The sequence below is a fragment of the Streptomyces flaveolus genome, from assembly GCF_044765825.1.
GTDB classification, from domain to species: Bacteria; Actinomycetota; Actinomycetes; order Streptomycetales; family Streptomycetaceae; genus Streptomyces; species Streptomyces flaveolus.
This window is the reverse complement of the sequence record NZ_JBIWKU010000018.1, coordinates 1-54,329: the sequence shown is the minus strand read 5'-3', so window position 1 is coordinate 54,329 and position 54,329 is coordinate 1. Positions and strand designations below refer to the sequence as shown.

Genomic DNA, 54,329 nt, shown 5'->3' with positions numbered 1-54,329 from the left:
AGCCGGCGTACGTCCGAGCCGTCCGCGGAGCGCCACAGGTCCAGGTCGAGGTCCTCGACGACCAGTTCCGTCCCCGTCAGCACGGCGGGGCGGGTGATGTCGCAGTACCAGCCCTTCACCGCGCCCGTGGCGGCACGGACCTCCTTCACGGCGTACCAGCGGTCGCGCCAGTAGTACTCGGTGAAGACGTCCCCGGCCTCGAAGCGCACGAAGCCGAAGTCACGGACGCCGTCACCGGCCCAGGGGGCGCGGACCACGATCCGCGTGCCGTCGTCGTGCAGCAGCTCGCTCGGGTAACGGATCTTCGTGCGGCCCGCCTTGACCAGGACGACCTCCACCCGGTCCGGTGATTCAGCCGAGTTCGCGGACATACCGCACCTCCGTCGCGCAGACCTCGTACCCGAGCCCCTTGTTGATGGCGAGCATCGGGCCGTTGCCGGTGTCGTTGCCCGTGAAGGCCTCCGTGCACCCCGCCGCGCGGGCGCGGTGCAGGGAGTCGGTCTTGGCGAGCTTGGCCAGGCCCCTGCCGCGGTGGGTGCCGGCGGTGCCGGTCATGGCGGTCGAGTAACGGGTGCCGGAGGTGTGGGCGATGCTGAACGCGGCCGGGCGGCCGTCGACGAGCACGACCGTGGTCAGCTCCCGGTTCAGCAGCGGGTGCCGCCAGGTCTCCGCGAGCCAGGCCTGGTAGTCCGTGAACTCGTAGTCCACGTCGCTCGGTTCGTCCGCCGCCGTCTCCGCGTCCAGCTCGAACAGCGGGCGGGGGTCGTCCTCGAAGTCGGCCGCGGTGCGCAGCTCGGCGCCCGGGGGAGGGGACGACGGGGGCGGGAGCGTGCCGTTCACCAGGTCCAGCCGGAGGAAGTGTGCCGAGCGCCGCCGCTCGTAGCCGTACCGCTCGGCGAAGGCCCGGTCGGCGGGCTCGTCCAGCACCCAGGCGAACAGCTTGGTCGCGCCCTCGCCGGCCAGGTACTCCTCGGCCGTGCGCGCCAGCAGCCCGCCGGCACCGTGCCGGACCCTGTCCGGGTGGACATAGATGTTGAGGAACCCCTGCCCGGGTTCCGGGCTGTCGTGGACCAGCCCGACCTGCGCGGTGCCGATGATCTCGCCGTCCTCCTCCGCGACCAGGGAGCGGAAGCGCGCCTTCGGGTGGGACCGGGTGAGGGCGTGGACGATCGAGTCCGGGGTGAACAGGATGTACGGCAGGGCGGCGTGCCGGACCCGGGCGAAGCCCTCCAGGTCGGCCCGCACCCCAGGGCGCAGATCGCGCACGATGACGGTCATGGGGCCGCACGCTACGCGGGGCCGGGGGCGCGATGCCTCCGAATTTCCGGCGGGTGCGGGACAATCGCCGGGTGACCTTGAAGATCCACATCGACGACGGCGCCCCGCCCTACGAGCAGGTGCGCGCGCAGATCTCCGAACAGGCGCGGTCGGGCGCGCTGCCGGTCGGGTACCGGCTGCCGACGGTGCGCGGACTGGCCGAGTCCCTGGGGCTCGCCGCCAACACGGTCGCCAAGGCGTACCGGGCCCTGGAGGCGGACGGGGTGATCGAGACGCGGGGGCGCAACGGAACGTTCGTCGCCGCGGCGGGCTCGGCGGCGGAGCGGGAGCTGGCGGTCGGCGCGCAGGAGTTCGCCTCGCGGGCTCGGCGGCTCGGGGTGACGGAGTCCGATGCGCTGGGGGCCGTACGGGATGCGCTGCGGGCGGCTTACGGGGATTGAGCGTCGTTCGGGGCGGGGCTGTCGGTCGGCTGCGGGTGCGTCGTGGCTGGTCGCGCCCACGCGGCGGAGCCGCACAGTGTCTCAGCCCCGCGCCCCTTCGGGGCGCGTCCGGGTGACCGTCAGGTTCGCCCTTTCCGCGAGCCGGGCGAACGTCACCGCGTTCCGAACGGCCGCTCCGTTCGGGTCGTTGTTGAAGTAGGTGTAGACGTCGTGGTCGTCCGGCCAGGTCGTGGCGATGCGGTCGATCCATGTCGCCAGTGAGCGGCGGCCGTAGTGCGGCCAGGCGGCGGCCCTGCCCTGGTGGAAGCGGACGTAGCCCCAGTCGGCGGTGCGCCACAGGGGGGTGACCGGGCGGGCCAGGACGTCCGCCCAGCACAGCGCCGCACCCCGGGACTCCAGCACCCCGCGCACCTCGGGCGTCCACCAGGACTCGTGCCGGGGTTCCACCGCGACCCGGGTGCCGGGCGGGAAGCAGGCCAGGCACGCGTCCAGCAGGCCCGCGTCGCAGCGCAGGGTCGGCGGCAGTTGCAGCAGCACCGGACCGAGGCGGTCGCCCAGACCGGCCGCGTGGGTCATCAGACGGTCGACCGGCTCCTCGGGGTCCCGCAGGCGTTTGATGTGGGTGAGATAGCGGCTCGCCTTGACCGCGACCACGAAGTCCGGCGGCACCCGTTCGCGCCAGCCCTCGAAGGTCTCCCGCGTGGGCAGCCGGTAGAACGCGTTGTTGATCTCCACCGTCGCGAAGCCGGCCGCGTACCGCTCCAGCCACAGCCGTACGGGCAGGCCGGGCGGGTACAGGACGTCCCGCCAGTCCCGGTACTGCCAGCCCGACGTGCCGACGAACAGGGTCATACTCCCCATCAAACAGCTACAGGTACAGCCCCGCCTCCGCGCCGTCCCGCGGCTCCGGCAGCGTGGTCGGCGAGGTGCCCCGGCGCAGCGCGAACAGCTCCGCCAGCGTCGCGCCCTCCCGGCCGACGCCCTCCTCGGTGCCGAGCCAGTTCACCGCCTCCCGGCGGGTGAGCGGGCCCACCTCGATGCGGGCCAGGCAGCGGCCGGGGCGGACGACGGCGGGGTGCAGCCGCTCCAGGTCCTCGTTGGTCGTCACCCCGACCAGCACGTTGCGGCCCTGGCCCAGCAGCCCGTCCGTGAGGTTCAGCAGCCGTGAGAGGGCCTGCCCGGCGGTGTGCTTGGCCTCGCCGCGGATCAGCTCGTCGCAGTCCTCCAGCAGCAGCAGCCGCCAGCGGTCCTTGCCCGAGGCGTCCTCCTCGCCGATGGCGATGTCCATCAGATAGCCGACGTCGGAGAAGAGCCGCTCGGGGTCCAGTACGCAGTCCACCTGGCACCAGTCCCGCCAGGACCGGGCGAGCGTCCGCAGCGCCGACGTCTTGCCGGTGCCCGGCGGCCCGTGCAGGAGCAGCAGCCGGCCCGCGATGTCCTCGGGGGTCGTCTTCATCAGGCCGTCCATCGCCTCCGCGACCGGCGCCGTGTAGTTGGCCCGGACCTCGGCCCAGGTGCCGGCCGAGATCTGCCGGGTGGTGCGGTGCGGGCCGCGCCGCGGGGAGACGTACCAGAAGCCCATCGTGACGTTCTCGGGCTGCGGCTCGGGTTCGTCCGTCGCGCCGTCCGTCGCGTCGCCGAGCACCTTCTGGGCCAGGTCGGCGCTGGTCGCCGTCACCGTGACGTCGGCCCCCCGGCTCCAGCGCGAGACGAGCAGCGTCCAGCCGTCGCCCTCCGCCAGGGTGGCGCTGCGGTCGTCGTCACGGGCGACGCGCAGCACGCGCGCGCCGGGCGGCAGCAGCGTCGCCCCGGACCGCACGCGGTCGATGTTCGCGGCGTGCGCGAACGGCTGCTCGCCGGTGGCGAAACGGCCGAGGAACAGCGCGTCGACCACGTCGGAGGGGGAGTCGCTGTCGTCGACGTTGAGCCGGATCGGCAGGGCGTCGTGCGGGTTCACGGACATGCCGCCATGATCGGGCACGCGGACGCCGCGTGCACCCGTTTTCCCGGGCACACGCGGCATACGCGGCACCTGGCGGCCGGTGGTTCAGGCACCGGCCCCCGGCATCCGTGCCCGCGCCCGGCGTGTCCCGCGGAGCAGGGCGTACCCCTTGGTGAGGGCACGGTCGCGGGCGAACGTGCGGGCGATCGCGCGCCCCTCCAGCAGCCGGGCGAACTCCTCGGGCCCCGTGCCGCGGCGCACGGTGACCCGCCGCAGGGCGTACGGTCCCTGGCGCCGGCGCGCCAGGCCGTTGCCGACGGCGAGCGCCTGTGCGTACCCCGTCTCGCGCACCGCCCGCCGCACCCGGCGGTCCGAGTAGCCGTACGGGTAGGCGAACGAGGCCGGCGCGGTGCCCAGTTGGTCGGTGAGGATCTCCCGGCAGTGGATCAGCTCGTACCGCAGCGGGTCCTCGCCGAGCTGGTCGAGCTGCGGATGGGTGTGGCTGTGCCCGCCGATCTCCACGCCGGCGGCGGCCAGTTCGCGGACCTGGTCCCAGTCGAGCATGGTGTCCAGGGCGCCCCCGGTGTCGTACGGGCCGCGCAGCCAGCCGGTCGAGACGAACAGCGTGGCCGGGAACTCGTGCTTGGCGAGCACGGGCAGCGCGTGCCGGTGCACGCCCTCGTAGCCGTCGTCGAACGTGATGAGGACCGGCCGCTCGGGCAGCGGGCCGCCGCAGCGCCAGGCGGCGGCCAGCTCCGCGGTGCCGACCGGGGTGAGACCCCGGTCGGCGATCGCCGCCATCTGCTCGGCGAAGGCCCGCGGGGTCACGGACAGGGCCCGGGTCGCCTTGTTCGGGTCGGCCGCGACCGCGTGGTACATGAGGATCGGCACCCGCGCGTCGGCCACGGACACCTCAGCCATGCGCGCCCCCCTCCGCCGGTTCGAGGGGAGCCACCGAGAACGTGGCCCCGCTACGCCGCGCCCGTACGCTGCCCACCACATAGCCGCCGGCCGCCGTGAGCACTCCGGCGACGATCGCCCCCGCCCGGCGCGCGCCGCCCGGCCGGGCCAGCGCGGCATCGCGCAGGCCGCGCACCACCCCGGCCGGCAGCACCCGGGTGGTGTACCGGCGTTCGGACTCCAGCCCCTTGTCCGCCCCGACGCTCCGGGCCACCAGCGCCTTGGACAGGCCCTCGGCGTAGGTGCGGGTGCGGAAGTAGCCGAAGTGCTCGCGCGCCCCGGGCACCCGGTGGTGGATCACCGCGCGGTCGTCGATCAGCAGCACCGCGTCGGGCCGGGCGCGGGAGAGCCGGATGCACAGCTCCGTCTCCTCGCAGCCCAGCGGACGTTTGTCGCCGTCGCGTCCGATGCCGGTGGCGAAGCCGCCCGCCGCGTCGAACGCCTCGCGCCGGAAGGAGGCGTTGCCGCCGAGCACGTTGCGCACCCGGACCCGGCCGGGCGGCAGGCCGCGGTACGTGCAGCCCACCACCCAGTCGAACTCCTCCGGGAACCAGTCCGGCCGGCGCCCCGACGCCCAGACGGGCTCCGTGCGCCCGCCGACGGCCATGACCGCCGGATCGGTGTACCCGGCGGCGAAGTGCCGCAGCCAGTCGCGCTCGGCCACGGCGTCGTCGTCGAGGAAGGCGACGACCTCGCCGCGCGAGGCCGCGATGCCGGTGTTGCGGCCGGCCGACAGCCCGCGGGGGCCCGCGTTGGTGAGCACCCGCGTGTCCGGGACTTCCTCGTACTCCTTGGCCAGCCGGTCCCGGAGCGCCTCGTTGTGGTCGACGACCAGCAGTGTCTCCAGGGCCGGGTGGGACTGCGCCCGCACCGAGGAGACCGCCGCGAGGATGTCCTCCCAGCGGTCCTCGGTGTAGACGCAGATCACCACCGAGATGGTGAGCGGGGTGGCGGCAGTGCTCAAGACACCTTCCCCCGCGCCGAGTCGACCGACACGAGCGTCGGCGCGTGCGTACGGCTGCGCAGGGCCCGCCGGTTGGAGCGCTCGTCGAGGATCACTCTGAGCACCCGCAGCCCGTCCCGCACGGCGCGCAGGTTGCTCACGCCGTGGATGCGCAGGTACTCGTGGCTGGGTATCTCCTGCACCTTCAGACCGGCCTTGACGACCCGGATGTTCATCAGGGTCTCGACCTCGAAGCCGGTGCAGTCGAGGTCGATCTTGTCCAGGCAGTGCCGCCAGAACGCGTTGTAGCCGTAGCAGAGGTCGGTGTAGCGGGCGCCGAACTTCCGGTTGACGACCGCGCACAGGGCGCGGTTGCCGAGCTTGCGTATGAAGGTCATGTCGTCGGTGCCGCCGCCGTTGGCGAAGCGGGAGCCCTTGGCGAAGTCGGCGCCCGAGACGAGGGCGGAGACGTACGAGACGATCTCCTGGCCGTCGGCCGAGCCGTCGGCGTCGACCATCACGATGATGTCCCCGGTGCACGCCTTGAAGCCGGTGATCAGCGCGTCGCCCTTGCCCTTGCCGCGCTGCTCGACGACCTTGACGTCCGGCCACAGTTCCCGGGCGACCTCGACGGTGTCGTCGGTGGAGTTGCCGTCCACGAGGACGACCTCGTGGATCCAGTCGGGCAGCGTCTTGAAGACGTAGGGAAGGTTCTCCGCCTCGTTCATCGCGGGGATGACCACGCTCACCGGCGGAGCGATGGCCAGGTGCGAGGAGACGGGCCGGTACTTCCCGGCGGGTGACGGATCGTTGTCCGTCGCCGCCGGCTGCAGAACTGAGCTCATGAGTCTGGTCCCTCTCGTCCGGCGGACCGCCCGCCCCAGGGGCGGTCCGGCTCTGAATCCGGTTCGAAAGGGGGGTTCTCACGCATGGCGCGACGGCATGGACCCCCGTGCGTGCCAGGTGAGCTGGCAAAGCCTGTCGACGCCGACAAGAGAAACGGCAGCCGACCGCGCGGCACGGCCCGGCCACCGAAGTGGTCACCGAGCACGGCACCCCCCTACCGCGCCCCGCCCCGGTCCGCCGCGGCCTCGAGCCCTCCCCTGAGCCGCTTGCCGACGTACCGATGCGGGAGATGTATGACGGTATTGACGATTGAACCCCTATGGCAAGACCTGAAACGAGGTCTCACATTTTTGTTGTTTTGCCGTCATCCGTTCTTCTTGAGAGGCGATCTCGCGCGGGTGTGGGTCCCCAGACCGTTCCGCTTTGCCCCCCGAAGCCCAAGATGCCGGGCCTCAATGTGGCCCAGTCCGCCGGAGAGCGTCAAGACGGCACTGGTGTTCCCGCTGGCTTTCGTCCGATTTTGAATCATCGTCAGCCAGATCTTGGCATGGACACTTCCTGTCAACACGCGTAGCTGCTACCACGGTTGAGGCAGAGATCCTGCTAAAGGGAGGTTCCATGAGACGTCCCCGACTTGTCGGCTTCCTGACTTCAGTTCTCCTGGCCGCCGGCGCCGCCCTCACCGGGGCCGCGACGGCCCAGGCGTCCCCGACCGCGGTCACCGGCGGCTTCGTAGCCCTCGGCGACTCCTACTCCTCCGGCGTCGGAGCGGGCAGCTACATCAGCTCCAGCGGCGACTGCAAGCGCAGCACCAAGGCCTACCCCTACCTGTGGGCGGCCTCCCACTCACCCTCGTCGTTCGACTTCACCGCCTGCTCCGGCGCCCGTACGGGTGATGTTCTCGCCGGACAGCTCGGCCCGCTCAGCTCCTCCACGGGCCTCGTCTCGATCAGCATCGGTGGCAACGACGCCGGTTTCGCCGACGTCATGACGACCTGTGTGCTCGAGTCCGACAGCTCCTGCCTGTCACGCGTCGCCACGGCGCGGGCGTACGTCGACCAGACCCTGCCCGGCAACCTCGACAGCGTCTACTCGGCGATCCGCACCAAGGCCCCGAACGCCCACGTCGTCGTCATCGGCTACCCGCGCTTCTACAAGCTCGGCACCTCCTGCATCGGCCTCTCCGAGACCAAGCGGAAGGCGATCAACGACGCCTCCGACCTGCTCAACACCACCATCGCCAAGCGCGCCGCCGACCACGGCTTCACCTTCGGCGACGTGCGTCCCCCCTTCACCGGGCACGAGATCTGCTCCGGCAGTGCCTGGCTGCACAGCGTGAACTGGCTCAACATCGGTGAGTCGTACCACCCGACCGCGGGCGGCCAGTCGGGCGGCTACCTGCCGGTCCTCAACAGCGCCGCCTGACCCGAAGCGGAAGGAGAAGCGGAAGAGCTGGAGGAGGGGGAGGCCCCGCCCGTCGGGGTCTCCGTCTCCGTCTCGCAGGTCACCGAGAACGCCACCGCGTCCGACGTGACCTCCACCGGCTCCCGCACCTCCACGCGGACGGCGCTCTCGAACGCGCCACTGTCCCCGTTCGTCGTCACGACGACGGTGTCCTGCCGCGAGCGGCCACCGCCCGCCGGGAAGGACAGGGTCTTCCAGCCCGGGTCGGAGACCTTCCCGTCCTCCGTCACCCACCGGTAGCCGACCTGTGCCGGCAGCCGCCCCACCGTGAACGTCGCCGTGAAGGCGGGCGCCTGGTCGTGCGGCGGGGGACAGCTCCCCGAGTAGTGGGTGTGCGAGCCCCTCAGGGACACCTTCACCGACTGCGGCGGGGGACTGCTCTCAGGACTGCCGCTCCCGGAACCGGCCGACGGACTCGGCTCCGCACTGTCGTCGGTCCGGCTCGGCGCCGCCGAACTCGCCCCCGGCGAACGGCTCTCTCCCGAACCCTCCGTGCCGCCACCGCCGTCCCCACGGTTCAACAGCGTGTACGTCAGTCCGGCCAGCGCGAGCGCGAGCACGGCCAGCCCCACGACCAGCACGGCCCGTGCGCGGCCCTCCCGGTGCTCGGGCGCGGTGGGCCCCGGTCCCGCCGACGTCGCCGGCACGGGCATCGGGGGCGTCGGCGACACCGGCCCCGGGCCGGCCGCGACCGTCGGGTCGTACGCGCCGGCCGGTGCCGTGGCCGCGAGCGGCGGGCCGCCCCCGGCAGGCGTGCCGCCGGCCGCGACGAGCCGCAGGTCCTGCTCCGCCCGCCCGGCCGGCAGCCGCTCCGCCGGGTCCTTGCGCAGCAGGCCCTCGACGACGGGTGCGAGCGCACCGGCCCGGTGCGGCGGCGGCAGTTCCTCGTCGACGACCGCCCGCAGGGTGCTCAGCGGAGTGTCCTGACGGAACGGCGAGGAGCCCTCGACGGCCGCGTACAGCAGTACGCCCAGCGACCACAGGTCGGACTCCGGACCGGGCGTGCGGCCCAGGGCCCGTTCCGGGGCGAGGTACTCGGGGGAGCCGACGACCTCGCCGGTCATGGTCAGCGCGGAGCTGCCCTCGACCATGGCGATCCCGAAGTCGGTGAGCACCACCCGGCCGTCGTTGGACAGCAGCACGTTGGCCGGTTTCACGTCCCGGTGCAGCACGCCCGCCGCGTGCGCGGCCCGCAGCGCGGCGAGCACCTCGGCGCCGATGCGGGCGGCCCGCCGCGGCTCCAAGGGGCCCTCCGCGTCCAGCAGGTCGGCCAGGGACAGGCCGCGCACCAGCTCCATCACGATCCAGGGCCGGCCGTCGTCGGTGGCCACGTCGTACACCGTGACGACGTTGCGGTGGGCGACGCGGGCGGCGGCCCAGGCCTCCCGCTCCAGCCGGGCGTACATCCGTCCCACCTCGGCGTCCGGGAGCCCGGCCGGCGCGCGGACCTCCTTGACGGCGACCTCGCGGTGCAGCACCTCGTCGCGGGCCCGCCACACCGTGCCCATGCCGCCCTCGCCGAGAGGGGACAGGAGACGGTAGCGGCCGGCGACCACACGCTCACTGCCGGGGTCTTCGAACACCGGCGCCCCCTATGGCGTCTCGCGCGGCTTCGCCCCGCGCTGGTCCCGGAGATTCTTCCCAAAAGTAGCTCAGCCCAGTGCGGATGCCGCCCCCCTGAACACCAATCCGGCGCCGACGGCCACGACGGCGCAGGCCGACGCCAGGGGAGTGACCCGCCGTACCAGGGCGGCCGGCGGGCTCGACGTCCAGCGGGGGCGCCGGTTCAGCACGCGGCGCACACCGTCGCCGAGCCGGATCACCGCGACACCGGCCGCGGTGAGGGTGAGGGCGAGTCCGGCGCCGTACGCGACCACCAGCAGCAGCCCGAACCAGGCCTGCCCGAGCGCCGCCGCACCGACGAGCACCACCACCGCGGACGGACTGGGCACGAGCCCGCCGGCGAAGCCGAGGAGGACGGTGCCGCGCAGGGTGGGGCGGGTGTGCTCCCCGTGATGGTCCCCGTGGCTGTGGCTGTGGCTGTGGGAGTGGGAGTGGGAGTGGGAGTGGGAGTGCGGGCGTCCCCGGTCGCGCAGGGCGCGGCGCAGGAGGTTCGCGCCCGCCAGCGTCACCAGGACGCCGCCCGCGACGCCCAGCCAGGCGACGACCGAGGGCCCGGCGGCCGACCCCGCGGTGACCAGGAGGCCGAGGGCGACCACGCCCAGGGTGTGCGTGACCGTCACCGAGGCGGCCAGCGGCAGGACGTCCTTCAGCCGGGCCCCGCCGCCCCGGGCGGCCGCCGCCGCGGCCATCAGGGTCTTGCCGTGGCCCGGCGCGAGCGCGTGCAGGGCGCCGAGGACGACCGCGAGGGCGAGGGCGATACCGGCGAAGCCGAGGGTGAGATCGCGGCGGGCGACGAGCGACTCGAGCGCCCGCGTCCAGCGGTCGGCGCCGCGCGGCAGCACGGAGGCGGCTGGAGCGTCCTGGCGTTCCCGCTCCAGGGCCGGTCCGCCCGGCCGGACCCGCAGCGAGGCGGTCGCGGTGTCCGCCGGGGAGGAGAGCAGCTCGTCGGGATAGCGCGTCAGTTCCCGCGAGACCGACGCCTCGGGCACGTCCGACGCGGTGAGCGTCGTACGGTCGCCGCGCGCGCTGATCTCCCGCCAGCCGGGGCCGGAGGCGGAACCGGCGGCGCGGAAGGCGACGGCGACCGTGGCGGACGTGGGAAGCGGCGCGGTGAGCCGGCACTCGACGCGCAGGGTGTCGAGCCCGGCCTGGCCCGGCCGCACCCGGGCGTGGCTGCGCCGCGCGGTGAGGGCGACGGTGCGGCCGTCGACGGTGAGCCGGCTGTCCCGGGCCGCCGTCTCGCAGCGCCGCCGGGCCCACTCGGCCGTGCCGAGCCGTTCGCGGTCCGGGCCGGCCTGCGTCGCCGGGATCTCGGCGAGGTCCTCGACGTGGTCGACACGCAGTTCGCCCGGGGCCGTGACCAGGCCGTCGTAGCGGTTGACCGTGAAGTTGCCGAGGGGATGCGCGCCCGCTACCTGAACGGGCAGCAGGGCAAGCGCGGCGGCGGCGACCAGCACGGCCGCGGCGCGCGCCGGGAGGCCGAGGGCCGGACGCACGCGGCTCACCGGTCCGCCTCCCGGCCGTCGAGGAGCGCACGCGCCTCGCGGGCGCCGAGCGGCGAGAACCCGGGGTTGAGGTCCAGGGCCGCCCGCAGATGCCGGCGCGCGTCCCGGTCGTGGCCCACGGCCCGCTCGATCACGCCGAGATGGTGGAGGAAGGCGGCGTCGCGGTAACCGGGGGCGGCGGCCCGGCGGGCGTACGGCAGGGCTTCGGCGTCACGGCCGTTGACGTGCAGCGCCCAGGCGAGGGCGTCCGCCGTGTGCACGGTGCGGCGGCGGTCCCACTCGGCGCGGGCCGCGCGCAGCGCCGCCGCCCGGTCGCCGTGGTCGGCCGCGGCGAGGGCGGTGTCCAGGTCGGCGTTGACGCCGCCCGCGCGGGCGAGTGCCGTCCACGCGTCGACGAGGGCGTACTGCGCGCGGGCCCCGGCCGTGTCGCCCCGGGCCTCGTACAGCTCGCCGAGTGCGACGAGCGGACCGGGCAGCGGGGCGCGGGCCACCACGGCCTCCAGGTCCGCGACGGCACCGTCCTCGTCACCGCTCGCGGCCCGGGCGCGGGCTCGGCCCTCCAGGGCGGGCAGGTAGGCGTCGTCTGCGGCGAGGGCGCGGGCGTAGTGGCGCAGGGCCGCCGGATACTCGCCCTGACTCCAGGCGAGCCGGCCGAGCTGGGTGGCGACGTAGGCGACGTCCCCGGGCGAGGAGGCCGCGGCGAGGGCCTGGTCCAGTACCCGGCGTGCGGTGGCCACGTCGCCGCGCAGCTCCCGTACGTACGCGTACCGGGTGAAGACCGGGACGCCGGGCCGCCGCGCGTCGGCGGTGTCGGCCGCCCGCGCCGCGTCGTCGTAGCGGCCGAGTTCGACGAGGGCGTCGACACGGGAGCACAGGGCGCGCTCGCTGTAGGGGTTCGCCTTCAGGGCCCGGTCCGCGTACGTCAGCGCGTCGGCGAACTCGTGCCGGGCGGCGGCGAGGGCGGCGCGGCCGGCGAGGGCCTGGTCGTTGCCGGGGCGCAGCTCCAGCGAGCGCCCGAGGGCCCGCTCGGCCCGCGGGTAGCGCGAGGGGTCGCCGTCGGTGCGGGCCTGCTCGACGTAGGCCAGGCCGAGGGCCGCCCAGCCGGCGAAGTCCCGTGGCTGCTCCCGCAGGCGGCCCTCCAGGGCGCGGATGTCGCCGCCCGGTGCCGCAGCGCTCAGCAGTCCCGGCGCCCCGGGCCGGCCGACCGCACCGGCCGCCGGAACGCCCCGCCCCTCCTGCGCGCCCCCGGCCGCGACGGCCCCCGCGGTCAGTGCCACGGCCAGCAGCACGGCACACCCGGCGAGCCGCAGCGACCGCACCGCGGCGGCCCGCCGGTCGCGGGCGGCCGTATCGCGGGCGGGGGTTCCGGGATCACGGGCTCCGGCGCCGGCCGGGTCCTTCTCGAGCGCGCTGTTCTCGCTGTGCGGGGGCATGCCTCTCCTCGTGCGAACAGGGGACGACGGGACGGAAGGCGGCGCGGCCCGCCGTGGGGGAGGGGAAGGAGCGGGCCGCGCCGGTCTGAGGGGGCCGGTCACCAGGCGCGGCCCCGGGTGCGGCGCCACCACACCAGGGCGCCGCCGGCCAGCAGGATGCCGACGGCGCCCGCGCCCGCCGAGGCGGCGATCAGCGTCGTGCCGGAACCGGCGGGCCGCAGCGCGTCGCCCAGCTGATTGCGAACGTCGTTGCCCTCTCCCGCACCGCCCGCCAGCGGACCGCGCGAACCCTCCGTCGGGTGCGCCAGGTAAGGGAAGGTGTGCCCGAACTCCTTGTCGTTGGCGTCGACCGCGTCGCCCAGGTCGTTCTTCGCGCCGACCAGCTCGCCCTCGACGACCTGGAGTGCCGCGTCGATCACGTCGTCGGTGAGCCGGCGCCCGTTGGGGAAGCCGGCGGTGTCGCCGTCGAGGACGCCGAGCCGCCTGGGTTCGGCGGCCGGGGCGACCGAGGTGTTCAGGCGCAGCTGTTCCGAAGGCGTCACGTGGGGCGGCTGGTTGAGCTCCGGCACCCCCTTGAGGAACACGTCGACGAGGTCGTCGCGCGGCTCGGCGGGCGCCTTGATCTTGTAGATCGCCTCGACGAGCTTCGGCAGCTCGGGCTGGGTGACGTTGGGCAGGAACCGCGCGTCGTCCGCCGGCGCGGACGCGTTGAAGGTGTCCTTGTCCGCGAGCGGGTTGACCACCTCGTTCACCAGCGGGTTGCCCAGGCGCGACACCTGGGTGAAGTGCCCCTGAGCGTTCTTGCGCCGGGTCGTCGACCAGATCCCGACGACCGGCTGCCCGGCCGACTCCACGATCATGTCGGTGGGGACCTGGAGGGCGATCGAGTTGACGTTGTACCCCTTGAGGGTGTCGTTGCCGACCTCGGACAGGTTCCCGCCGTACAGCAGGTCGAAGACGCGCAGGTCCAGGAAGAACGGGTCGTCGGCCTGCCCGGCGAAGGTCTGCCCGCCGCCGGCCAGCTGGTGGACCGCCTGGTCGCGCAGCGCTCCGTAGTCCGGCATCGACGCCCTGCCGACGTCGGACGGGGCGGCCGGCACGTCGTCGGCGACGGTGGTGCGGGACATCTCCTTCCCGCCGTGCAGCCTGATCAGGTCGATGTCGTAGGTCTGCGTGATGTTGAGGTCCGGGTCGTCGAGGCTGGTGACGGGGCCCGTGTTGTAGAGGAACGACCGGTCGTTCTTCGTGTGCGTGGTGAAGGTGTACCGGAACACCAGATCGCCCTGCGCGTCGCCGTCGTTGTCGATGTTCAGGTCGTACTGGGCGTCCTCGGCGAACGTGAAGAAGTTCGGTCCGCCCGCCGGTTCCTCGAACGGGATCCAGTTCGCGACGACTGTCGTGGTGTCCGGCCGGTCCGGGCTCACGAAGGCGTAGAGGTCCGTGTTGTCGTACCGCGGGGTCCCCGATATCAGCGGCGCCTCCCGGTGGCTGGAGGCGGACGCCGCCCCCGGTTCCAGCGCGGTCACCCCGGCGGCCGCGAGCCCTCCGGCGGCCAGCGCGCCGCAGATCAGCGCGGCGACGCCGCCGCGTCCGGTGCGTCCGCGCCCCGTACCACCGCTTCTGGAGATAGGTGTCATGCCGTCCGTCCCTCGGTGCCGAATTCCCTGACGCACCGGCATTCGGAGCGGTCCCGCACCCGGATTGGTCCCGCCCCGGATTCGGGTCCGCGGCCGATCGCACACCCGCGGACCCGCGTTTTCCGCCCGCTGATCCGTAATTCCTCCACAGGGCGCGGCCGTTGCGCGCGGCCCAGGCGATGCGGACGGGCCCGGCGCGGCTCGCGGAGAGGGGGAGCGGGTGGAGGCGGACGAGCTGCTGACGCTCGTGGCGAACGGTGACCAGAAGGCCTTCGAGGAGCTGTACGGACTGGTGTCCGGTCCGGTGTTCGGACTTGTCCGGCGCGTGGTGCGCGACCCCGCCCAGTCGGAGGAGGTCGCCCAGGAGGTGCTGCTCGAACTGTGGCGCTCCGCCGCGCGGTTCGACCCGCGCCGGGGCAGCGCCCTGTCCTGGGTCCTCACCCTCGCCCACCGCCGCGCCGTCGACCGGGTGCGCAGCGCCCGCGCGGCCGGCGAACGTGAGCGGCGCGAGGCCCGGCGTGCCCACCACCCGGCCTTCGACCAGGTCCAGGAGGAGGTCGAGGCCGGTCTCGAACGCGAGTGGGTGCGCCGCTGCCTGGACCGGCTGACCGCCCTCCAGCGCCAGTCGGTCACCCTCGCCTACTACGACGGCTACACCTACCGGGAAGTGGCCGAGCGGCTCTCCCTCCCCCTGGGCACGGTGAAGACAAGGATGAGAGACGGGCTCAACCGCCTGCGCGACTGCCTGGGAGGGACCGCATGAGCCTCTTCGGCCGGATGTTCCCGCGCCGCGGCGACCTCCACTCGCTCGCCGCGCCCTACGCGCTCGACGCCCTGGAGGGCCCCGAACGGGTCCGCTTCGAGAAGCACCTCGGCACCTGCGACCGCTGCGCGTGCGAGGTGCGGGACCTGTCCGAGGACGCCGTGCGCCTGGCCTGGTCCACGGCCGCCCCGGCGCCCGCCGCCCTGCGCGACCGCGTCCTGGCCGCCGTACGCGCCACCGCGCAGGAGCCCGCGCCCCGGCGTGGGCCCGCGCGCCGGCTGCCGCCGCACGTCTGGGGCGTCCGGCCGCCCCCGGAACGCGCCCGCGCCGCCCGGCCGCGCCCCCTGATGGTGCCGTTCGCCACCGTGACCGCCGCCGCGGCCCTCGTCGTCGCCGCGCTCTTCGCCGTGCAGGCCGGCCGGACCCAGGACGAGCTGGACACCGCGCGGGACCGGGCGCGTGAGATCGCCCACGTCCTGTCGGCTCCGGACGCCCGCGCCACGAGCGGCGTGGACGGCCGGGGCCGCGGCGTCGCGGTGGTCGCCTCCGCCTCCGAGGGGCGCGCGGTCGTCACCCTGCGCGGATACGGCGAGCCGTCCGGTGGCCGCGTGCACCAGCTGTGGCTCATGCGCCCCGGCGCCGTCCCGCGCTCCCTGGGGCTCTTCGACGGCGACACGCCCCTGCTCGCGTCGAACCTGGACCGGTCCGCGACGTCACTGGCCGTGACCGTCGAGCCCGGCGGGGGCTCGGCCCGGCCCACCAGCACGCCTGTTGTCCAACTCGCCCTGGAATCTGTTGGATTCGGAGAGTAATCGTCAACACCCTTACGGGGAAGGTGAATCCTGTGACCGCGATACACGGCTGCCTCACCGGGGCGATAGGGTTACCCTGCCCGGGCCGGGTGGACTCGTACGGGTGGGGAGTGACATGGAACAGATAACAGTGCGCAGCAGGGCAAGGGTGCCCGCGATCACCTGCGGGAGCAGCGCGACCAGTTCGCGCCTCGACCGCCATCTCGCGGTGCTCGGAGGCCCCGCCCTTCCGCAGCGGGAGACGCTGGAGGCGACGTCGCTGATGCGCGAGCTGACCGCGCGTGAGCCCGCGCACAAGCGCAGCAGCAGGGGCGCCCGGGTCCGCCGGGTCTCGCTCTTCGCGCCACTGCGCCGACTGCGCCGCTCGCTGTTCGGCGGCAACTGAGGCCCGCGCCACGGTGATCACACCGTCCCGGCGCGGCGCCGCGCACCCGTCCGTCATCCCCACGGCACGCGGTGGCGCCCCGGTGTGATCCCCGGCGCGGGCACGTCCCCGTCCCGCCGTGTCCCCGCCCGGCGGTGACGAAGGCCCGGCCCGCTCAGCGCTCGCCGTGCGCGTACCCGCGTACGGCGAGCGGCGCGAACACCGCCAGCAGTACCGCACACCAGGCCAGCGACCCGGCGACGGGATGCGCCACCGGCCAGGCGGCGCCCTCCGGCACGGGCGCGTTGCCGAAGAGATCACGCAGCGCCGTGGTCACCGCACTGATCGGATTCCACTCGGCCACCGTGCGCAGCCACCCCGGCAGTCCCCCGGTCGGGATGTACGCGTTGGACAGCAGCGGCAGCACGAAGGTCGCCCCGCCCAGCTGACCGGCGGCCTCCTCGCTCCGGGTGAGCAGGCCCAGGTAGATCCCGATCCACGTCGTGGCGAACCGGAACAGCAGCAACAGCCCCACGGCACCGGCCGCGCCGAGCGCACCGCCCTCCACCCGCCAGCCCACGGCGAGCCCGACCAGCAGGAACGGCGCCGTCCCGGCGGCCGTGACGAGCACGTCCGCGACCGCCTGCCCGAGCGGCACCGCGGCCCGGCTCACCGGCAGGGTGCGCAGCCGGTCCGTCACACCCCGGTGCGTGTCCTGGGCGGCCTGGAACATGCCCGTCATGATCCCGTTCGCGGCCGTCGCCACCAGCAGGCCCGGCACCAGGAAGGACCGGTACTCCGCGCCCGGCATCGCCAGCGCGCTGCCGAAGACGTAGCCGAAGAACAGCAGCATCGTCACCGGCATCGTCTGGGTGAGGATCAGCAGCCCCGGATTGTTCCGGATCCGCCGCAACTGCCGGCCCAGCATCGCGGCGCCGTCGTACGTCAGGTCGTACGGCGTGGTCCGTCCCGTCGTCGTTGCCGTCGTCGTGCTCATGCCGCGAGCTCCTTGCTGCCGGTCAGGCGGAGGAAGACGTCGTCCAGGGTCGGCGGGCGCAGGCTCGCGTCCACCAGGGGCACGCCCGCCGCGTCGAGTTCGCGCACCAGGCGCGGGAGCGTGAGGGTCGGGTCGGTGCTCACCGCGCCGACCGTCAGGCGTTCGTGGTCGAGCACCGGCTGCGTCCCGGTTAGCCGGTCGAGGACGCCCGCCGCCCGCTCCAGGGCGTCCGCGTCCGCGACGACGGCCTCCGCGTGCGCCCCGACCAGCGCCTTGAGCTCGGCCGGCGACCCCGTGTGCGCCACCTGTCCCCGGTCCACCAGGGCGATGTCGTCGGCGAGACGGTCGGCCTCCTCCAGGTACTGCGTGGTCAGCACCACGGTCGTGCCGTCCTCCTTCAGGGCCCGCACCGCGTCCCAGATCTGATTCCGGCTGGCCGGGTCCAGACCGGTCGTCGGCTCGTCCAGGAAGAGCACCTCGGGCCGGCGGATCAGGCTCGCCGCCAGGTCGAGGCGGCGCCGCATGCCGCCCGACAGGGTCGATGCGGGCCGGTCGGCGGCCTCGGTGAGGCCGAACCGGTCGAGCAGCTCGGCGGCCCGCGCGGAGGCGTCCCGCACCCGGTGCAGCCGGGCGAACAGCCGCAGGTTCTGGCGTCCGGTGAGGTCCCCGTCGACCGAGGCGTACTGCCCGGTCACGCCGATCCGGCGCCGGACGGCCGCGGCCTCCCGTACGAGGTCGTGGCCCGCGATCCGTGCCGAGCCCGCGTCCGGCCGCAGCAGCGTGGTCAGCAGCCGCACCGCCGTGGTCTTGCCCGCCCCGTTCGGCCCGAGCAGCCCGCACACCGTGCCCTCGGCCACCGCGAGGTCCAGCCCGCGCAGGGCGCGCACGTCGCCGAAGCGCTTCTCCAGACCTTCACTAAGTACAGCGTACGTAGTAGTCATGGGAGGACCATAGCGCACTACGTACGGTGTACGTAACTAGGATGGTGGCCGAGGTGATGAACGATGGCGGGCCGAGCGGCCGTACCCGAAGTGATCTGGGCGCGCCCCGAGCGCACCGGCCGGGGGCCGAGACCGGCGTACACCCGCGCCGACATCGCCGCCGCCTCGGTGCGCATCGCCGACGCGGAGGGCCTGGACGCGGTCTCGATGCGCCGCGTCGCCTCCGAACTGGGCTGCGGCACCATGTCGCTGTACAACTACGTCCCCCGTAAGGAGGACCTGCACGAGCTGATGATGGACGCCGTCAGCGGCGAGCACGAGCTGTGGGAGCCGAGCGGCGACTGGCGCGCCGACATGCTGCGGGTCGCCCACCAGACCCGCGCGCTGATGCACCGCCACCCCTGGCTGCCCCGGCTGATGTCCCCGGTCTACGGCTTCAGCCCCAACGCCCTGCGTTACCTGGAGCACTGCCTGGCCTGCCTCGACCCCTTCGACGCGCCGTACGGCACGAAGATGGAGCTGGTGGCGATGGTGAACGGCGTCGTGACGACCTACGTCGGCAATGAACTCGCCACGGTCGAGCGCACTCGCTCGCTGCCCTGGTCCCAGGAGCAGGAGAACGCGGTGCGCATCGCCTACCTGGGCCGGCAGCTCGCGAGCGGCGCCTACCCGCGGCTGGCCGCCTCCTTCACGCAGGACGCCGGCCCGATCGACCTGGAGGCGGTGTTCGAACGGGCGCTGCAACGGGTGCTGGACGGCTTCGCGTAGAGCCCCGCCCGGCCGGTGTGAGCGTCTCCCTGTCCGTCCACGAGGGCGAGCCGGGCGGGGACTTCGAGACGGTCCCGGCGATGCTCGCCGCCCGGTCCCGGTCCGGGGGCGGTCGGGACCCGGCAGCCGGCGGAGAGGCTCTCCGCGGGCCTGGTCGCGCCCGGGACCCGCTTCTCACAGCAGCGCCAGTTGCCCCTCCGGCCCCTCCTCCCGGCCGTCCAGGACCGAGGCCGGCCTGCGGGAGGTCTCGGGGGCCGGCAGTACGCCCGCGGTGCGCAGTTCCGTGGCCGTGACCGGGTCCGTCACCGTCAGCTCCGCGCAGCGCGGGCGCAGTTCGGCCAGCAGGGCGAGGACCGTGATCAGTTCCAGCAGCTCGGACGTCCAGGCCTGCGGCCAGCCGGCCGGGCGGATCGCCGCCAGGGTGCCCGGGTCGCCCTCGGCGGTGCGGGCCGCGAACCACTGCTCCAGGACCCGCACCCCGCCCGCCTCGAAGTCCCAGGCACCGGGCGGCACCGGGGAGACGCGGCCTTCGTCCAGGTACAGGGCCTCCTCGTCACGGTCGTAGCGCAGGGTCAGCGGGCGCGCGGGCAGCGGGGCGCGGACATAGGGGCGGCGTCCGCCGGGCAGCTTGGGGCGCTCGCCGTCGCGGCGCATCAGCCACAGCGCGCGGCGGCCCAGCGAGACACCGTGCTCCCACTGGGCGGGGTCGGCGGTCAGCGGCACCACGGGGCCGGGACGGACGGCCGCCACCATCCACGCCAGCAGGTCCAGCGGACCGGGGCGCAGCCCGAGCCGGCCGGCGAGGTGGTCCAGCAGTCCTGGGGCCAGGTTCGGCTCGGCCCCGCCGGGACGCCGGTGCAGGGGGCGGACGCGGGCCGGTCCGAACAGGGGGAGGCGCGAGGTCGCGAGCAGGAGGGGGCCGGCGGCGTCGGACGCCTCCACGACGAAGACCTGCCGCTCGTCGGCCACCCGCCACAGCTCGGGACGGGCCGCGTCGATCAGCCGGTGGTCGGGAATCAGCCACTGCTCGTCGAAGGGCGCGCGCAGCACGCGGACCGGCTCCGGACAGGGCCCGGAGGCGCGCAGCAGCCGGTCCGTGGCGCCGGAGGTGCCCGGCAGCTGCCCGACCGCCGTGTGCAGCGTGCGCGAGCGCGTCGGCTCGAACAGGGCCTCGCGGTCGGGTCCCTCCGCCTTCACCAGGGCGTCCCAGCGGGCCTTCAGGGACGCCGGGTCGGGGGCCGCCGGCCAGCCCCGGCCGAGCCGCGGCGGTGCGACGGACCACGGCATGAGGTCCGCCGGCCGCGGAGCGTCGTCGTGCGTCACGCCCGGCATCGTACGACGGGGCGCCACGGCCTCAGGTGGCGTCCAGGGTGACCGTGAAGGAGAAACGGTCCCCCCGGTAGTGGATGACGGCCACGTCCAGCACCCGTCCCGCCGTGTCGTAGGTGATGCCCGTGTAGTGCAGGATCGGGCTGAGCAGCGGCACTTCGAGCAGCCGCGCCGTCTCCGGGTCCGCGAGCCGGGCCTCGACGGTGTCCGTGATCCGGCTGATGTCCATGCCCACCACGTCCCGCAGCACCTTGGTCATCGGCCAGCGCGCGAGGTCGTCCGGGTCGATGCGGGCGGCCAGTTCGGGACGGATCCAGTTGCGGGCGTGGTTGGTGGGCTCGCCGGTCTTCTCGTCGCAGCGCAGCCGGTGGTACGTGGCCGCCTCGGCCAGATCCGGGAAGTACTCGGCGAGTTCGGGCGGCACGGGAGCGGTGCCGTGGCCCAGCAGCTCGGCCTTCATGCCGGACTGCTGGGCCACGATGGCGTCCACCGAACCCAGCAGCCGCACCGGGGCACCCCGCCGGGCGTGCGGCTCGATGAAGGTGCCGCGCCGGCGGTGGCGGGTGATCAGCCCCTCGTCCTCCAGCTCCTTGAGCGCCTGCCGCATGGTCAGCACGCTCACCCCGTAGTGGCCGGCCAGCTGCTCCTCCGTGGGCAGGCGCAGCGGGTCCCGGGGCGAGCGGCCGAGTATCGAGGCGCGCAGCGACTGCGACACCTGGTACCAGAGCGGCAGCTTGCGGTTCAGGACGATGGAGTCCGGGGCGAAGGAGGTCACGGGCCATCCGTACCGGTAGGGGAATCCTCAGTGCAAGGGGCGGAAGTGGCGCTCCAGGCCCTGCCAGACGTCGTCGTAGCGCTGCTGCAGGTGCTCGGCACGGGTCGCCTGGGGTGTGAGGGTCACCGGCCACCGGGTCTCGAACATGAACGCCAGCCCGTCGTCGATCTTCTGCGGCTTCAGCTCGGCGGCGCTCGCCCGGTCGAACGTCTCCCGGTCCGGGCCGTGCGCCGACATCATGTTGTGCAGCGAACCGCCGCCCGGCACGAAGCCCTCCGCCTTCGCGTCGTAGGCGCCCTCGATCAGGCCCATGTACTCGCTCATCACGTTCCGGTGGAAGTACGGCGGCCGGAAGGTGTCCTCGCCCACCAGCCAGCGCGGCGCGAACACCACGAAGTCGACGCCCGCGAGACCGGGGGTGTCGGACGGGGAGGTGAGCACCGTGAAGATCGACGGATCGGGGTGGTCGTACGAGATCGTGCCGATCACGTTGAAGCGGCGCAGGTCGTAGACGTACGGCACGTGGTTGCCGTGCCAGGCGACCACGTCGAGGGGGGAGTGGTCGTAGACGGCCGTCCAGAGGTTGCCGCAGAACTTGTTGACCACCTCCACCGGGCCCTCCACGTCCTCGTACGCGGCGACCGGCGCCCGGAAGTCCCGGGCGTTCGCGAGGCCGTTGGCGCCGATCGGTCCGAGGTCGGGGAGGCGGAAGGGGGCGCCGTAGTTCTCGCAGACGTAACCGCGGGCATCGTCGTCGAGCAGCTCCACGCGGAAGCGCACCCCGCGCGGGATCAGCGCCACATGGCCCGGCTCGGCGTGCAGCAGCCCGAACTCGGTGCGCAGCAGCAGTCCGCCGCGCTCCGGGACGATCAGCAGCTCGCCGTCGGCGTCGCTGAAGACCCGCTCCATGGAGGCGTTGGCGTGGTACAGGTGCACGGCCATGCCGGTGCGCTGGGCCGCGTCGCCGTTGCCGCCGAGGGTCCACAGGCCCGCCAGGAAGTCCGTCCCGGCGTCGGGCTCGGGCAGCGGGTTCCACCGCAGGCGGTTGGGGTCCGGCACGCACTGGGTGAACGGCGCGGTGCGGATCGCGCCGTTGCCGGTCCGGGTGAACGCCGGGTGCGCGGCCGAGGGGCGGATGCGGTACAGCCACGAACGCCGGTTGTGGGCCCGCGGCTCGGTGAAGGCCGATCCGCTGAGCTGCTCGGCGTACAGCCCGAGGGGCGCCCGCTGCGGCGAGTTCCGGCCCTCGGGAAGCGCGCCCGGAACGGCCTGCGAACTGTGCTCGTTGCCGAAACCGGACAGGTAGGTCAGGCCCTCCGCGGTCTTCCGCGCGTCCCCGCTCATGGATAGCTCCCTCGCACACTGATTCCTATGCCTCACCGTAGGATTGCGGTTTCCCGGGCGCAAGAGGGCGGACGGACCTTCGCCCTCCTTCCGGGGGACGATGACCGGAACCAGACCCCAGGAGGATCCGGAGTGTCGGACCGGTGTTCTACTCTCCCGGCATGTCGTGGACGCGGGGAGCAGTCGCCGCGCTCGCGGTCTGTGTCCTGTTGCTGACCGGATCCGCGGGCTGCGGCTCCAGTGACGAGGAAGAGCCGGGGACCGGGGCGTCGCCGACGTCGGCGGGCAGACTCCTCGGCGACACCGACGAGGACGGCCGGCGCTACCGCGAGGTGGACGCCGCGCACGCGCCCGAGGTCGGCATCGAGGTGCAGCCCAACGCCGACGACAGCTGGGACGTCCGCCTGACCGTCCGCGGCTTCCGGTTCTCGCCGCCCGGCACGGAGGCGAAGGCGGTGGCCGGCCGCGGTGTGGCGTACCTCTTCGTCGACGGAGACCTCGTCACCCCCCTGCGCGGCCCGCGCCACCGCCTCGCCGCCGGGCTCGTCCCGCGCGGCACCCACCACGTCACCGCGCGCCTGCACGCCGACGACGGCACCGTCTGGGCCGTCGACGGTGAGCCGGTGGAGAGCACGGCGGACATCACGGCCTCGGACGCGGAGCCGACCGGCGCCACGGAGCCGGCGCTCCGCGAGGAAGAAGCCCCGCCCCGCGCAGCCCCCCGCCCGCCTGCCGGAGGTCACAGTTCCCCGGGCCACGGCGGAAAGGCATCATGATGCACGTGCCCCACGCGACCCCGCTCCGTCGTGCCCCCGTGCAGCGGCGCAGCGCCGAACGGCTGACCAGGATCCTCGACGCGTGCGCCGCCCTCCTCGACGAGGTCGGCTACGACGCGCTGAGCACCCGGGCCGTGGCCCAGCGCGCCGGCGTTCCCATCGGCTCCGTGTACCGCTTCTTCGGCAACAAGCGGCAGATGGCCGACGCGCTGGCCCAGCGCAACCTCGAGCGCTACGCCGAGCGCGTGACCGAGCGGCTGACGGAGACCGGGGACGGAGGCTGGCGCGACGCCCTCGACGCCGTGCTCGACGAGTACTTGGCGATGAAGCGGACCGCGCCCGGCTTCTCCCTCGTCGACTTCGGCAACCAGATACCGGTCGGCGACCGCCACGCCGAGCCCAACCACCGCGTCGCCGACCGGGTCACCGAGCTGCTCTCCGGCTACCTCGGCCGCCGCCCCGACGAGGCCGTGCGCCGTGCCTTCCTGGTCGCCGTGGAGACCGCCGACACCCTCGTCCAGCTCGCCTTCCGGGTGGCGCCGGACGGCGACGAAGCGATCATCGACGAGGCCCGGGAGCTGCTGGCGGCGTATCTGGGACGCGTGCTCGACTGACGCAGGGGAGGGGAAGGCCGTCATCCCGGGTTCTCCGGAGACCTCCCCAACATGCCTACCGGTCGGTATGCTCGCCGCGAGGTTCCACGTCCGCGCGTCACCGCCGCCGCCCTCCGGGAGGACCCGTGTCCCGCACCGCCCTGCGTATCTGCCCCCTGTGCGAGGCCACCTGCGGCCTGACCCTGAGCATCGAGGGCACCAAGGTCACCGCCGCCCGCGGGGACCGCGACGACGTCTTCAGCCGCGGGTTCATCTGCCCCAAGGGCGCCTCCTTCGGCGCCCTCGATTCCGACCCCGACCGGCTGCGCACACCCCTCGTGCGCCGGGACGGCGAGCTGCGCGAGGCCACCTGGGAGGAGGCGTTCGACGCGGTCGCCGCGGGCCTCCGCCCCGTCGTCGAACGGCACGGCCCGCACGCCGCCGGCATCGTCCTCGGCAACCCCAACGTGCACACCATGGCCGGTGCCCTCTACCCGCCCGTCCTGCTCGCCGCGCTCGGCACCCGCAGCCTGTTCACCGCGTCCACGCTGGACCAGATGCCCAAGCACGTTTCCAGCGGGCTGCTCTTCGGCGACGCGAACGCCATCCCGGTGCCCGACCTCGACCGCACCGACCATCTGCTCCTCATCGGCGCCAACCCGCTGGAGTCCAACGGCAGTCTGTGCACCGCACCCGACTTCCCCGGCCGGCTCAAGGCCCTCAGGGCCCGCGGCGGCACCCTCACCGTCGTCGACCCGCGCCGCACCCGCACCGCCAAGCTCGCCGACCGGCACGTGGCGATCCGCCCCGGCACGGACGCCCTGCTCCTCGCCGCGATGGCCCACGTCCTGTTCGAGGAGGGCCTGGCCGGCCTCGGCGACCTCGCCCCGCACGTCGAGGGGGTCGAGGAACTCGCCGACGCCGTACGGGACTTCACGCCGGAGGCGGTCGCCGCCGCCTGCGACGTCGACGCCGGGACGACGCGCGCGCTCGCCCGCGAACTCGCCGCCGCCCCCACCGCCGCCGTATACGGCCGCATCGGCAGCTGCACCGTCCCGCACGGCACCCTCGCCAGCTGGCTCGTGGACGTCCTCAACATCCTCACCGGCAACCTCGACCGGCCCGGCGGCGCCCTCTTCCCGCAGGCCGCCACCGACCGGACCCCGCGCCCCGCCGGGCCAGGACACGGCTTCGCGCTCGGCCGCTGGCACTCCCGGGTGAGCGGACACCCCGAGGCGAAGGGCGAGCTGCCGCTGTCCGCCCTCGCCGAGGAGATCGACACCGCCACGGACGAGGGCGAGCCGGTCCGCGCACTGATCACGATCGCCGCCAACCCCGTCCTGTCCGCACCCGACGGCGACCGGCTCGACAAGGCGCTGGACTCGCTCGACTTCATGGTGAGCGTCGACCCGTACCTGAACGAGACCTCGCGCCACGCCCACGTCGTCCTGCCGCCGCCCCCGCCGGCCCAGAGCCCGCACCACGACTTCGCCTTCAACACCCTCGCGGTGCGCAACCAGGTCCGCTACACCCGCCCCGCCGTCCCGCTCGAACCCGGCCGCATGGCCGAGACCGAGATCCTGGCCCGGCTGATCCTCGCCGCCACCGGCAGTCACGGCGCCGACCCGGCCGCCGTCGACGCCATGGTGATCGAGCAGACCCTCGGCAAGGCCGTACGGGACCCGCACTCACCCGTGCAACGACGCGACCCGGGCGACCTCGCCGCAGGCCTCACCGGCAGCGACGGCCCCGAACGGCGGCTCGACATGATGCTGCGCCTCGGCCCCTACGGCGACGGCTTCGGCGCCCGCCCCGACGGGCTGTCGCTGGAGCGGCTGCTCGCCCACCCGCACGGCATCGACCTCGGACCGCTGCGCCCCCGCCTGCCGCAGCCGCTGAAGACCCGCAGCGGCAAGGTGGAGCTGCTGCCCGCGCCGATCGCCGCCGACCTGCCGCGCCTGAGGCGCGCCATGGCCGAGCGCCCCGGCGGGCTCGTCCTGGTCGGCCGCCGCCACCTGCGGTCCAACAACAGCTGGATGCACAACGTCCCCGCCCTCACCGGCGGCTCCAACCGCTGCACCCTGCACCTGAACCCCGACGACGCCGGCCGGCTCGGCGTGCGGGACGGGGAGCCGGTGCGCGTCAAGGGCGCCGGGGGAGAGGTGACCGCCCCCGCCGAGGTCACCGGCACGGTCCGGCCGGGCGTGGTCAGCCTCCCGCACGGCTGGGGCCACGACCGGCCCGGCACCCGCCTCACCCACGCCGCCGGCGACCCCGGCGTCAACGTCAACCAGCTCCTCGACGGCAGCCTGCTGGACCCGCTCTCGGGCAACGCGGTCCTCAACGGCGTACCCGTCGAGGTAGCCCCCGTGACCGGGCACTGACCCGACCCCCGACCTGAGCAAAGCTGTGACCTGGAGTTTTGCGCTTATTGCTCGCATGTCAACGTCTTGTTAACGCGGCTTCGCGCCACCTAACGTCGCTCGCACCGCCTGCCCCGGTGGGATGTTCAAGGGCGAACGTTAGGTATCCATTCATGCTGACCATCCTCGGCTTCGCCATGATCGCGACCTTCCTGGTCCTGATCATGATGAAGAAGATGTCGCCGATCGCGGCGCTCGTGCTGATTCCCGCGCTGTTCTGCGTGTTCGTGGGCAAGGGCGCCCAGCTCGGCGACTACGTCATCGACGGCGTGTCCAGCCTCGCCCCCACCGCGGCGATGCTCATGTTCGCGATCGTCTACTTCGGTGTGATGATCGACGTCGGGCTGTTCGACCCGATCGTCCGCGCGATCCTGAAGTTCTGCAAGGCCGATCCGATGCGGATCGTCGTCGGTACCGCGCTGCTGGCCGCCATCGTCTCCCTGGACGGCGACGGCTCGACCACCTTCATGATCACGGTCTCGGCGATGTACCCGCTGTACAAGCGCCTCAAGATGAGCCTGGTCGTGATGACCGGTGTCGCCGCGATGGCCAACGGTGTGATGAACACCCTGCCCTGGGGCGGCCCCACCGCCCGCGCCGCCACCGCGCTGAAGGTCGACGCCACCGACATCTTCGTGCCCATGATCCCGGCCCTGGCCGTCGGTCTGGTCGCGGTCGTCGTCCTGGCCTACGTCCTCGGTCTGCGCGAGCGCCGGCGGCTCGGCACCCTGACGCTGGACGAGGCGCTGGTGCGGCAGGACGAGACCGAGACGGTGCTGGTCGGCGCCGGTGCGGCGGCCGGCACGGGCACGGCTTCCGGCGCCGGCACCGGCTCCGGCAAGGCCTCCGCGCCCGCCGCGGGCTCCGGCGGCCCGGCCGGACAGGACGGCGCCGCGGACGACGAGTTCCAGGGCCTCGACCCGCACCGGGCGACCCTGCGCCCCAAGCTGTACTGGTTCAACGCGCTGCTCACGGTCGTCCTGCTGACCGCCATGATCATGGAGTTGCTGCCGATCCCGGTGCTGTTCCTGATCGGCGCCGCGCTCGCCCTCACCGTCAACTTCCCGCACATCCCCGACCAGAAGGCCCGGATCGCGGCCCACGCCGACAACGTCCTCAACGTCTCCGGCATGGTCTTCGCCGCCGCCGTCTTCACCGGCGTCCTCACCGGCACCGGCATGGTCGACCACATGGCCAACTGGCTCGTGGACACCATCCCCGACGGCATGGGCCCGCACATGGGCCTCGTCACCGGCCTGCTGAGCCTGCCGCTGACCTACTTCATGTCGAACGACGGCTTCTACTTCGGCGTCCTGCCGGTGCTCGCCGAGGCCGGCCACGCGCACGGCGTGCCGACGCTGGAGATCGCCCGCGCCTCGATCGTCGGCCAGCCGCTGCACATGTCCAGCCCGCTCGTCCCCGCCGTGTACGTCCTGGTCGGCATGGCCAAGGTCGAGTTCGGCGACCACACCCGGTTCGTCGTGAAGTGGGCGGTCCTGACCAGCCTGGTGATCCTCGCGGCGGGCATCCTGTTCGGCATCATCTGATCATCAGGAAGGACACGATCATGGCGCCCGGTGGGAACCGCGGCTGGCTGCTCCGCCTCGTCATCGCCTTCGGCTTCGCCCAGGGGGCGGTGTCGATGGCCCGGCCCGCCGTCTCCTACCGGGCCCTCGCGCTGGGCGCGGACGAGCGGGCGGTCGGTGTCATCGCCGGTGTGTACGCGCTGCTGCCGCTGTTCGCCGCCGTGCCGCTGGGCCGCCGCACCGACCACGGCCGCTGCGCGCCGCTGCTGCCCGTCGGGGTGGTGCTCATCGCCGGCGGCTGCGCGCTGAGCGGCGTCGCCGGGTCGCTGTGGACGATGGCGCTGTGGAGCGGCGTCATGGGCCTCGGACACCTCTGCTTCGTCATCGGCGCCCAGTCGCTGGTCGCCCGCCAGTCCGCGCCGCACGAACAGGACCGCAACTTCGGTCACTTCACCATCGGCGCCTCGCTCGGTCAGCTCATCGGTCCCGTCGCCGCGGGCGCCCTGATCGGCGGCCCCGACATGGCCGGCAGCAGCGCGCTCGCCCTGGTCGTCGCGGGCGCGGGAGCGGCGGTCGCGTTCACGTCGCTGTGGCGCATAGAGCATCCGGTGTCCGCCGAGTCCCGTACGGAAAAGGGGCCGCGCGTCCCGGTGGGAGGCATCCTGCGCGCCCGGGGCGTGCCCGCGGGCATCCTGATCAGTCTGTCGGTGCTGTCCGCGACGGACATCCTCACCGCCTACCTGCCGGTGGTCGGCGAGCACCGGGGCATCTCCCCGGCCGTCATCGGCGTGCTGCTCAGCCTGCGCGCGGCGGCCACGATCGCCTGCCGGCTGGTGCTGATGCCCCTGCTGCGGTGGCTCGGCCGCACCGTCCTGCTCACTGTCACCTGTGTGCTGGCGGCCGTGCTGTGTGCCGGCGTCGCGCTGCCGGTGCCGGTGTGGGCGCTGGGCGTGATGCTCGTCGTCCTCGGCTTCTGCCTGGGCGTCGGCCAGCCGCTGTCCATGACGACCGTCGTCCAGGCGGCCCCCGACGAGGCCCGCTCCACCGCCCTCGCGCTGCGCCTGACCGGCAATCGGCTCGGTCAGGTCGCCGCACCCGCCGCGGCCGGTCTGATCGCCGGTGTCGCGGGTGTGGCCGCACCCTTCGTGATGCTCGGCGCCCTGCTCCTGCTGTCCTCGGGCGTCGCCCTGCGCTCCCCGTCCGGACCGGCGCCCGAGCGCACGTCCGCCGGCGGCCCCGGCCGGACCCGGCCCTCGCGTCGTACGGCGCCTCAGGGCGGTGACCGCCGCGAGGTCCCGCCGGGCCACGGGGGATGACGGCGGTCACCCCAGGGGGATCGGGGGAACGACCAGGGCCGTAATCGTCCTGAACGGCGTCCTGCTGCCGGCCGCCGGAGGACCGTCTGCGCCGTGCGGGCCGCCGGGGCGGGCCGCGGTGGGCCCGCGCAGGCGCGCGCGACCCCGGCGGCGATCCGGCGCGCCGGTCCAGCCGCTTGCGCCGGGCGCCGAGCGGCGGCGAAGGCGGCCGCGACGGCGGCGACTGGGCCGAGGACGCGTGCCCGTGCCGTGATCAACCCGTGAGACGCCCCCCGCGCTGAATCCGATCGTCCGCTTTCTCGCCATATGGACGCTCCCGCGAGTTGCGGTCCGGTGTCTTCCCCCGGCCGTGCACGGTCCGTTAACTTCCGTGACGCACACGCCCCGTGCGTCCCGTACGAGGCGTCCGTCCACGAAGACCCAGCGCCAGTGAGCCCCCGGGGGCACTCCATGACACGCGCCATCTCCCTGCACGACGTGAGCAAGACCTACGCGCGAGGCGTCCGCGTGGTGGACCGGCTGTCGCTGGACATCGCGCCCGGCGAGTTCCTCGTCCTGCTCGGCCCCTCCGGCTGCGGCAAGTCCACCGTGCTGCGCATGATCGCCGGGCTGGAGGAGATCACCGAGGGCAGCCTGCTGCTCGACGGCGCGTACGCCAACGACCAGCTTCCCGCCGAGCGGCGCATGTCGATGGTCTTCCAGAACTTCGCCCTGTACCCCAACATGACGACCCGCGGGAACATCGGCTTCCCGCTGCGCGTCGAGGCGCCCCAGGCCGACCACGGCCCCCGCGTGGACGCCACCGCCCGCATGCTGGGCATCGAGGACCTCCTCGACCGCTTCCCCGCCCAGCTCTCCGGCGGCGAACGCCAGCGCGTCGCCATGGGCCGGGCGATCTCCCGCCGGCCCACCGCCTTCCTGATGGACGAGCCGCTGTCCAACCTCGACGCCAAACTCCGCAACCACCTGCGCGCCGAGATCACCAGACTGACCCGCGAACTGGGCGTCACCACCGTCTACGTCACCCACGACCAGTCCGAGGCCATGTCCCTCGGCGACCGCGTCGCCGTCCTGCGCGGCGGCACGCTCCAGCAGGTGGACACCCCGCGGACCGTCTACGCCCTGCCGCGCAACGTCTTCGTCGCCGCCTTCCTCGGCACCCCGCGCATCAACCTGCTGCGCGGCCTCGTACGCGCCCCGCTGGACGGCGCGATGACCATCAGCCTGGGCAAGCAGTACCTGCGCCTGCCCGAACCACTGTCCCTCGACCACCAGTTGCTCCGCGTCCAGCAGGGCCGCGAGGTCATCGTGGGCCTGCGGTCCGAGGCCGTCCGGATCGCCGACCCCGCCTCCGCCCGCCCCGGCGAAGTGCTGCTCACCGGCCTGGTGGAGCACGTCGAGTTCCAGGGCCACGAGGTCCTCGTCCACTTCAACACCGGTTCACGGCCCGCCGTCGTGCCCGATCTGGAGGCTCCACGGCCCGCTGCCCGCCCCGCGGGGCGCCGCCGCCGCGACGGCACGGTCCTCGACCGGCTCAAGGAACGGGCGGGCACCCTGCGCGCGGGTCCCGTGGTGGTCATGGACGACCCGGCGGACACCGAACCCGCCGTCACCGCCCCTGACGGCCGTCTGCCCGGCGACCTGATCGTCCGCACCACCCCCGACGTCCACCTTCGCCACGGCATGCAGGTCCCCCTCCTCGTCGACCTCGCCCACCTGTTCGTCTTCGACCAGCACGGCGAACGGATCTGCCCCGCCCCGGCGCGGCTGCCGGACCTGGAGGAGTGATCCCGCCGGCATCCGGTCGTCCGGGAGGGTGAGCCGCGCCACCATGGTGGCCGCCCCTGGTGCCGTAAAACTATCGGCGCTAGTTTGGGGGCGGACGACGAGGCCCGCCCGGAAGGAACGCGATGAAGGCACACGACGGCATGTACATCGACGGAGCCTGGCGCCCCGCCGACGGCCGGGACACGATCGACGTGGTGAACCCGGCCGACGAGCAGGTGATCGGCAAGGTCCCCGCCGGCACCGCCCTGGACGTGGACACCGCCGTACGGGCCGCCCGCGCCGCCCTGCGGGGCTGGGCCGCCACCCCGCCCGCCCAGCGCGCCGCGCGCCTGACCGCCCTGCGGGACGTGCTGGTGGCCCGCAAGGACGAGATCGCCGAGACCGTCACCGCCGAGCTCGGCTCACCGCTGAAGTTCTCGCAGGCCGTGCACGCCGGCGCCCCGATCGCGGTCGCGGGCTCCTACGCCGAGCTGGCGGCGACGTACGCCTTCGAGGAGAAGATCGGCACCTCCGTCGTCCACCACGAGCCGATCGGCGTGGTCGGCGCCATCACCCCCTGGAACTACCCCCTCCACCAGATCGTGGCCAAGGTCGCCCCGGCGCTCGCGGCCGGCTGCACGGTCGTCCTCAAGCCCGCCGAGGACACCCCGCTCACCGCCCAGCTCTTCGCCGAGGCGGTGCACGAGGCCGGCGTCCCGGCGGGCGTCTTCAACCTGGTCACGGGCCTCGGCCCGGTCGCCGGCCAGGCCCTCGCCGAGCACGCGGACGTCGACCTGGTCTCCTTCACCGGCTCCACCGCCGTCGGCCGCCGCATCGGCGCGATCGCCGGCGCCGCCGTCAAGAAGGTCGCCCTGGAGCTCGGCGGCAAGTCCGCCAACGTGATCCTCCCGAGCGCCGACCTGGCGAAGGCCGTGAACGTCGGCGTCGCCAACGTCATGTCCAACTCCGGCCAGACGTGCAGCGCCTGGACCCGGATGCTGGTCCACCGCGACCAGTACGACGAGGCCGTCGAGCTGGCCGCCGAGGCCGCAGCGAAGTACGGCGACCGGATCGGCCCGGTCGTCAACGCCAAGCAGCAGGAGCGGGTGCGCGGCTACATCGAGAAGGGTGTCGCCGAGGGCGCGCGCCTCGTCGCGGGCGGCCCCGAAGCCCCGCGCGAGCAGGGGTACTTCGTCAGCCCGACCGTCCTCGCCGACGTGACCGAGGACATGACCGTCGCCCAGGAGGAGATCTTCGGTCCGGTCCTGTCCGTCCTGCGCTACGAGGACGAGGAGGACGCCCTGCGGATCGCCAACGGCACGGTGTACGGCCTCGCCGGGGCCGTCTGGGCCGGGGACGAGGCGGAGGCGGTCGCCTTCGCCCGCCGCATGGACACCGGCCAGGTCGACATCAACGGCGGCCGCTTCAACCCGCTGGCCCCGTTCGGCGGCTACAAGCAGTCCGGCGTCGGCCGCGAACTGGGCCCGCACGGCCTCGCCGAGTACCTCCAGACCAAGTCCCTCCAGTTCTAGTCCAGGGGAGTTGCCCACGTCATGGCCGTCCGTGATGTCGTCCGCGCCGCTGTCGTACCCGCCGTCGGCTCCCCGCTGGAGGTCACCGGCATCGAGCTGCCCGAGCCCGGCCCCGGCCAGGTCCGGGTGAGGCTCGCCGCCGCCGGGGTCTGCCACTCCGACCTGTCCCTGTCCAACGGCACCATGCGCGTGCCGCTCCCCGCCGTCCTCGGCCACGAGGGCGCCGGCACGGTCGTCGCCGTCGGCGAGGGCGTCACCCATGTCGCGCCCGGCGACGGCGTCGTCCTCAACTGGGCTCCGTCCTGCGGCGTCTGCCACCCCTGCTCGCTCGGCGAGGTCTGGCTGTGCGCCGACGCCCTGGCCGGCGCCGCGAACACGCACGCCCGCCGCGCCGACGACGGCACCGACCTGCACCCCGGCCTGAACGTCGCCGCGTTCGCCGAGGAGACGGTGGTGTCCGCGTCCTGCGTCCTGCCCTGCCCGGACGGCATCCCGCTCACCGACGCCGCCCTGCTCGGCTGCGCCGTCCTCACCGGCTACGGCGCCGTCCACCACTCGGCGAAGGTCCGGGAGGGCGAGACGGTCGCCGTGTTCGGCGTCGGGGGAGTGGGGCTCGCCACCCTCCAGGCGGCCCGGATCGCGGGCGCCTCGAAGATCGTCGCGGTCGACGTGTCCCCGGACAAGGAGGAGCTGGCCCGCGCCGCCGGCGCCACCGACTATCTGATCGCCTCCGACACCACCGCCCGCGAGATCCGCGCCCTCACCGGCAAGCAGGGCGTCGACGTGGCCGTCGAGTGCGTCGGCCGCGCGGTCACCATCCGCACCGCCTGGGACTCCACCCGGCGCGGCGGACGCACCACGGTCGTCGGCATCGGCGGCAAGGACCAGCAGGTCACCTTCAACGCCCTGGAGATCTTCCACTGGGGCCGCACTCTGTCCGGCTGCGTCTACGGCAACGCCGACCCGGCCCGCGACCTCCCGGTCCTGGCCGAGCACGTCCGCACCGGCCGCCTGGACCTGGGCGCCCTGGTGACGGAACACATCGCCCTGGACGGCATCCCGGCGGCCTTCGACAACATGCTGGCCGGCAAGGGCGGCCGGGCGCTGGTGGTCTTCTAGGCGCCGTCGGGCCGCGACCGTCGTCCTCCGGCCGGGCGGGCCCCGCGGCGAGTGCGCGTGCCCGGCGCCGCGGGGCAGGCGCGCACGGCCGGGCCAGCCCTAACGCCGGCCCACGTCCTCGCGGCGCGGCTCCGGGGCCCCGCCCGGCTCCGGAGCCGCCGCCGCGCGCTTCCTGGACCGCGACACGGCCACGCCCGCCAGGCACAGCGCCCCGCCCGCCAGGGTGAACAGCCCCGGCACCTCACCGAGCGCCAGCCACGACATCAGGACGACGAGGGCGGGCACCGCGTACGTCGTGGCGCCCATCCGGCCGGCGGTCGTCCGGGCCAGGGCGTACGCCCACGTCGTGAACGCCAGGGCGGTCGGGAACACACCCAGGTAGACCATGTTGAGCGTCGCCGAGGCGGGCGCCTTCGCCGCCTCGTGCACCAGCTGCCCGGCGAACGGCAGGCAGACCACCGCCCCGACCAGACACCCGAACGTCGTCACCTGCAGCGCGCTCGCCCGGCCCAGCGCCGGCTTCTGGGCCACGACCCCGCCCGCGTACGCCACGGCCGCCAGCAGGCACAGCACCACCCCGAACAGCGAGGAGCCGCCCTCGCCGGACATCGACAGGCCCACGGTCACCGCACCGGCGAACGACACCGCCATCCCCGTCAGCAGCCGCGGCGGCAGCGCGTCACCGAGCAGCCGGGCGCCGAGCAGCGCGATGAGGATCGGCCCGACGTTCACCACCAGGGCTGCCGTACCGGCGTCCACCTGCTGCTCGCCCCAGTTCAGGACGACCATGTAGAAGCCGAACCACAGCAGCCCGGATATCGCGATCCCCCGCCAGGCGGCCCGGGGCGGCAGCCCCTCCCGGCGCACCAGACAGATCACCCCCAGCGTCAGCGCACCCGACAGCAGCCGCCCGAGCGCCAGCGCGCCCGGCGAGTACGCCTCGCCCGCGCTGCGGATGGAGACGAAGGCGGAGGCCCACAGGACGACGGTGACGGTGGCGGCGCCGGCCGCGAGAAGGCCGGCACGGCGGGACGGGGCGGTGCTCATCATGCTCCAGAGGCTAGGCAGGAAGGGGGCGGGGGGCTGGCGGATTCCGGACGGGGCGCCCGCGCTCAGCGCAGCAGTGCCGGGTCGATGCCCAGCAGCCCGGACAGCGCGTCCTCGCCGGCCGGCGTCACCTTCACCGCCCGCTCCGAGCCGATGCGCACGCACCAGCCCGCGTCCAGGGCGTGCCGGCACAGGGCCGCGCCCGCGACACCCGCGAGGTGGGGGCGGCGCTCGGTCCAGTCCAGGCAGGCGCGGGCCAGCGGACGGCGGTTCGTCCGGTCGAGGCGGATCCCGGCGGCGTCGAACCAGCCGAGTCCCGCGTCGGTGAGCGCGAAACCGGTGTCCTGGCGCAGCAGCCCGCGCCCGGTCAGCGCGTCGGTGACCGTGATGCCGAGCCGCCCGGCGAGATGGTCGTAGCAGGTGCGCCCGCGGGCCATCGCCGACCCGGCGCTCGACGCGCGCAGGGTGCGCGGACGCCGGGCCGCCGCCTCGGGCGCGACCTGCGCGGCCAGGTCCTCCACCAGGTGCGCGATCCGGTCGTCCGCCAGCCGCACGTACCGGTGCCGCCCCTGGCGCTCCTCCGCGAGCAGGCCGCCGGCGACGAGCTTGCCGAGGTGTTCGCTCAGCGTCGACGCGGCGACGCCCGCGTGCCGGGCCAGCTCGCCGGCGGTCCACGCCCGCCCGTCGAGCAGCGCCAGCAGGCAGGCCGCCCTGGTCTCGTCGGCGATCAGCCCGGCCAGCCGTGCGAGCCCGGGTGCTTCGCCGTCCTTGTCGCTCATGCGTCCAGGATGGCGCACGGACACTTCGGCGCCCGCCGAAGTGTCCTCAGGCCTTCCGCCCCGCCTGCTCGTACTGCTGCGCCAGCCCGTCCAGCAGCGCCGTGAGCCCGGTCTCGAAGGCCCGCTCGTCGATCTTCTCCTGCTGCTCGGCCAGGAGGTGCGCCTTGCCGAGGTGGGGGTAGTCGGCGGGATCGTAGGCGCCGGCGTCGTCCGGGAAACCCCGCGCGAAGGAGCCGAGCGCGGAGCCCATGACGAAGTACCGCATCAGCGCGCCGATGGACGTGGCCTGCGCCGGCGGCCAGCCCGCCGCGACCATCGCGCCGTAGACGGCGTCCGCGAGGTGCAGCGCGGCCGGGCGGCGGCCGGGCCCGTGGGCCAGTACCGGGACGATGTTGGGGTGGTCGCGCAGGGCCGCCCGGTAGGAGACGGCCCAGTCGTGCAGCGCGGTCCGCCAGTCCCGGCCGTCCTCGAACATCGACAGGTCGACCTGCGCGCTGACCGAGTCGGCGACGGCCTCCAGGATCTCGTCCTTGGTGCGGAAGTGGTTGTAGAGCGAGGGCCCGCTCACCCCCAGTTCCGCCGCGAGCCGGCGCGTGGAGACGGCCGCGAGGCCCTCCGCGTCCACCAGCGCGCGGGCCGCCTCGACGATCCGGTCGGTGCTGAGCAGGGGCTTGCGCGGTCGGGCCATGGCGCACATAGTAGGGCTGCGACCTTAAACTAGCAGTGCTAATTTAAATGTCCGGCTTTCAAGGTACGTCTGTCCGGATCCGTCTACTGTGGGGTGACCCGTCATGAACCTGGAGCTCAGCGAGGAGCAGACCGCCGTACGGCAGCTCGCCCGGGACTTCGTGGAGCGCGAGATCGCCCCCCACGTCGTCGCCTGGGACCGCGCCGAGGAGGTGGACCGGTCCATCGTCAAGAAGCTCGGCGAGGTCGGCTTCCTCGGGCTCACCGTCGACGAGGAGTACGGCGGCTCCGGCGGCGACCACCTGGCGTACTGCCTGGTGACGGAGGAGCTGGGGCGCGGCGACAGCTCCGTGCGCGGCATCGTGTCCGTCTCCCTCGGCCTGGTCGCCAAGACCATCGCCGCCTGGGGGGACGAGGAGCAGAAACGCCGCTGGCTGCCGGGGCTGACCTCCGGCGAGTACGTCGGCTGCTTCGGCCTGACCGAGCCCGGCACGGGATCGGACGCCGGGAACCTCTCCACGCGCGCGGTCCGCGACGGCGACGACTACGTCATCAACGGCACCAAGATGTTCATCACCAACGGCACCTGGGCCGACGTCGTCCTGCTCTTCGCCCGCTCCACGGACGCCCCCGGTCACAAGGGCGTCTCCGCCTTCCTGGTGCCCACCGACACCCCCGGCCTGACCCGCCGCACCATCCACGGCAAGCTCGGGCTGCGCGGTCAGGCCACCGCCGAACTGGTCCTGGAGGACGTGCGCGTCCCCGCCTCCGCGATGCTGGCCCCCGAGGGCAAGGGCTTCTCGGTCGCCATGTCGGCCCTCGCCAAGGGGCGGATGTCCGTCGCGGCCGGCTGTGTCGGCATCGCGCAGGCCGCCCTGGACGCGGCCGTGCGGTACGCGGGCGAGCGCGAGCAGTTCGGGAAGACCATCGCCCACCACCAGCTGGTGCAGGAGCTGATCAGCGACATCGCCCTCGACGTGGACGCGGCCCGGCTGCTGACCTGGCGGGTCGCCGACCTGATCGACCGCGGGCAGCCCTTCACCGTCGAGTCCTCCAAGGCCAAGCTGTTCGCCTCGGAGGCCGCCGTCCGCGCCGCCAACAACGCCCTCCAGGTCTTCGGCGGCTACGGCTACATCGACGAGTACCCGGCCGGCAAGCTGCTGCGCGACGCCCGCGTCATGACCCTCTACGAGGGCACCAGCCAGATCCAGAAGCTGGTCATCGGGCGCGCGCTGACGGGCGTCTCGGCCTTCTGAGTAGCCGAACTGAGTACGACGGCGGATGTGGTCCCGGCCACATCCGCCGACGCTTGTTCCATGAGTGACACACCGGTCAAGCAGCAGAGCACCGCCGCCTTCTACGGGCAGGCCGTGGCGTCGTTCGCCGTCGCCATGATCGCCACCGCCATCGGCATCTACCGGCTCCAGGCCGACGCGTGGGTGCGCGCCTTCCTCGCCATCGCCGTCCTGTACCTCGTCACGTCCGCCTTCACCCTGGCCAAGATCATCCGGGACCGGCAGGAGGCCGGGCAGATCGTCAGCAGGGTCGACCAGGCCCGGCTGGAGAAGCTCCTCGCCGAGCACGACCCCTTCGAGAAGCTGGGCTGACCTGCGCGCCGGGGCGCCCCTAAGCGTCCGCTCAGCTTCGGCGGTATGGTGGAGCTCCTGTCACCGAGAGGGGCGAACAAGCGATGAGTACGGCGGCCGAGACGGCGGGCGGCGACACCGAGCCGTGGGACGAGGTCACGCCTGACGCGGCCCGGCGACTGCTGGTCGCCGCGGTGGAGGCCTTCGCCGAGCGCGGGTACCACGCGACCACGACCCGCGACATCGCCGGGCGGGCCGGCATGAGCCCGGCCGCGCTCTACATCCACTACAAGACCAAGGAAGAGCTGCTCCACCGCATCAGCCGGATCGGCCACGACCGGGCGCTCGGCATCCTGCGCACGGCGGCCGAGGGCGAGGGGAGCGCCGCGGAGCGGCTCGCCGACGCGGTGAGTTCCTTCGTGCGCTGGCATGCCGGGCGGCGCACCACCGCGCGCGTGGTGCAGTACGAACTGGACGCGCTCGGGCCGGACGCCCGCGCCGAGATCGTCGCGCTGCGCCGGCAGTGCGACGCCGAGGTGCGCGGCATCATCGAGGAGGGCGTGGCCTCGGGTGACTTCGAGGTGGCGGACGTGCAGGGCACGACGCTCGCTGTGCTCTCCCTCTGCATCGACGTCGCCCGCTGGTTCAACGTGAACGGCCCCCGGACGCCCGACGAGGTCGGCGCGCTCTACGCCGACCTCGTACTGCGGATGGTGCGGGCCAAGGAGCCCGGCGCCGCTCAGGGGCGGTAGCGGCTCAGCGGCAGCTCACAGGTAGTAGCGCGAGACGGACTCGGCGACGCACACCGGCTTGTCGCCGCCCTCGCGCTCCACGGTGAAGGCGACGGCCACCTGGATCCCTCCCTTGACGTCCTCGACGCCGGTGATCGTCGCCGTGGCGCGCAGCCGCGAGCCGACCGGGACGGGGGAGGGGAAACGGACCTTGTTGGTGCCGTAGTTGACGCCCATCTTCACGCCCTCGACCTTGATCAGCTGTGGGCCGAAGAGCGGGAGCAGCGACAGGGTCAGATACCCGTGCGCGATGGTGGTGCCGAACGGGCCCGCGGCGGCCTGCTCCGGGTCCACGTGGATCCACTGGTGGTCGCCGGTCGCCTCCGCGAACAGGTCGATGCGCTTCTGGTCGACCTCCAGCCAGTCGGTGTACCCCAGCTGCTCGCCCACCGCCGCCTTCACGTCGTCGGCGGATGTGAAGATCCTCGGCTCTGCCATGTCCCGGCCTCTCGCGTCAAAGGTTTCGTGGCTCTGCTTGCCCATGCCTGCGGGTCGTTGCTAAGCAACTGCTTAGCATGGTAGTCCGTGAGGCCCATATCAACGGACCCGAGGGCTGAGCGGGTGGGTAGGGTTCGGGGAGTGCCTCAGATTCCCGAGAAGATCCACGAACTCACGGTCGGCCAGCTCGCCGCACGCAGCGGCGCCGCCGTCTCCGCCCTGCACTTCTACGAGTCCAAGGGCCTGATCAGCAGTCGCCGCACCTCGGGCAACCAACGCCGCTTCAGCCGCGACGCGTTGCGCCGGGTCGCCTTCGTGCGGGCCGCCCAGCGCGTCGGCATCCCGCTCGCCACGATCCGCGAGGCGCTGGCCGAGCTGCCGGAGGGACGCACGCCCACCGCGGACGACTGGGCCCGGCTCTCCGCGGCCTGGCGCTCCGAGCTGGACGAGCGGATCAAGCAGTTGAACCGGCTGCGCGACCACCTCACCGACTGCATCGGCTGCGGCTGCCTGTCCCTGGACACCTGCATTCTGTCCAACCCCGACGACGTCTTCGGCGAAAGCCGTACGGGTTCCCGCCTGCTGGTGGAACGGCGGACCGGACCGGCCCGCGCCGGCCGGTCTGCGGCGGCCGCCCAGGACCCGGCCTGCTGCGACTGAACGCCCACCCGGCTGCGGGCAGTCGTGCCTCCCAGTGCCCGAACGCTCTGGGGGCCCCAGGGCGGCAGGGGTGGGCGCAGCGGGACCCCGGCAGCGCAACGCCGGACCACGCGCCCACCCCGCCCCCGCACCGGCGCCGAGCCACGCGCCCACCCCGCCCCCGCACCGTCGCCGGACCACGCGCCCTGCCTCGCCCCGCACCCGCGCCGGGCCGCCCGATCACCTTGCGGCCGGCCGCGGGGCACCCCGGCGCAGCGCTCGCCGACACCCCGGGCAGCTCGTGTATCGGTCCGGCACCAGGCCCCGCACACGCCGAGCTTCGCTCACACGTGCCGTTCGTCTCCGCGGGTCACGCCTCGCGGTGCCGGGCCGCTCGCCACTCGGCCAGTCCCGCCTCGACCAGCTCGGCGTTCGACCGGGCAGGCCGGCCGTCCGGCAGGAACAGGGTGTCCTCCAGGCCGATGCGGGTCGCGAGGCCCAGCCGGCCGGCCAGGCGCAGCACCGGCCAGGCGCCGCCGTCCTCGCCGTGCAGCAGCACCGGGCGGCCGTGCGCCGTGCCCAGGCCGGCCAGCAGGGTCCGCGCGGACGACTCCGCGGTCTCCGCGTCGGTGTCCGTGACCTCCGCCAGTACCCGCAGCACCCTCGGTCCCAGCGGCGAGCGCGCGAACCGTTCCGCGCCGTCCGTGCCGGACCAGACGCCCGCCTCGACACCCACCCCCCGCTCGATCAGCGCGGCGGCGACCGCCTCGGCGCCCGGCTCGTGCCAGTTGACCGAGGCGTGGTCGGGCAGCGCCTCCCAGCTCCGGACCCGCGCGACCCGGTCGGCCGGCCCGGGCTCGGCCCACGCCCCCGTGGTCACCCCGACCGGCACCGGCACCCGCGCCCGTATCGCCTCCAGGGTCACCGCGAGCACCCGTGGCGACAACGTGTCCTGCCCGCACGGGGTCTTGGGATGGACATGGACGTCCGTGGCCCCGGCGGCCACCGCCCCGGCCACGGCGTCCGCCATCGCCTCCGGCGTCAGCGGCACCACCGCGCCGTCGGCGCCTCCGCGGGCCCCGTTCACACACACCTGCACCATTCCCCCATGGTGCAGGGCGCCACCGACAACACCCGTCGGAGGTGCGGCATCCCCGGCGCGCCCCCAGGGCCGTGGCCGTACAGTCCCTCCTGCCCCGTGGGCGGACGGAGGAACTGTGCGGCCACGACCGGGGCCTGTCGTCACCTTCCCGCCCGCACGGCGGCGTCCGGCCCCGGGCCGCTACGCCGACATCAGCAGCCGTTCACGCCGGGCGCCCGTCAGGGCGTCCGGGGTCAGCACCGGCCGCGGCACCAGGATCCCGCAGTCCGTGCAGACCGGTCCCGTCGACGGCTCGTGGTCCAGGTCGTACTTCCAGACCAGCCGGTCCCCGTCGCACACCGGGCACACCTCCCCCGGGTCGCGCTCCAGCGCCGAGATCAGCCGGCGCAACACCTCCGCCAGCGGCCCGTCGGGATGGACCCGGGGGTCGTCGCACCAGGCCACCCCGAAACCGCCCCAGGTCAGCCGGTGCCAATCGTCCACACTGCCCGGCCTGCGCAGGCCGTCGTGCTTCTCCTTCCTGCGCCGCTCGGCGAACTCCACCTCGTAGGCCAGCCACACCGAACGCGCCTCCTCCAGCTCCTCCAGTGCGGCCACGAGCCGCGCCGGGTCGGGGGAGCGGTCCTCGGGGCCGAATCCGGCCCGCGAGCACAGATGGTCCCAGGTCGCCCTGTGCCCGTAAGGGGCGAACCGCTCAAGGCATTTGCGCAGCGAATAGCGCCGTAGCGCCAGGTCGCACCGTGGATCGCGGACCTGTCTCGCCAGACTCCGGAAACCGGCCATCGCCCTGCACCTCCGTCACACCTGCACCTGTACTTCGGTCACTTCGGCGTCGTCGTAGGGAGTCGTCCTCCCGACGTCGCCGAGTAGACGTATCGACACGCGATTCGGCTCCATCCGATTTCCGATGCCTCCCATAAGCCGATCGCACCCGCTTCGAAAACTGACGCATGTTCATCTTCCAACTCGGGGATACCGGCGGTAACGTCCGGGCCCACCCTCGTCGGGAGGAGCTGCCATGCAACGGCGCACCCCACGCAACGCCCTTGACAGACTGAGAACTCCCCGTCGCTTCCACGGGTTCCTGAAGAGCGCATCGGTATGCGCCCTCATTGCCGGTCTTTTGTCACCGCTTTCCCCAGCGATGGCCGCCGGCACGGGCACCACCACCCCCACGACCGCGCAGGCGGCGGCCGACGACCACTGCGGCGGCCGGTGTTCGGACATCCTGCCGCCCGGTCAGAACGGCAACGCCACCCTCGCCCAGATCCTCCTCAACCAGGCCTTCGGCACCCAGCCCGCGCACGCCGAGGACCAGCTCGGCCCCTACGCGAACCTCGCCACCGGCTACTCCGGCCTCACCAACGACAAGATCGACAACTTCTTCGACGACGCCTCCTTCGGCGTCCCCGCCGACCAGGTCGCCTCCACCGTCCGTCCCGCCGGACGCGACGACGTGACCATCGTCCGCGACAAGAAGACCGGTGTGCCGCACATCACCGGCACCACCCGCTACGGCACCGAGTTCGGCGCCGGCTATGCCGCCGCCCAGGACCGGCTGTGGCTGATGGACCTCTTCCGGCACGTCGGCCGCGGCCAGTTGACCCCCTTCGCCGGCGGTGCCCCCGCCAACCAGGGACTGGAGCAGCAGTTCTGGCGCAGCGCCCCGTACACGGAGGCCGACCTGGAGGCGCAGATCCTGAGCGCCGCCGCCAAGGCCGGTGAGCGCGGCGAGCAGGCCCTCGCCGACGTGGACGCCTACGTCGCCGGCGTCAACGCCTACATCGACGCCTCCGACAAGGGCCGCTACTTCCCCGGTGAGTACGTCCTGACCGGCCACAAGGACGCCATCACCAACGCCGGCACCATCGACCACTTCAAGCGCACCGACCTGATAGCCCTGGCCTCCGTCATCGGCTCCCTCTTCGGCGCCGGCGGCGGCGGAGAGGTCGGCAACGCGCTCTCCCTCCTCGCCGCCCAGGAGAAGTACGGCGTCGCCGAGGGCACCAGGGTCTGGGAGTCCTTCCGCCAGCGCAACGACCCCGAGGCGGTCCTCACCCAGCGCAGCGGCAGCTTCCCGTACCTGCCGCGCCCCGACGCCCCGCAGGGCCGCGCCCTGCCCGACGCCGGCTCGGTCGAGGCGGAGCCCCTGGTGTACGACCGCACCGGCAGCGCGGCCACGGCGGGCGCGACCGGCGCCTCCGCCACGGCGGCGGACACCGCCGTCACCTCGGCCCGGCGCGGCATGTCCAACGCCCTCGTGGTCAGCGGCAAGCACACCGCGAGCGGCAACCCGGTCGCCGTGTTCGGCCCGCAGACCGGCTACTTCGCGCCCCAGCTGCTCATGCTCCAGGAACTCCAGGGGCCGGGCCTGAGCGCCCGCGGCGCCTCCTTCGCGGGGCTGAGCATGTACGTCGAGCTCGGCCGCGGCCAGGACTACGCCTGGAGCGCGACCACCTCCGGCCAGGACATCATCGACACCTACGCCGTCGAGCTGTGCCAGGACGACTACCACTACCTGTACCGCGGCACCTGCACGCCCATGGAGAAGGTCGAGCGCAAGAACGCCTGGAAGCCCACCGTCGCCGACTCCACGGCGGCCGGCTCCTACACGATGCGGGTCTGGCGCACGAAGTACGGCCCGGTCGAGTCCCGCGCCACGGTCGGCGGCAAGAAGGTCGCCTACACCACGCTGCGCTCGTCCTTCCTGCACGAGGCGGACTCGATCATCGGCTTCCAGATGCTCAACGACCCGGACCACCTGAACAGCCCGGAGCGCTTCCAGGAGGCCGTCCAGCACATCAACTACACCTTCAACTGGTTCTACGCCGACTCCGAGCACACCGCGTACTACAACAGCGGCGACAACCCGGTACGGGCGGACGGCGTCGACGCCGAGTTCCCGGTGTGGGCGCGTGAGGCGTACGAGTGGCAGGGCTGGGACCCGGCCGCCAACACGGCCCGGTACACGCCCGCGTCGGCCCACCCCCGGTCCGTCGACCAGGACTACTACATCTCCTGGAACAACAAGCAGGCCAAGGACTACCCGGCCGCCTCCTGGGGCAACGGCTCCGTCCACCGCGGCAACCTCCTCGACGACCGCGTCAGGAAACTGGTCGCACAGGGAGGCGTCACCCGGGCCGCGCTGGTGAAGGCCATGGCCGAGGCGGGCCTCGCCGACCTGCGGGCCGAGGACGTGCTGCCCGACCTGCTGAAGGTCGTCGGGTCCGCGCCGGTGACCGACCCCGCGGTCCAGACGGCCGTGGACCGGCTCACCGCATGGCTCGCCGCGGGCGCCCTGCGCACGGAGACCTCGGCCGGCTCGAAGAAGTACGCCCACGCCGACGCGATCCGCACCCTGGACGCCTGGTGGCCGCTGCTGGTGAAGGCCGAGTTCGAACCCGGCCTCGGCAGCGACCTGTACACCGCCTTCACCCGCAACCTGCCCGTCGACGAGTCACCGTCCGCCGCCCACGGCCCGACCGGCGCCCACGCCGGCAGCGCCTTCCAGTACGGCTGGTGGAGCTTTGTCGACAAGGACGTCCGGTCGGTGCTCGGCGAGTCCGTCAAGGGCCCGCTCGCGCGGGAGTACTGCGGCGGAGGCGACCTCGCCGCCTGCCGGGACACCCTGGTCTCCACCCTGAAGGAGGCCGCGGGCCGCACCCCCGCCCAGGTCTACCCGGGCGACGACAGCTGCTCCGCGGGCGACCAGTGGTGCGCCGACTCGGTGATCCACCGCACCCTCGGCGGCATCAAGCACGGCGGCATCAGCTGGCAGAACCGGCCGACCTACCAGCAGGTCGTGGAGTTCGCGACCCACCGGTGACCGGCCGGCACCGCGCTCAGCGGTAGAGGAGGTACTGGCGGCGCGTCCTGCGGAACGCCGCCAGTTCGCTCTCCCAGCCGTCCACCACCTCGTCGGTGTCCGCGCCCGCGTCGATCATCGTGCGCACCTGCGTGGAGCCGGTGAGCTTGTCGATCCAGTTGTCCGGCCGCCAGGCGAAGCCGTCCCAGCTCCGCCTGGCGGTCACCAGCAGCGCGATCCCGGTGCGCACCGGGTCGAAGGCGGTTCGGTCGTGCACGTGGAGCTGCACGCCGCCGACCGTCTTCCCCTGGAACTTGGAGAAGGTGGGCGCGAAGTACGCCTCCCGGAACCGCACGCCGGGCAGGCCGAGTTCGTTCGCTGCGGCGGCCCAGCGCCCGTCGACGCCCTCGGCGCCCAGCAGTTCGAAGGGGCGGGTGGTGCCGCGCCCCTCCGACAGGTTCGTGCCCTCGAACAGGCACGTGCCCGAGTACACCAGCGCGCACTCCGGCGTCGGCATGTTCGGGCTCGGCGGCACCCAGGGCAGCCCGGCGGCGTCGTAGAACTCCGACCGCTTCCAGCCCGTCATCGTGACGGTCTCCAGCGGCACGGGCGACGGCAGGAACTCGCCGTTGAAGAGCAGCGCCAGCTCGGCGACCGTCATGCCGTGCGCCTGGGCGATCGGCTGCCGCCCGACGAAGGTGGCGAACTCCTTGTGCAGGACGGGCCCCAGCGCCGCCCGCCCGGTCACCGGGTTCGGCCGGTCCAGGACCACGAACCGCTTGCCCGCGAGCCGGGCCGCCTCCATGCAGTCGAACAGCGTCCAGATGTACGTGTAGAAGCGCGCGCCGACGTCCTGGATGTCGAAGACGACGGTGTCCACGCCGGACGCCGTGAAGATGTCAGCGAGCGGCTGTCCGCTCTTCAGGTACGTGTCGTAGACGGGAAGCCCGGTCGCCGGATCGTCGTAGCGGCCCTCGGAGCCGCCGGCCTGCGCCGTGCCGCGGAAACCGTGCTCGGGACCGAAGACGGCCGTCAGGTTCACCCGGCCGTCGGCGTGCATCACGTCCACGATGTGGCGCACGTCCCGGGTGATGCCGGTGGGGTTGGTGACGATGCCGACCCGCTCGCCCTCGAGCAGGGCGTAGCCGTCGTCGGCCAGCCGTTCGAACCCGGTGCGCAGCCGGCGGCCGCCGCCCGAGGGGGCCGCCTGGGCCGGACCGGCGGCCGCGGCCGAGGCGGTGGCCGCCACGGCGGCCGTGGTGGCGAGCAGGTTCCGTCTGGACAGCGTCATGCGGTGACCTCCGTGATCGCGGCGGGTGTCATGCGCACGCACGCTAACCCGCGCCCCGGGTCCCACGGAACGACTCGACCGCGGTTCACCTCTTCCGCCGTGCATACCGACTGGTTAGTCTGGCGTCCACCAGCGCCCGAGCCGCGTCGAAGGAGACCGATGGTGGAAGCCGTGCAGGATGCCGGAGTCGTCGTCACCGGGGCAGGAGGCGGCATCGGCGCCGCGCTGGCCCGCCGCTTCGCGGCCGAGGGCGCCCGGGTGGTCGTCAACGACCTGGACGCCGGACGGGCGAAGGCCGTCGCCGACGAGATCGGCGGCATCGCGGTCCCCGGGGACGCCTCCGCGGTCATCACCGAGGCCCGCGACGCGCTGGGCGGCACGGTGGACGTCTACTGCGCCAACGCCGGCGTCGCCTCCGGCGGATCCGAGGCGGCCGACGAGGCCGTCTGGGCGCTCGCCTGGGACGTCAACGTCATGGCCCACGTCCGCGCGGCCCACGAGCTGATCCCCGACTGGCTGGAGCGCGGCCACGGCCGTTTCGTCTCCACCGTCTCGGCGGCCGGACTGCTCACCATGATCGGCGCCGCTCCCTACAGCGTCACCAAGCACGGCGCCTACGCCTTCGCCGAGTGGCTGTCCCTCACCTACCGCCACCGCGGCGTCAAGGTGCACGCCATCTGCCCGCAGGGGGTGCGCACCGACATGCTGACCGCCAGCGGCAGCGCGGGCGAGCTGGTGCTCGCGCCGACCGCGATCGCACCCGAGGACGTGGCCGACGCCCTCTTCGAGGGCATCGAGAAGGACCGCTTCCTGATCCTCCCGCACCCCGAGGTCGCCGGGTACTACCAGGCCCGGGCCGCCGAACCCGACCGCTGGCTGCGCGGGATGAACCGCCTCCAGCGGCAGTGGGAGGAGGGGACGGCGCGATGACCGGCTCCCGTTACGCGGCCAAGCCCTGGCTGGACCTCCTCACCGACGTCCAGAAGGCCCCGCTCGACCCGGACGCCTCCCTGGTGCACGCCCTGCGCCGGGCCGCCGCCGAGGCACCCGACCGCGATTTCCTCGCCTACTTCGACGGCCGCCTCACCTACCGCGAGGCCGACGAACTGAGCGACTCCGTCGCCGGGCACCTCGCCGCCCGCGGCCTGGAGCACGGTGACCGGGTCGCCGTCCTGCTGCAGAACTCCCCGCACTTCGTGCTCGCCGTCCTCGGCGCGTGGAAGGCGGGCGCGGTCGTCGTGCCGGTCAACCCCATGTACAAGTCGGGGGAGGTCGGCCACGTCCTGCGCGACGGCGAGGTGGCCGCCCTGATCTGCTCCGACCGGGCCTGGGACGGGTACCTGCGCGAGACGGCCGCCGACTCGCCGGTGCGGATCGTGCTCACGGCCTGCGAGCTGGACTTCCAGACCCGGGGCGACGCCCGCGTCCTGACCTTCGAGCGGCTGCCGCGGTCGGCAGACGCCGACGACCTCACCGAGGTGGCCCGCGCCGGCCACAAGACACCCGAGGGCCGCGACCCCGAGCCCGCCGGCACCGCGCTCATCAGCTACACCTCGGGCACCAGCGGCACACCCAAGGGCGCCACCAACACGCACCGCAACATCATGTACAACGCCGAGCGGCAGCGCACCGGCCTCGGTCTGCCCGAGGCGCCCGTCTACTTCGCGCTGGCGCCGCTGTTCCACATCACCGGCATGGTCTGCCAGCTCGGCGCCTGCCTGAACAGCGTGGGCACGCTCGTCCTGGCGTACCGCTTCGAGGCGGGCGTCGTCCTGGACGCGTTCGCCGAGCACCGGCCGCACTACACGGTCGGCCCGTCCACCGCCTTCATGGCGCTGGCCGCCCACCCGTCCGTCACCCGCGAGCACTTCGCGTCCTTCGCCAACATCTCCTCCGGCGGCGCCCCGCTGCCGCCCGCCCTGGTGGAGAAGTTCCGCGCGGGCTTCGGCCCGTACATCCGCAACGGCTACGGCCTCACCGAGTGCACCGCGCCCTGCGCCTCCGTACCGCCCCACCTGGAGGCGCCCGTCGACCCGGTCTCCGGGACCCTCGCCGTGGGCGTGCCCGGCCCCGAGACGGTCGTGCGGATCGTGGACGACCAGGGCGAGGAGGTGCCCTTCGGCGAGCAGGGCGAGATCGTCGTCAGCGGCCCGCAGGTCGTCCCCGGCTACTGGCGCCGCCCCGACGCCACCGCGGAGACCTTCCCCGGCGGCGAGCTGCGCACCGGCGACATCGGCTTCATGGACGAACGGGGCTGGCTCTACGTCGTCGACCGCAAGAAGGACATGATCAACGCCTCCGGCTTCAAGGTCTGGCCCCGCGAGGTCGAGGACGTCCTCTACACGCACCCGGCGGTGCGCGAGGCCGCCGTCGTCGGTGTCCCCGACGGATACCGCGGGGAGACCGTCAAGGCCTACATCAGCCTCCGCCCGGGCGCCGACACCGCCCCGGATGCGCTGGCCGCGTACTGCAAGGAGAGACTGGCCGCCTACAAATACCCGCGTCAGGTGGAGATCCTGACCGACTTGCCGAAGACGGCGAGTGGGAAGATCCTCCGTCGGGAACTGCGTTCCCGTACCCACGACGACGGACAGTGAGACAACGGAAAGGCAGGTGACGGCAGTGCCCAGGACCACGGACGGGGACGGCACTCCGGTGCCGCAGCGGCTCCTGGCCGCCGCCACCCGGCTCTTCGCGGAGCAGGGCTACGACCGCACCTCGGTGCAGGAGATCGTGGAAGCGGCCGGCGTCACCAAGGGCGCGCTGTACCACTACTTCGGCTCCAAGGACGACCTCCTGCACGAGGTGTACGCGCGCGTCCTGCGCCTCCAGCAGGAACGTCTGGACGCCTACGCGGACTCCGACGGGCCGGTCGAGGAGCGGGTGCGCGAGGCGGCGGCCGACGTGGTCGTCACCACCATCGACAACCTCGACGACGCGTCGATCTTCTTCCGTTCGATGCACCAGCTGAGCCCGGAGAAGAACAAGCAGGTGCGCGCCGAGCGCCGGCGCTACCACGAGCGTTTCCGGGCGCTCATCGAGGAGGGCCAGCGGGCCGGCGTCTTCACCAAGGAGGTCCCGGCCGACCTCGTCGTGGACTACCACTTCGGCTCCGTGCACCACCTGTCGACCTGGTACCGCCCCGACGGCCCGCTCAGCCCGCAGGAAGTGGCCGACCATCTGGCCGACCTGCTGCTGCGCGCGCTGCGCCCGTGAGGCGACCCGTGAGGTGATCTGCCAGGGCCGCCGCCGCGGGGTTGCGCGGCAGCGGCCCGCGGCCGGCCAGCACGACCGTGCGGCCCGGCTCCGGCTGCCGGACCGCCACGCACGGCAGCCCGGCCCGCTCGCCGATCCGGCGCGGCACGAACGCCACCCCGATCCCGGCCCGCACCAGGTCGACCAGCAGCCCGATCTGAGTCACGTCACAGGTGATACGGCGCTCCAGACCGCAGTGCGCCGCCAGACGCCGTACCGCCGTCTCCAGCCCGGTCCCCGCGCGGAAGTCGACGAACGGCTCCTCGGCGAGATCCTTGATCAGTGTCCGGCCGGCCTCGGCGAGGGGGTGGCCCGGAGCGGTGATCAGCACCAGCTCCTCCTGCCAGGACGCGTACGGCGTGAGCCCCTCGGGCAGCGTCCCCGTGTCCGGCACGAGGTAGGCGAGGTCCAGCTCGCCCGCGCGCAGCGCCTCGGCCAGCTCACCGACCGGCGCGTCCCGCACCGACACCTGGACCCCGGGGAACCGGCGGTGGAACGTGGCCAGTTCGGCGGGCAGGTCCACGCAGGTCAGCGTCTGGATCGTGCCGATGGCCACCCGGCCGGTGGCCAGCCCCGTCACCGCCGCGACCGCCTGCCGGGCCTCCTCGGCGCCGGCCAGCAGCGCGCGGGCCTGCGGCAGCAGGGCGCGGCCCGCCTCCGTCAGCACGACCCGGCGGCCGGTGCGGTCGAACAGGTCGGCGCCCAGCTCCCGTTCGAGGTTGCGGACCGAGGTACTGAGCGCCGACTGCACGATCAGCTCGCGGCGCGCGGCGGCGGTGAAGCTGCCCTCGGTGACGACCGCCATGAAGTGGCGGAGCTGGCGGATCTCCATCCATCTATTCTAGAGATGGGCCGTAGCGAAACGATCTGTTGGACCGGCGGCCGGTCCGCGAGCCAGCCTGAGGGCATGACTCGCAGACCTTCACCGTGGTCCCGTTTCGTCTCCTTCGTCCGTGCTCTCGTGCACACGGACCATCACTGCTCCGGCGGCTACTAGAGGTACTTCTTGATCTCCCGGCGTGCCAGCGAGCGCTGGTGCACCTCGTCCGGGCCGTCGGCGAGCATCAGCGTGCGGGCCCCCGCGTACAGCTCGGCCAGCGGGAAGTCCTGGCTCACACCGCCCGCGCCGTGCAGCTGGATCGCCCGGTCGAGGATGCCGACCACCGCGCGCGGGGTGGCGATCTTGATGGCCTGGATCTCGGTGTGGGCGCCCCGGTTGCCGACGGTGTCCATCAGCCAGGCGGTCTTCAGCACCAGCAGCCGCAGCTGCTCGACGGTGACCCGCGCGTCCGCGATCCAGTTCTGCACGACACCCTGCTGGGCCAGCGCCTTGCCGAAGGCCGTGCGGGAGGTCGCCCGCCGGCACATCAGCTCGATCGCCCGCTCGGCCATGCCGATCAGCCGCATGCAGTGGTGGATCCGGCCGGGACCGAGCCGGGCCTGGGCGATGGCGAAGCCGCCGCCCTCCTCGCCGATCAGGTTCGCCACCGGCACGCGCGCGTGGTCGAAGGTCACCTCGGCGTGGCCGCCGTGGTAGTGGTCCTCGTAGCCGAAGACCTGCATCGCCCGGTTCACGGTCACGCCTGGCGTGTCCCGGGGGACCAGCACCATGGACTGCTGACGGCGGATGTCCTCGCCGCCCGGGTCCGTCTTGCCCATCACGATGAAGATCTGGCAGTCCGGGTTCATCGCCCCGGAGATGTACCACTTGCGGCCCGTGATGACGTACTCGTCGCCGTCGCGCTCGATGTGCGTGGTGATGTTCGTGGCGTCCGAGGAGGCCACGTCCGGCTCGGTCATCGCGAACGCCGAGCGGATCTCACCGGCGAGCAGCGGCTGCAGCCACTGCTTCTTCTGCGCCTCGTCCGCGAACTGGGCGAGCACCTCCATGTTCCCGGTGTCGGGCGCCGCGCAGTTCGTCGCCGTCGGCGCCAGCTGCGGGCTGCGGCCGGTGATCTCGGCGAGCGGTGCGTACTGGAGGTTGGTGAGGCCGGCCCCGTGCTCGGCGTCGGGCAGGAAGAGGTTCCACAGGCCCTGGCGGCGGGCCTCGGCCTTGAGGTCCTCGACGACCTGCGGGGTGTCCCAGGGGGAGGCGAGGAGGGCGCGCTGCTCGTGGGCGACCTGCTCGGCCGGGTAGACGTACTCGTCCATGAAGGCGAGCAGCTTGGCGCGGAGTTCCTCGGTGCGTGCGTCGAACGCGAAGTCCATGACGGTTCAGCCTTCCTGAAGGGTGGTCAGGCCGTGCTCGATGAAGACGGGGACGAGTTCGCCGATGCGGTCGAAGCCGCGGCCGACCGTCTGGCCCAGCGTGTAGCGGTAGTGGATGCCCTCCAGGATCACGGCGAGCTTGAACCAGGCGAAGGCCGTGTACCAGGCGACCGAGGACACGTCGCGCCCCGAGCGCGCGGCGTACCGCTCGATCAGCTCGGCGGGGGCGGGGTGGCCGGGCGCCTGGGCCGTGGTGGAGACGGGGGAGTCGGGCATGCCGAGCGGCTGGCTGTACATGACGAGGAGGCCGAGGTCGGTGAGGGGGTCGCCGAGGGTGGACATCTCCCAGTCGAGGATCGCCCTGATCTCGTCGTTCTCGCCGCCGATCAGGACGTTGTCGAGCCGGTAGTCGCCGTGCACGACGGTCGGCGCGGGGGAGCGGGGCAGCTCCCGGCCGAGCGTGGCGTGCAGCTCGTCGATGCCGGCCAGGTCGCGGTTGCGGGAGGCGTCCAGCTGCTTGGCCCAGCGCCGCAGCTGCCGGTCCAGGAAGCCCTCGGGCCGGCCGAAGTCACCGAGGCCCACCTCGGCGGGGTCCACCGCGTGCAGTCCGACGAGCGTGTCGACCAGGTTCAGCACGGCGGCCCGGGTGCGCTCGGGGCCGAGCGGGGCGAGCTGGCCGGCCGTGCGGTACGGGGTGCCCTCGACGAACTCCATGACGTAGAAGGGCGCGCCGAGGACCTCCTCGTCCTCACAGAGCAGCACGGGGCGCGGCACCGGCACGTCCGTCGGGTGCAGGGCGCTGATCACCCGGTGCTCGCGCTTCATGTCGTGCGCGGTGGCCAGGACGTGGCCGAGCGGGGGGCGCCGCACGACCCACTTCGAGGTGCCGTCCGAGACCCCGTAGGTGAGGTTCGACCGTCCGCCCTCGATCAGCCGGCCGGACAGCGGGCCGGTCACCAGGCCGGGCCGCTCGCGGTCGAGCAGGGCGCGCAACCGGTCGAGATCGAGTCCGGGCGGGTGGTCGGGGCTCATCGTCGCTCCTCGGGCAGGTGAACAATACCCGACTCATGATGCCGACCGGTCGGTATGGCGTCCAGTGGGCCAGCGGAACGTGATCGGGGCCACGATAGGCCGACAGCTCCCGGCGCGGGAGCGCGGGGAGCTGTCGAAGGAGCGTGCGGGAGGGCGCGGCCCGTCGGTCAGTGGTCGTCCCAGTGGTCGTCGTGGGCGGCGTGACGGTGGCCGTCGTGGAGGTAGTCCACGTGGTCGCCGTGCCGCACGCGCGCGTGCCCGCAGTCCTCGCCGTGCCGGTGGTCGTGGCTCTCGTGGGCCGTGTGTCCCGAGGTCTCGCACTCGTCCCAGTGGCCGCCGTGCTCCCGGTGCAGATGCCCGTCGTGCGCGTAGTCGACGTGGTCGCCGTGCGGGACCTCGGTGTGGCCGCAGTCCGGGCCGTGGGTGTGGTCGTGCGCGGTGTGTTCCTGGTGGAGGGTGGTCATGGGGCTCACCATAACGGTGCATATCAGCACATTCGGCTTGCGTCACGTCCGACTACCCCGGAGGGTCGAAGCCATGAAGGCGATCAGCTACGCGCGGTACGGCGGCCCCGAGGTGCTGGAGTACGGCGACGTCCGCGATCCGCGGGTGGGCCCCGACTCGGTGCTGGTGAAGGTGCGGGCCGCCGCCGTGAACCCCGTGGACTGGAAGTGCCGCGAGGGACATCTCGACGCGAGCCTCCAGCCGGTGTTCCCGGTGGTCACGGGATGGGACGTGTCGGGGGTCGTCGTCCAGCCCGGAGCGTCCGTCACGGAGTTCACCGTCGGGGACGAGGTGATCGGCTACGTCCGCGAGGACTTCCTCTCCCGGGGGACCTTCGCCGAGTACGTGGCGGCACCCGTGCGCACCCTCGCGCGCAAGCCGCGCAACCTCACCTACGAGGAGGCGGCCGGGCTGCCGCTGACCGGGCTGACCGCGTACCAGGTGCTGGTGAAGGCCCTGCGGGTCAAGCGGGGCGAGACCGTTCTCGTGCACGCCGCCGCGGGCGGGGTCGGCTCGATCGCCGTCCAGCTGGGCCGGCACCTGGGCGCGCGGGTCATCGGTACGGCCAGTGAGCGCAACCACGACTACGTGCAGGGGCTCGGCGGGGAGCCGGTGTCGTACGGGGAGGGTCTGGCCGAACGGGTGCGGGGGCTGGCGCCCGAGGGGGTGGACGCGGTGTTCGACACGGTCGGCGGGGAGACGCTGACGATCTCGGCGAACCTGCTGGCCACCGAGGGCCGGCTGGTGTCGATCGCCGACCCGGACGCCGTCGACTACGGCGGACGGTACTTCTTCGTACGCCCCGACGCGGAGGACCTGCTGCGGCTGACCGAGCTGGCGGAGCAGGGGGTGGTCGCCGTGCACGTGTCGGAGACGTTCCCGCTGGAGCGGGCGGCGGACGCGTACCGGCGGAACGAGGAGGGGCGGACGCGGGGGAAGATCGTGGTGACGGTGGACTGGGAGGCGGGCGGGTTCTCCGGACGCGCCTTGGAGGACCTGGGGGATGCCTAGAGCACGAGGATCGCGCCGCACACCGCCAGCCCCACCGTGCACAGCGCGGCCGCCGTGGCGTTGCCGGGGGCGATGACCGGGGGACGGCTCGTGGAGGCGAGGGTGCGGATGCGGCGGTGGGCGATGTACAGGAAGCCCAGCCAGAGCGCGCAGCACAGCGCCGCGGCGAGGACCGCGGAGGGCGTCGGGCCGGCGTGCAGCGCGGCCTTCGCGGCGAGGACGGCGGCGACGGTGCCGGACAGGGTCGTGCGGCGCCAGGCGAGCCGGGTGCGCTCGGGCTGGAGCCCGGGGTCCCGGTCCGGGGCGGTGCCGGGTCCGGGGGCCGTGCTCATCCCTCCCACCCGACGAGGACCACGACGACCATGACGACGGCGACCACCGCGACCACGAGGCTGAGCAGCGCCGGGAAGCGGGAGACGGGGAGGTCCTCGCCGCGGCGCATCGCCCGCTCGCAGCGCACCCAGTGGTTGACGGCGCGCAGGGAGCACAGCACGCCGGCCGCGAGGAGCGCGAGCGCGAGTCCGACCCGCCAGCCCCAGCGCAGGTCGGGCAGGAACTGGTCCACCGCGAATCCGCCGCCGATCAGGGCGAGGGCGGTGCGCAGCCAGGCCAGGAAGGTGCGCTCGTTGGCCAGCGAGAACCGGTAGTCGGGCGTCCCGCCTTCCTCCCGCACCTCCTCGGGCACGAACCAGAGCCGGAGGTTCCGCACGAATTCGATCACGCGGGGACCTTATCGGGCGGGGGGCCTGCGGGTGCCTCCGGCGGTGGTGCGGGTGCCTCCGGCGGTGGGGGGTGGGGGGTCGTGCCTGCGGCGGCCTGTGCGGGTGCCTGCGGTGGTGGCGCGGGGTGCCTGCGGCGGCCTGTGGGGGTTCGGTGGGGGTGCGCGTAGCGCCTTCGGTGGTGGGTGGGTCGGGGCCGCGCCGGGGGGTGTCCGTCCT

The 54,329-nt window shown here is 73.4% G+C and carries 52 protein-coding genes (1 of these 52 running past the window's edge); 23 read left to right on the top strand and 29 right to left on the bottom strand.

What is annotated here, in order from left to right; all coding sequences use genetic code 11:
- Both ACIRG6_RS36125 and ACIRG6_RS36120 read right to left on the bottom strand, forming a co-directional pair.
- Positions 1-371, bottom strand: the 5' portion of a protein-coding gene (locus ACIRG6_RS36125) for a DUF402 domain-containing protein (protein ID WP_364819742.1). The gene continues 130 nt to the left of window position 1, outside the view; the window shows 371 of its 501 coding nt (coding positions 1-371); the start codon lies at positions 369-371; its stop codon lies beyond the left edge, outside the window.
- Positions 352-1,278 carry a GNAT family N-acetyltransferase gene (locus ACIRG6_RS36120; protein ID WP_364676911.1) on the bottom strand — a complete coding sequence of 309 codons (927 nt, stop codon included), beginning with the start codon at positions 1,276-1,278 and terminating at the stop codon, positions 352-354. Before ACIRG6_RS36120 ends, ACIRG6_RS36125 begins: the two co-directional genes overlap by 20 nt.
- Positions 1,279-1,349: 71 nt before the next feature.
- Between ACIRG6_RS36120 and ACIRG6_RS36115 the strand changes: the two genes are divergently transcribed.
- The gene (locus tag ACIRG6_RS36115; protein WP_318217919.1) at positions 1,350-1,718 is read left to right on the top strand and encodes a GntR family transcriptional regulator; all 369 of its coding nucleotides are present in this window, start codon (positions 1,350-1,352) and stop codon (positions 1,716-1,718) included.
- 81 nt (positions 1,719-1,799) lie between these two features.
- Here ACIRG6_RS36115 and ACIRG6_RS36110 read toward each other — a convergent pair whose 3' ends face one another.
- The 5 genes from ACIRG6_RS36110 to ACIRG6_RS36090 all read right to left on the bottom strand — a co-directional run bounded on the left by ACIRG6_RS36110 (position 1,800) and on the right by ACIRG6_RS36090 (position 6,408).
- Positions 1,800-2,570 (bottom strand): DUF72 domain-containing protein, encoded by a 771-nt coding sequence (locus ACIRG6_RS36110; RefSeq protein ID WP_364676910.1) that lies wholly within the window; start codon positions 2,568-2,570, stop codon positions 1,800-1,802.
- A gap of 16 nt (positions 2,571-2,586) precedes the next feature.
- Entirely contained in the window at positions 2,587-3,681 is a 1,095-nt protein-coding gene (locus ACIRG6_RS36105; protein ID WP_225635737.1) for a DUF5925 domain-containing protein, read from the bottom strand.
- An 84-nt stretch (positions 3,682-3,765) separates the two neighbouring features.
- The gene (locus ACIRG6_RS36100; protein WP_403326118.1) at positions 3,766-4,581 is read right to left on the bottom strand and encodes a polysaccharide deacetylase family protein; all 816 of its coding nucleotides are present in this window, start codon (positions 4,579-4,581) and stop codon (positions 3,766-3,768) included.
- Positions 4,574-5,584, bottom strand: coding sequence for a glycosyltransferase family 2 protein (locus ACIRG6_RS36095; RefSeq protein WP_403326115.1), 1,011 nt, complete (start codon positions 5,582-5,584; stop codon positions 4,574-4,576). Before ACIRG6_RS36095 ends, ACIRG6_RS36100 begins: the two co-directional genes overlap by 8 nt.
- The gene (locus ACIRG6_RS36090; RefSeq protein WP_350723581.1) at positions 5,581-6,408 is read right to left on the bottom strand and encodes a glycosyltransferase family 2 protein; all 828 of its coding nucleotides are present in this window, start codon (positions 6,406-6,408) and stop codon (positions 5,581-5,583) included. The genes ACIRG6_RS36095 and ACIRG6_RS36090 overlap by 4 nt, the downstream gene beginning before the upstream one ends.
- 619 nt (positions 6,409-7,027) lie before the next feature.
- Here ACIRG6_RS36090 and ACIRG6_RS36085 point away from each other — a divergent pair.
- Complete coding sequence (locus ACIRG6_RS36085; protein ID WP_403326112.1) at positions 7,028-7,834, top strand: SGNH/GDSL hydrolase family protein; 807 nt, start codon at positions 7,028-7,030, stop codon at positions 7,832-7,834.
- On the opposite strand, the gene ACIRG6_RS36080 is transcribed toward ACIRG6_RS36085, so the two are convergent.
- The 4 genes from ACIRG6_RS36080 to ACIRG6_RS36065 all read right to left on the bottom strand — a co-directional run bounded on the left by ACIRG6_RS36080 (position 7,804) and on the right by ACIRG6_RS36065 (position 14,071).
- Positions 7,804-9,456, bottom strand: a complete 1,653-nt coding sequence (locus ACIRG6_RS36080; protein WP_403326109.1) for a serine/threonine-protein kinase — start codon at positions 9,454-9,456, stop codon at positions 7,804-7,806. The two genes, ACIRG6_RS36085 and ACIRG6_RS36080, sit on opposite strands and share 31 nt — an antisense overlap.
- A 69-nt stretch (positions 9,457-9,525) precedes the next feature.
- Positions 9,526-11,001, bottom strand: coding sequence for an urease accessory protein UreH domain-containing protein (locus tag ACIRG6_RS36075; protein ID WP_403326106.1), 1,476 nt, complete (start codon positions 10,999-11,001; stop codon positions 9,526-9,528).
- Positions 10,998-12,434 (bottom strand): tetratricopeptide repeat protein, encoded by a 1,437-nt coding sequence (locus tag ACIRG6_RS36070; RefSeq protein WP_403326103.1) that lies wholly within the window; start codon positions 12,432-12,434, stop codon positions 10,998-11,000. The genes ACIRG6_RS36075 and ACIRG6_RS36070 overlap by 4 nt, the downstream gene beginning before the upstream one ends.
- Before the next feature lie 98 nt (positions 12,435-12,532).
- Positions 12,533-14,071: a DUF4331 domain-containing protein gene (locus ACIRG6_RS36065; protein WP_403326100.1), complete on the bottom strand. Its 1,539-nt coding sequence runs from the start codon at positions 14,069-14,071 to the stop codon at positions 12,533-12,535.
- 220 nt (positions 14,072-14,291) lie between these two features.
- Between ACIRG6_RS36065 and ACIRG6_RS36060 the strand changes: the two genes are divergently transcribed.
- The 3 genes from ACIRG6_RS36060 (at position 14,292) to ACIRG6_RS36050 (ending at position 16,031) form a co-directional block, all read left to right on the top strand.
- On the top strand, positions 14,292-14,834 hold the full coding sequence (locus ACIRG6_RS36060) for a sigma-70 family RNA polymerase sigma factor (protein ID WP_403326097.1): 543 nt from the start codon (positions 14,292-14,294) through the stop codon (positions 14,832-14,834).
- On the top strand, positions 14,831-15,646 hold the full coding sequence (locus ACIRG6_RS36055) for an anti-sigma factor (RefSeq protein ID WP_364676899.1): 816 nt from the start codon (positions 14,831-14,833) through the stop codon (positions 15,644-15,646). The genes ACIRG6_RS36060 and ACIRG6_RS36055 overlap by 4 nt, the downstream gene beginning before the upstream one ends.
- Positions 15,647-15,761: 115 nt before the next feature.
- Positions 15,762-16,031 (top strand): hypothetical protein, encoded by a 270-nt coding sequence (locus tag ACIRG6_RS36050; protein ID WP_189230437.1) that lies wholly within the window; start codon positions 15,762-15,764, stop codon positions 16,029-16,031.
- Between the two features lie 154 nt (positions 16,032-16,185).
- Here ACIRG6_RS36050 and ACIRG6_RS36045 read toward each other — a convergent pair whose 3' ends face one another.
- A complete protein-coding gene (locus ACIRG6_RS36045) occupies positions 16,186-17,007 on the bottom strand; it encodes an ABC transporter permease (RefSeq protein WP_403326092.1) in 822 nt (273 codons plus the stop codon).
- Complete coding sequence (locus ACIRG6_RS36040) at positions 17,004-17,948, bottom strand: ATP-binding cassette domain-containing protein (protein WP_364819757.1); 945 nt, start codon at positions 17,946-17,948, stop codon at positions 17,004-17,006. The genes ACIRG6_RS36045 and ACIRG6_RS36040 overlap by 4 nt, the downstream gene beginning before the upstream one ends.
- Before the next feature lie 63 nt (positions 17,949-18,011).
- Here ACIRG6_RS36040 and ACIRG6_RS36035 point away from each other — a divergent pair, with 63 nt between their 5' ends.
- Positions 18,012-18,716, top strand: a complete 705-nt coding sequence (locus ACIRG6_RS36035) for a TetR/AcrR family transcriptional regulator (RefSeq protein WP_225635748.1) — start codon at positions 18,012-18,014, stop codon at positions 18,714-18,716.
- A 174-nt stretch (positions 18,717-18,890) separates the two neighbouring features.
- Here the strand turns inward: ACIRG6_RS36035 and ACIRG6_RS36030 are convergent, their stop codons facing one another.
- Genes ACIRG6_RS36030 through hmgA form a run of 3 tightly spaced genes read right to left on the bottom strand, consistent with a single transcriptional unit; the run spans position 18,891 to position 22,164 of the window.
- Positions 18,891-20,048 (bottom strand): type ISP restriction/modification enzyme, encoded by a 1,158-nt coding sequence (locus tag ACIRG6_RS36030; RefSeq protein WP_350723661.1) that lies wholly within the window; start codon positions 20,046-20,048, stop codon positions 18,891-18,893.
- Between the two features lie 22 nt (positions 20,049-20,070).
- On the bottom strand, positions 20,071-20,820 hold the full coding sequence (locus ACIRG6_RS36025) for a GntR family transcriptional regulator (protein WP_189230442.1): 750 nt from the start codon (positions 20,818-20,820) through the stop codon (positions 20,071-20,073).
- 27 nt (positions 20,821-20,847) lie between these two features.
- A complete protein-coding gene (gene hmgA, locus ACIRG6_RS36020) occupies positions 20,848-22,164 on the bottom strand; it encodes a homogentisate 1,2-dioxygenase (RefSeq protein WP_365024410.1) in 1,317 nt (438 codons plus the stop codon).
- Positions 22,165-22,325: 161 nt separating this feature from the next.
- On the opposite strand from hmgA, the gene ACIRG6_RS36015 reads away from it, so the two are divergent.
- From ACIRG6_RS36015 to ACIRG6_RS35980, 8 genes are all read left to right on the top strand, one after another.
- Positions 22,326-22,940 (top strand): hypothetical protein, encoded by a 615-nt coding sequence (locus ACIRG6_RS36015; RefSeq protein WP_364676892.1) that lies wholly within the window; start codon positions 22,326-22,328, stop codon positions 22,938-22,940.
- Complete coding sequence (locus ACIRG6_RS36010; RefSeq protein ID WP_350723611.1) at positions 22,937-23,554, top strand: TetR/AcrR family transcriptional regulator; 618 nt, start codon at positions 22,937-22,939, stop codon at positions 23,552-23,554. Before ACIRG6_RS36015 ends, ACIRG6_RS36010 begins: the two co-directional genes overlap by 4 nt.
- A gap of 125 nt (positions 23,555-23,679) precedes the next feature.
- On the top strand, positions 23,680-25,917 hold the full coding sequence (locus ACIRG6_RS36005) for a molybdopterin oxidoreductase family protein (RefSeq protein ID WP_403326086.1): 2,238 nt from the start codon (positions 23,680-23,682) through the stop codon (positions 25,915-25,917).
- 152 nt (positions 25,918-26,069) lie between these two features.
- A complete protein-coding gene (locus tag ACIRG6_RS36000) occupies positions 26,070-27,503 on the top strand; it encodes a CitMHS family transporter (protein WP_403326083.1) in 1,434 nt (477 codons plus the stop codon).
- Positions 27,504-27,523: 20 nt separating this feature from the next.
- Positions 27,524-28,798 (top strand): MFS transporter, encoded by a 1,275-nt coding sequence (locus ACIRG6_RS35995; protein WP_403326080.1) that lies wholly within the window; start codon positions 27,524-27,526, stop codon positions 28,796-28,798.
- Between the two features lie 450 nt (positions 28,799-29,248).
- On the top strand, positions 29,249-30,586 hold the full coding sequence (locus tag ACIRG6_RS35990; protein ID WP_403326077.1) for an ABC transporter ATP-binding protein: 1,338 nt from the start codon (positions 29,249-29,251) through the stop codon (positions 30,584-30,586).
- 122 nt (positions 30,587-30,708) lie between these two features.
- Positions 30,709-32,097 carry an aldehyde dehydrogenase family protein gene (locus ACIRG6_RS35985; protein ID WP_403326074.1) on the top strand — a complete coding sequence of 463 codons (1,389 nt, stop codon included), beginning with the start codon at positions 30,709-30,711 and terminating at the stop codon, positions 32,095-32,097.
- A 21-nt stretch (positions 32,098-32,118) separates the two neighbouring features.
- Complete coding sequence (locus ACIRG6_RS35980) at positions 32,119-33,216, top strand: Zn-dependent alcohol dehydrogenase (protein WP_403326072.1); 1,098 nt, start codon at positions 32,119-32,121, stop codon at positions 33,214-33,216.
- 99 nt (positions 33,217-33,315) lie between these two features.
- Here ACIRG6_RS35980 and ACIRG6_RS35975 read toward each other — a convergent pair whose 3' ends face one another.
- From ACIRG6_RS35975 to ACIRG6_RS35965, 3 genes are all read right to left on the bottom strand, one after another.
- On the bottom strand, positions 33,316-34,263 hold the full coding sequence (locus ACIRG6_RS35975) for a DMT family transporter (protein ID WP_403326185.1): 948 nt from the start codon (positions 34,261-34,263) through the stop codon (positions 33,316-33,318).
- A 65-nt stretch (positions 34,264-34,328) separates the two neighbouring features.
- Positions 34,329-35,042 (bottom strand): ArsR/SmtB family transcription factor, encoded by a 714-nt coding sequence (locus ACIRG6_RS35970; RefSeq protein ID WP_318217895.1) that lies wholly within the window; start codon positions 35,040-35,042, stop codon positions 34,329-34,331.
- Between the two features lie 46 nt (positions 35,043-35,088).
- On the bottom strand, positions 35,089-35,730 hold the full coding sequence (locus ACIRG6_RS35965) for a TetR/AcrR family transcriptional regulator (RefSeq protein ID WP_350723628.1): 642 nt from the start codon (positions 35,728-35,730) through the stop codon (positions 35,089-35,091).
- 103 nt (positions 35,731-35,833) lie between these two features.
- On the opposite strand from ACIRG6_RS35965, the gene ACIRG6_RS35960 reads away from it, so the two are divergent.
- The 3 genes from ACIRG6_RS35960 to ACIRG6_RS35950 all read left to right on the top strand — a co-directional run bounded on the left by ACIRG6_RS35960 (position 35,834) and on the right by ACIRG6_RS35950 (position 38,067).
- Positions 35,834-36,985, top strand: coding sequence for an acyl-CoA dehydrogenase family protein (locus tag ACIRG6_RS35960; RefSeq protein WP_351140000.1), 1,152 nt, complete (start codon positions 35,834-35,836; stop codon positions 36,983-36,985).
- A 60-nt stretch (positions 36,986-37,045) separates the two neighbouring features.
- Positions 37,046-37,336, top strand: coding sequence for a YiaA/YiaB family inner membrane protein (locus tag ACIRG6_RS35955; protein ID WP_225635763.1), 291 nt, complete (start codon positions 37,046-37,048; stop codon positions 37,334-37,336).
- 83 nt (positions 37,337-37,419) lie between these two features.
- A complete protein-coding gene (locus ACIRG6_RS35950) occupies positions 37,420-38,067 on the top strand; it encodes a TetR/AcrR family transcriptional regulator (protein WP_318217892.1) in 648 nt (215 codons plus the stop codon).
- Positions 38,068-38,082: 15 nt separating this feature from the next.
- Here ACIRG6_RS35950 and ACIRG6_RS35945 read toward each other — a convergent pair whose 3' ends face one another.
- Positions 38,083-38,544 carry a MaoC family dehydratase gene (locus tag ACIRG6_RS35945; protein ID WP_189230457.1) on the bottom strand — a complete coding sequence of 154 codons (462 nt, stop codon included), beginning with the start codon at positions 38,542-38,544 and terminating at the stop codon, positions 38,083-38,085.
- A gap of 141 nt (positions 38,545-38,685) precedes the next feature.
- On the opposite strand from ACIRG6_RS35945, the gene soxR reads away from it, so the two are divergent.
- Complete coding sequence (gene soxR / locus ACIRG6_RS35940; protein WP_403326065.1) at positions 38,686-39,204, top strand: redox-sensitive transcriptional activator SoxR; 519 nt, start codon at positions 38,686-38,688, stop codon at positions 39,202-39,204.
- A 349-nt stretch (positions 39,205-39,553) separates the two neighbouring features.
- Here soxR and ACIRG6_RS35935 read toward each other — a convergent pair whose 3' ends face one another.
- Positions 39,554-40,285 carry a 3-keto-5-aminohexanoate cleavage protein gene (locus tag ACIRG6_RS35935; protein WP_365022227.1) on the bottom strand — a complete coding sequence of 244 codons (732 nt, stop codon included), beginning with the start codon at positions 40,283-40,285 and terminating at the stop codon, positions 39,554-39,556.
- A 180-nt stretch (positions 40,286-40,465) separates the two neighbouring features.
- Positions 40,466-41,068, bottom strand: coding sequence for a hypothetical protein (locus tag ACIRG6_RS35930; protein WP_364819766.1), 603 nt, complete (start codon positions 41,066-41,068; stop codon positions 40,466-40,468).
- A gap of 235 nt (positions 41,069-41,303) precedes the next feature.
- Here ACIRG6_RS35930 and ACIRG6_RS35925 point away from each other — a divergent pair, with 235 nt between their 5' ends.
- Positions 41,304-44,111: a penicillin acylase family protein gene (locus tag ACIRG6_RS35925; RefSeq protein WP_403326060.1), complete on the top strand. Its 2,808-nt coding sequence runs from the start codon at positions 41,304-41,306 to the stop codon at positions 44,109-44,111.
- A gap of 16 nt (positions 44,112-44,127) precedes the next feature.
- Here ACIRG6_RS35925 and ACIRG6_RS35920 read toward each other — a convergent pair whose 3' ends face one another.
- Entirely contained in the window at positions 44,128-45,381 is a 1,254-nt protein-coding gene (locus tag ACIRG6_RS35920; RefSeq protein ID WP_403326057.1) for an exo-beta-N-acetylmuramidase NamZ family protein, read from the bottom strand.
- Between the two features lie 159 nt (positions 45,382-45,540).
- Here ACIRG6_RS35920 and ACIRG6_RS35915 point away from each other — a divergent pair, with 159 nt between their 5' ends.
- From ACIRG6_RS35915 to ACIRG6_RS35905, 3 genes are read left to right on the top strand one after another with little or no spacing between them, the layout of a single operon-like run.
- On the top strand, positions 45,541-46,311 hold the full coding sequence (locus ACIRG6_RS35915; RefSeq protein ID WP_350723643.1) for an SDR family oxidoreductase: 771 nt from the start codon (positions 45,541-45,543) through the stop codon (positions 46,309-46,311).
- Complete coding sequence (locus tag ACIRG6_RS35910) at positions 46,308-47,978, top strand: class I adenylate-forming enzyme family protein (RefSeq protein WP_403326054.1); 1,671 nt, start codon at positions 46,308-46,310, stop codon at positions 47,976-47,978. The genes ACIRG6_RS35915 and ACIRG6_RS35910 overlap by 4 nt, the downstream gene beginning before the upstream one ends.
- A 25-nt stretch (positions 47,979-48,003) precedes the next feature.
- Entirely contained in the window at positions 48,004-48,597 is a 594-nt protein-coding gene (locus ACIRG6_RS35905) for a TetR/AcrR family transcriptional regulator (RefSeq protein WP_239769856.1), read from the top strand.
- Here ACIRG6_RS35905 and ACIRG6_RS35900 read toward each other — a convergent pair.
- The 4 genes from ACIRG6_RS35900 to ACIRG6_RS35885 form a co-directional block, all read right to left on the bottom strand.
- Complete coding sequence (locus tag ACIRG6_RS35900; RefSeq protein ID WP_318217886.1) at positions 48,536-49,468, bottom strand: LysR family transcriptional regulator; 933 nt, start codon at positions 49,466-49,468, stop codon at positions 48,536-48,538. The two genes, ACIRG6_RS35905 and ACIRG6_RS35900, sit on opposite strands and share 62 nt — an antisense overlap.
- Before the next feature lie 161 nt (positions 49,469-49,629).
- Positions 49,630-50,844, bottom strand: coding sequence for an acyl-CoA dehydrogenase family protein (locus ACIRG6_RS35895; RefSeq protein WP_364676868.1), 1,215 nt, complete (start codon positions 50,842-50,844; stop codon positions 49,630-49,632).
- A gap of 6 nt (positions 50,845-50,850) precedes the next feature.
- The gene (locus tag ACIRG6_RS35890) at positions 50,851-51,876 is read right to left on the bottom strand and encodes a phosphotransferase family protein (RefSeq protein WP_350723652.1); all 1,026 of its coding nucleotides are present in this window, start codon (positions 51,874-51,876) and stop codon (positions 50,851-50,853) included.
- Between the two features lie 167 nt (positions 51,877-52,043).
- Positions 52,044-52,340: a hypothetical protein gene (locus tag ACIRG6_RS35885; protein ID WP_318217883.1), complete on the bottom strand. Its 297-nt coding sequence runs from the start codon at positions 52,338-52,340 to the stop codon at positions 52,044-52,046.
- Between the two features lie 73 nt (positions 52,341-52,413).
- Between ACIRG6_RS35885 and ACIRG6_RS35880 the strand changes: the two genes are divergently transcribed.
- The gene (locus ACIRG6_RS35880) at positions 52,414-53,391 is read left to right on the top strand and encodes an NADP-dependent oxidoreductase (RefSeq protein ID WP_364676866.1); all 978 of its coding nucleotides are present in this window, start codon (positions 52,414-52,416) and stop codon (positions 53,389-53,391) included.
- Here the strand turns inward: ACIRG6_RS35880 and ACIRG6_RS35875 are convergent.
- Complete coding sequence (locus ACIRG6_RS35875; protein ID WP_364676864.1) at positions 53,388-53,723, bottom strand: DUF202 domain-containing protein; 336 nt, start codon at positions 53,721-53,723, stop codon at positions 53,388-53,390. The two genes, ACIRG6_RS35880 and ACIRG6_RS35875, sit on opposite strands and share 4 nt — an antisense overlap.
- Positions 53,720-54,112, bottom strand: a complete 393-nt coding sequence (locus tag ACIRG6_RS35870) for a YidH family protein (RefSeq protein ID WP_318217880.1) — start codon at positions 54,110-54,112, stop codon at positions 53,720-53,722. The genes ACIRG6_RS35875 and ACIRG6_RS35870 overlap by 4 nt, the downstream gene beginning before the upstream one ends.
- Between the last annotated feature and the right edge of the window lie 217 nt (positions 54,113-54,329).

What these genes read in the sequence shown, in the direction of transcription:
- ACIRG6_RS36120 (WP_364676911.1), bottom strand. Translation starts at nt 1,278, where the DNA reads ATGACCGTCATCGTGCGCGATCTGCGCCCTGGGGTGCGGGCCGACCTG.
- ACIRG6_RS36110 (WP_364676910.1), bottom strand. Translation starts at nt 2,570, where the DNA reads ATGACCCTGTTCGTCGGCACGTCGGGCTGGCAGTACCGGGACTGGCGG.
- ACIRG6_RS36105 (WP_225635737.1), bottom strand. Translation starts at nt 3,681, where the DNA reads ATGTCCGTGAACCCGCACGACGCCCTGCCGATCCGGCTCAACGTCGAC.
- ACIRG6_RS36100 (WP_403326118.1), bottom strand. Translation starts at nt 4,581, where the DNA reads ATGGCTGAGGTGTCCGTGGCCGACGCGCGGGTGCCGATCCTCATGTAC.
- ACIRG6_RS36090 (WP_350723581.1), bottom strand. Translation starts at nt 6,408, where the DNA reads ATGAGCTCAGTTCTGCAGCCGGCGGCGACGGACAACGATCCGTCACCC.
- ACIRG6_RS36085 (WP_403326112.1), top strand. Translation starts at nt 7,028, where the DNA reads ATGAGACGTCCCCGACTTGTCGGCTTCCTGACTTCAGTTCTCCTGGCC.
- ACIRG6_RS36070 (WP_403326103.1), bottom strand. Translation starts at nt 12,434, where the DNA reads ATGCCCCCGCACAGCGAGAACAGCGCGCTCGAGAAGGACCCGGCCGGC.
- ACIRG6_RS36065 (WP_403326100.1), bottom strand. Translation starts at nt 14,071, where the DNA reads ATGACACCTATCTCCAGAAGCGGTGGTACGGGGCGCGGACGCACCGGA.
- ACIRG6_RS36055 (WP_364676899.1), top strand. Translation starts at nt 14,831, where the DNA reads ATGAGCCTCTTCGGCCGGATGTTCCCGCGCCGCGGCGACCTCCACTCG.
- ACIRG6_RS36050 (WP_189230437.1), top strand. Translation starts at nt 15,762, where the DNA reads ATGGAACAGATAACAGTGCGCAGCAGGGCAAGGGTGCCCGCGATCACC.
- ACIRG6_RS36045 (WP_403326092.1), bottom strand. Translation starts at nt 17,007, where the DNA reads ATGAGCACGACGACGGCAACGACGACGGGACGGACCACGCCGTACGAC.
- ACIRG6_RS36040 (WP_364819757.1), bottom strand. Translation starts at nt 17,948, where the DNA reads ATGACTACTACGTACGCTGTACTTAGTGAAGGTCTGGAGAAGCGCTTC.
- ACIRG6_RS36035 (WP_225635748.1), top strand. Translation starts at nt 18,012, where the DNA reads ATGGCGGGCCGAGCGGCCGTACCCGAAGTGATCTGGGCGCGCCCCGAG.
- ACIRG6_RS36030 (WP_350723661.1), bottom strand. Translation starts at nt 20,048, where the DNA reads ATGCCGGGCGTGACGCACGACGACGCTCCGCGGCCGGCGGACCTCATG.
- hmgA (WP_365024410.1), bottom strand. Translation starts at nt 22,164, where the DNA reads ATGAGCGGGGACGCGCGGAAGACCGCGGAGGGCCTGACCTACCTGTCC.
- ACIRG6_RS36015 (WP_364676892.1), top strand. Translation starts at nt 22,326, where the DNA reads ATGTCGTGGACGCGGGGAGCAGTCGCCGCGCTCGCGGTCTGTGTCCTG.
- ACIRG6_RS36010 (WP_350723611.1), top strand. Translation starts at nt 22,937, where the DNA reads ATGATGCACGTGCCCCACGCGACCCCGCTCCGTCGTGCCCCCGTGCAG.
- ACIRG6_RS36000 (WP_403326083.1), top strand. Translation starts at nt 26,070, where the DNA reads ATGCTGACCATCCTCGGCTTCGCCATGATCGCGACCTTCCTGGTCCTG.
- ACIRG6_RS35995 (WP_403326080.1), top strand. Translation starts at nt 27,524, where the DNA reads ATGGCGCCCGGTGGGAACCGCGGCTGGCTGCTCCGCCTCGTCATCGCC.
- ACIRG6_RS35990 (WP_403326077.1), top strand. Translation starts at nt 29,249, where the DNA reads ATGACACGCGCCATCTCCCTGCACGACGTGAGCAAGACCTACGCGCGA.
- ACIRG6_RS35985 (WP_403326074.1), top strand. Translation starts at nt 30,709, where the DNA reads ATGAAGGCACACGACGGCATGTACATCGACGGAGCCTGGCGCCCCGCC.
- ACIRG6_RS35980 (WP_403326072.1), top strand. Translation starts at nt 32,119, where the DNA reads ATGGCCGTCCGTGATGTCGTCCGCGCCGCTGTCGTACCCGCCGTCGGC.
- ACIRG6_RS35975 (WP_403326185.1), bottom strand. Translation starts at nt 34,263, where the DNA reads ATGAGCACCGCCCCGTCCCGCCGTGCCGGCCTTCTCGCGGCCGGCGCC.
- ACIRG6_RS35970 (WP_318217895.1), bottom strand. Translation starts at nt 35,042, where the DNA reads ATGAGCGACAAGGACGGCGAAGCACCCGGGCTCGCACGGCTGGCCGGG.
- ACIRG6_RS35965 (WP_350723628.1), bottom strand. Translation starts at nt 35,730, where the DNA reads ATGGCCCGACCGCGCAAGCCCCTGCTCAGCACCGACCGGATCGTCGAG.
- ACIRG6_RS35960 (WP_351140000.1), top strand. Translation starts at nt 35,834, where the DNA reads ATGAACCTGGAGCTCAGCGAGGAGCAGACCGCCGTACGGCAGCTCGCC.
- ACIRG6_RS35955 (WP_225635763.1), top strand. Translation starts at nt 37,046, where the DNA reads ATGAGTGACACACCGGTCAAGCAGCAGAGCACCGCCGCCTTCTACGGG.
- ACIRG6_RS35950 (WP_318217892.1), top strand. Translation starts at nt 37,420, where the DNA reads ATGAGTACGGCGGCCGAGACGGCGGGCGGCGACACCGAGCCGTGGGAC.
- ACIRG6_RS35945 (WP_189230457.1), bottom strand. Translation starts at nt 38,544, where the DNA reads ATGGCAGAGCCGAGGATCTTCACATCCGCCGACGACGTGAAGGCGGCG.
- ACIRG6_RS35935 (WP_365022227.1), bottom strand. Translation starts at nt 40,285, where the DNA reads ATGGTGCAGGTGTGTGTGAACGGGGCCCGCGGAGGCGCCGACGGCGCG.
- ACIRG6_RS35930 (WP_364819766.1), bottom strand. Translation starts at nt 41,068, where the DNA reads ATGGCCGGTTTCCGGAGTCTGGCGAGACAGGTCCGCGATCCACGGTGC.
- ACIRG6_RS35925 (WP_403326060.1), top strand. Translation starts at nt 41,304, where the DNA reads ATGCAACGGCGCACCCCACGCAACGCCCTTGACAGACTGAGAACTCCC.
- ACIRG6_RS35920 (WP_403326057.1), bottom strand. Translation starts at nt 45,381, where the DNA reads ATGACGCTGTCCAGACGGAACCTGCTCGCCACCACGGCCGCCGTGGCG.
- ACIRG6_RS35915 (WP_350723643.1), top strand. Translation starts at nt 45,541, where the DNA reads ATGGTGGAAGCCGTGCAGGATGCCGGAGTCGTCGTCACCGGGGCAGGA.
- ACIRG6_RS35910 (WP_403326054.1), top strand. Translation starts at nt 46,308, where the DNA reads ATGACCGGCTCCCGTTACGCGGCCAAGCCCTGGCTGGACCTCCTCACC.
- ACIRG6_RS35900 (WP_318217886.1), bottom strand. Translation starts at nt 49,468, where the DNA reads ATGGAGATCCGCCAGCTCCGCCACTTCATGGCGGTCGTCACCGAGGGC.
- ACIRG6_RS35895 (WP_364676868.1), bottom strand. Translation starts at nt 50,844, where the DNA reads ATGGACTTCGCGTTCGACGCACGCACCGAGGAACTCCGCGCCAAGCTG.
- ACIRG6_RS35890 (WP_350723652.1), bottom strand. Translation starts at nt 51,876, where the DNA reads ATGAGCCCCGACCACCCGCCCGGACTCGATCTCGACCGGTTGCGCGCC.
- ACIRG6_RS35885 (WP_318217883.1), bottom strand. Translation starts at nt 52,340, where the DNA reads ATGACCACCCTCCACCAGGAACACACCGCGCACGACCACACCCACGGC.
- ACIRG6_RS35880 (WP_364676866.1), top strand. Translation starts at nt 52,414, where the DNA reads ATGAAGGCGATCAGCTACGCGCGGTACGGCGGCCCCGAGGTGCTGGAG.
- ACIRG6_RS35875 (WP_364676864.1), bottom strand. Translation starts at nt 53,723, where the DNA reads ATGAGCACGGCCCCCGGACCCGGCACCGCCCCGGACCGGGACCCCGGG.